This window comes from Ruegeria sp. CH5 (assembly GCF_056537025.1).
The window spans coordinates 443836-499905 of sequence record NZ_JBQFQT010000003.1 but is presented as its reverse complement, the minus strand read 5'-3'; the positions used below and the strand labels follow the sequence as shown (position 1 = coordinate 499905).

The 56070-nt window shown below is 62.3% G+C and carries 55 protein-coding genes (2 of these 55 cut by a window edge); 23 read left to right on the top strand and 32 right to left on the bottom strand.

Annotated elements, in window-relative coordinates:
• Nucleotides 1–138, bottom strand: partial view of an ArsR/SmtB family transcription factor gene (locus ACR0JC_RS12820; protein WP_170342347.1) — the beginning only. 171 nt of this gene lie to the left of the window's left edge; only the first 138 of its 309 coding nucleotides appear in the window; the start codon lies at nt 136–138; its stop codon lies off the left edge, out of view.
• Nucleotides 139–272: 134 nt separating this feature from the next.
• Here ACR0JC_RS12820 and pdxR point away from each other — a divergent pair, with 134 nt between their 5' ends.
• The 6 genes from pdxR to ACR0JC_RS12790 all read left to right on the top strand — a co-directional run bounded on the left by pdxR (nt 273) and on the right by ACR0JC_RS12790 (nt 9309).
• Nucleotides 273–1733 carry a MocR-like pyridoxine biosynthesis transcription factor PdxR gene (pdxR, locus tag ACR0JC_RS12815; protein ID WP_170342345.1) on the top strand — a complete coding sequence of 487 codons (1461 nt, stop codon included), beginning with the start codon at nt 273–275 and terminating at the stop codon, nt 1731–1733.
• Between the two features lie 125 nt (nt 1734–1858).
• Nucleotides 1859–3634 (top strand): sulfoacetaldehyde acetyltransferase, encoded by a 1776-nt coding sequence (gene xsc, locus ACR0JC_RS12810; RefSeq protein ID WP_170342343.1) that lies wholly within the window; start codon nt 1859–1861, stop codon nt 3632–3634.
• Nucleotides 3635–3655: 21 nt separating this feature from the next.
• Nucleotides 3656–4663: a phosphate acetyltransferase gene (gene pta, locus ACR0JC_RS12805; protein ID WP_170342341.1), complete on the top strand. Its 1008-nt coding sequence runs from the start codon at nt 3656–3658 to the stop codon at nt 4661–4663.
• Between the two features lie 90 nt (nt 4664–4753).
• The gene (locus ACR0JC_RS12800; RefSeq protein WP_170342339.1) at nt 4754–7573 is read left to right on the top strand and encodes a molybdopterin oxidoreductase family protein; all 2820 of its coding nucleotides are present in this window, start codon (nt 4754–4756) and stop codon (nt 7571–7573) included.
• Between the two features lie 112 nt (nt 7574–7685).
• Entirely contained in the window at nt 7686–8435 is a 750-nt protein-coding gene (locus tag ACR0JC_RS12795; protein WP_170342337.1) for a 4Fe-4S dicluster domain-containing protein, read from the top strand.
• A gap of 1 nt (nt 8436) precedes the next feature.
• On the top strand, nt 8437–9309 hold the full coding sequence (locus ACR0JC_RS12790; RefSeq protein ID WP_480763960.1) for a dimethyl sulfoxide reductase anchor subunit family protein: 873 nt from the start codon (nt 8437–8439) through the stop codon (nt 9307–9309).
• Nucleotides 9310–9383: 74 nt separating this feature from the next.
• Here ACR0JC_RS12790 and dapA read toward each other — a convergent pair whose 3' ends face one another.
• Nucleotides 9384–10256: a 4-hydroxy-tetrahydrodipicolinate synthase gene (gene dapA / locus ACR0JC_RS12785; protein WP_170342332.1), complete on the bottom strand. Its 873-nt coding sequence runs from the start codon at nt 10254–10256 to the stop codon at nt 9384–9386.
• A 133-nt stretch (nt 10257–10389) separates the two neighbouring features.
• Between dapA and ACR0JC_RS12780 the strand changes: the two genes are divergently transcribed.
• Nucleotides 10390–12363: a lytic transglycosylase domain-containing protein gene (locus ACR0JC_RS12780; RefSeq protein WP_170342330.1), complete on the top strand. Its 1974-nt coding sequence runs from the start codon at nt 10390–10392 to the stop codon at nt 12361–12363.
• Here ACR0JC_RS12780 and ACR0JC_RS12775 read toward each other — a convergent pair.
• The gene (locus ACR0JC_RS12775; protein ID WP_170342328.1) at nt 12337–13206 is read right to left on the bottom strand and encodes a DMT family transporter; all 870 of its coding nucleotides are present in this window, start codon (nt 13204–13206) and stop codon (nt 12337–12339) included. The genes ACR0JC_RS12780 and ACR0JC_RS12775 overlap by 27 nt on opposite strands.
• Nucleotides 13203–13868: a tRNA (5-methylaminomethyl-2-thiouridine)(34)-methyltransferase MnmC2 gene (gene mnmC2 / locus ACR0JC_RS12770; RefSeq protein ID WP_170342326.1), complete on the bottom strand. Its 666-nt coding sequence runs from the start codon at nt 13866–13868 to the stop codon at nt 13203–13205. Before mnmC2 ends, ACR0JC_RS12775 begins: the two co-directional genes overlap by 4 nt.
• A 55-nt stretch (nt 13869–13923) precedes the next feature.
• Between mnmC2 and ACR0JC_RS12765 the strand changes: the two genes are divergently transcribed.
• Nucleotides 13924–14958 carry an NAD(P)/FAD-dependent oxidoreductase gene (locus tag ACR0JC_RS12765; protein ID WP_170342324.1) on the top strand — a complete coding sequence of 345 codons (1035 nt, stop codon included), beginning with the start codon at nt 13924–13926 and terminating at the stop codon, nt 14956–14958.
• Here ACR0JC_RS12765 and ACR0JC_RS12760 read toward each other — a convergent pair.
• From ACR0JC_RS12760 to ACR0JC_RS12745, 4 genes are all read right to left on the bottom strand, one after another.
• Nucleotides 14950–15762 (bottom strand): HTD2 family dehydratase, encoded by an 813-nt coding sequence (locus ACR0JC_RS12760; protein WP_170342322.1) that lies wholly within the window; start codon nt 15760–15762, stop codon nt 14950–14952. The genes ACR0JC_RS12765 and ACR0JC_RS12760 overlap by 9 nt on opposite strands.
• A gap of 38 nt (nt 15763–15800) precedes the next feature.
• Nucleotides 15801–16343, bottom strand: a complete 543-nt coding sequence (locus tag ACR0JC_RS12755; protein WP_093964291.1) for an NADPH-dependent FMN reductase — start codon at nt 16341–16343, stop codon at nt 15801–15803.
• Between the two features lie 137 nt (nt 16344–16480).
• Nucleotides 16481–17152: a YiaD family glycine zipper/OmpA-like lipoprotein gene (locus tag ACR0JC_RS12750; protein ID WP_170341353.1), complete on the bottom strand. Its 672-nt coding sequence runs from the start codon at nt 17150–17152 to the stop codon at nt 16481–16483.
• 129 nt (nt 17153–17281) lie between these two features.
• Nucleotides 17282–17929 (bottom strand): RluA family pseudouridine synthase, encoded by a 648-nt coding sequence (locus ACR0JC_RS12745; protein ID WP_170342320.1) that lies wholly within the window; start codon nt 17927–17929, stop codon nt 17282–17284.
• Nucleotides 17930–18023: 94 nt separating this feature from the next.
• On the opposite strand from ACR0JC_RS12745, the gene ACR0JC_RS12740 reads away from it, so the two are divergent.
• Both ACR0JC_RS12740 and ACR0JC_RS12735 read left to right on the top strand, forming a co-directional pair.
• A complete protein-coding gene (locus ACR0JC_RS12740) occupies nt 18024–18434 on the top strand; it encodes a nuclear transport factor 2 family protein (RefSeq protein ID WP_170342318.1) in 411 nt (136 codons plus the stop codon).
• A 7-nt stretch (nt 18435–18441) separates the two neighbouring features.
• Nucleotides 18442–19149 (top strand): SGNH/GDSL hydrolase family protein, encoded by a 708-nt coding sequence (locus ACR0JC_RS12735; protein WP_367647106.1) that lies wholly within the window; start codon nt 18442–18444, stop codon nt 19147–19149.
• Here ACR0JC_RS12735 and rarD read toward each other — a convergent pair.
• The 10 genes from rarD to ACR0JC_RS12685 form a co-directional block, all read right to left on the bottom strand.
• Nucleotides 19140–20045, bottom strand: a complete 906-nt coding sequence (rarD, locus tag ACR0JC_RS12730) for an EamA family transporter RarD (RefSeq protein WP_170342316.1) — start codon at nt 20043–20045, stop codon at nt 19140–19142. The two genes, ACR0JC_RS12735 and rarD, sit on opposite strands and share 10 nt — an antisense overlap.
• A 245-nt stretch (nt 20046–20290) precedes the next feature.
• On the bottom strand, nt 20291–22744 hold the full coding sequence (locus ACR0JC_RS12725; protein WP_170342314.1) for a GcvT family protein: 2454 nt from the start codon (nt 22742–22744) through the stop codon (nt 20291–20293).
• Nucleotides 22745–22831: 87 nt separating this feature from the next.
• Entirely contained in the window at nt 22832–23815 is a 984-nt protein-coding gene (locus tag ACR0JC_RS12720; RefSeq protein WP_170342312.1) for a GlxA family transcriptional regulator, read from the bottom strand.
• A 9-nt stretch (nt 23816–23824) separates the two neighbouring features.
• Entirely contained in the window at nt 23825–24718 is an 894-nt protein-coding gene (locus tag ACR0JC_RS12715) for a homocysteine S-methyltransferase family protein (protein WP_170342310.1), read from the bottom strand.
• Between the two features lie 12 nt (nt 24719–24730).
• On the bottom strand, nt 24731–25783 hold the full coding sequence (locus ACR0JC_RS12710) for an alcohol dehydrogenase family protein (RefSeq protein ID WP_170342308.1): 1053 nt from the start codon (nt 25781–25783) through the stop codon (nt 24731–24733).
• A gap of 12 nt (nt 25784–25795) precedes the next feature.
• Nucleotides 25796–26272, bottom strand: coding sequence for a cupin domain-containing protein (locus tag ACR0JC_RS12705; protein WP_170342306.1), 477 nt, complete (start codon nt 26270–26272; stop codon nt 25796–25798).
• Nucleotides 26273–26287: 15 nt separating this feature from the next.
• Entirely contained in the window at nt 26288–28735 is a 2448-nt protein-coding gene (locus ACR0JC_RS12700) for a GcvT family protein (RefSeq protein WP_170342304.1), read from the bottom strand.
• A 15-nt stretch (nt 28736–28750) separates the two neighbouring features.
• Nucleotides 28751–29131: a GFA family protein gene (locus ACR0JC_RS12695; protein WP_170342302.1), complete on the bottom strand. Its 381-nt coding sequence runs from the start codon at nt 29129–29131 to the stop codon at nt 28751–28753.
• Nucleotides 29132–29135: 4 nt separating this feature from the next.
• A complete protein-coding gene (locus tag ACR0JC_RS12690; RefSeq protein WP_093964279.1) occupies nt 29136–29759 on the bottom strand; it encodes a LysE family translocator in 624 nt (207 codons plus the stop codon).
• Complete coding sequence (locus tag ACR0JC_RS12685) at nt 29759–30328, bottom strand: helix-turn-helix domain-containing protein (protein WP_170342300.1); 570 nt, start codon at nt 30326–30328, stop codon at nt 29759–29761. Before ACR0JC_RS12685 ends, ACR0JC_RS12690 begins: the two co-directional genes overlap by 1 nt.
• 56 nt (nt 30329–30384) lie before the next feature.
• On the opposite strand from ACR0JC_RS12685, the gene ACR0JC_RS12680 reads away from it, so the two are divergent.
• Nucleotides 30385–30717, top strand: coding sequence for a DUF1294 domain-containing protein (locus ACR0JC_RS12680; RefSeq protein WP_367647302.1), 333 nt, complete (start codon nt 30385–30387; stop codon nt 30715–30717).
• A 38-nt stretch (nt 30718–30755) separates the two neighbouring features.
• Nucleotides 30756–31652, top strand: a complete 897-nt coding sequence (locus ACR0JC_RS12675; RefSeq protein ID WP_170342297.1) for a cation diffusion facilitator family transporter — start codon at nt 30756–30758, stop codon at nt 31650–31652.
• A 5-nt stretch (nt 31653–31657) separates the two neighbouring features.
• Here the strand turns inward: ACR0JC_RS12675 and ACR0JC_RS12670 are convergent, their stop codons facing one another.
• Nucleotides 31658–32113 (bottom strand): GAF domain-containing protein, encoded by a 456-nt coding sequence (locus ACR0JC_RS12670; protein WP_170342295.1) that lies wholly within the window; start codon nt 32111–32113, stop codon nt 31658–31660.
• A 73-nt stretch (nt 32114–32186) separates the two neighbouring features.
• Nucleotides 32187–33359, bottom strand: coding sequence for an acetyl-CoA C-acyltransferase (locus ACR0JC_RS12665; RefSeq protein ID WP_170342293.1), 1173 nt, complete (start codon nt 33357–33359; stop codon nt 32187–32189).
• A gap of 100 nt (nt 33360–33459) precedes the next feature.
• Between ACR0JC_RS12665 and ACR0JC_RS12660 the strand changes: the two genes are divergently transcribed.
• From ACR0JC_RS12660 to ACR0JC_RS12650, 3 genes are all read left to right on the top strand, one after another.
• Nucleotides 33460–33798, top strand: a complete 339-nt coding sequence (locus ACR0JC_RS12660) for an STAS domain-containing protein (protein ID WP_170342291.1) — start codon at nt 33460–33462, stop codon at nt 33796–33798.
• A 20-nt stretch (nt 33799–33818) separates the two neighbouring features.
• A complete protein-coding gene (locus tag ACR0JC_RS12655) occupies nt 33819–34280 on the top strand; it encodes an ATP-binding protein (RefSeq protein WP_170342288.1) in 462 nt (153 codons plus the stop codon).
• A 188-nt stretch (nt 34281–34468) separates the two neighbouring features.
• Entirely contained in the window at nt 34469–36046 is a 1578-nt protein-coding gene (locus ACR0JC_RS12650; RefSeq protein ID WP_170342286.1) for a gamma-glutamyltransferase family protein, read from the top strand.
• A 24-nt stretch (nt 36047–36070) separates the two neighbouring features.
• Here the strand turns inward: ACR0JC_RS12650 and hspQ are convergent, their stop codons facing one another.
• Complete coding sequence (gene hspQ / locus ACR0JC_RS12645; RefSeq protein WP_170342283.1) at nt 36071–36397, bottom strand: heat shock protein HspQ; 327 nt, start codon at nt 36395–36397, stop codon at nt 36071–36073.
• Nucleotides 36398–36584: 187 nt separating this feature from the next.
• On the opposite strand from hspQ, the gene ACR0JC_RS12640 reads away from it, so the two are divergent.
• Nucleotides 36585–37166 (top strand): transglycosylase SLT domain-containing protein, encoded by a 582-nt coding sequence (locus ACR0JC_RS12640; RefSeq protein ID WP_093964271.1) that lies wholly within the window; start codon nt 36585–36587, stop codon nt 37164–37166.
• Between the two features lie 12 nt (nt 37167–37178).
• Here the strand turns inward: ACR0JC_RS12640 and ACR0JC_RS12635 are convergent, their stop codons facing one another.
• The 4 genes from ACR0JC_RS12635 to ACR0JC_RS12620 all read right to left on the bottom strand — a co-directional run bounded on the left by ACR0JC_RS12635 (nt 37179) and on the right by ACR0JC_RS12620 (nt 43351).
• On the bottom strand, nt 37179–37775 hold the full coding sequence (locus ACR0JC_RS12635) for a LolA family protein (protein WP_170342281.1): 597 nt from the start codon (nt 37773–37775) through the stop codon (nt 37179–37181).
• A 39-nt stretch (nt 37776–37814) separates the two neighbouring features.
• Nucleotides 37815–40718 carry a DNA translocase FtsK gene (locus ACR0JC_RS12630; protein ID WP_480763958.1) on the bottom strand — a complete coding sequence of 968 codons (2904 nt, stop codon included), beginning with the start codon at nt 40716–40718 and terminating at the stop codon, nt 37815–37817.
• Nucleotides 40719–40731: 13 nt separating this feature from the next.
• Complete coding sequence (locus tag ACR0JC_RS12625; protein WP_170342277.1) at nt 40732–41913, bottom strand: aminotransferase class I/II-fold pyridoxal phosphate-dependent enzyme; 1182 nt, start codon at nt 41911–41913, stop codon at nt 40732–40734.
• A gap of 109 nt (nt 41914–42022) precedes the next feature.
• Complete coding sequence (locus tag ACR0JC_RS12620) at nt 42023–43351, bottom strand: amidase (RefSeq protein WP_170342275.1); 1329 nt, start codon at nt 43349–43351, stop codon at nt 42023–42025.
• Nucleotides 43352–43444: 93 nt separating this feature from the next.
• Between ACR0JC_RS12620 and ACR0JC_RS12615 the strand changes: the two genes are divergently transcribed.
• Nucleotides 43445–44671, top strand: a complete 1227-nt coding sequence (locus tag ACR0JC_RS12615) for an FAD-dependent monooxygenase (protein WP_170342273.1) — start codon at nt 43445–43447, stop codon at nt 44669–44671.
• Here ACR0JC_RS12615 and ACR0JC_RS12610 read toward each other — a convergent pair.
• From ACR0JC_RS12610 to ACR0JC_RS12590, 5 genes are all read right to left on the bottom strand, one after another.
• On the bottom strand, nt 44668–44853 hold the full coding sequence (locus ACR0JC_RS12610) for a Trm112 family protein (protein ID WP_093964266.1): 186 nt from the start codon (nt 44851–44853) through the stop codon (nt 44668–44670). The two genes, ACR0JC_RS12615 and ACR0JC_RS12610, sit on opposite strands and share 4 nt — an antisense overlap.
• Nucleotides 44850–45491, bottom strand: coding sequence for an LON peptidase substrate-binding domain-containing protein (locus tag ACR0JC_RS12605; protein WP_170364255.1), 642 nt, complete (start codon nt 45489–45491; stop codon nt 44850–44852). The genes ACR0JC_RS12610 and ACR0JC_RS12605 overlap by 4 nt, the downstream gene beginning before the upstream one ends.
• Before the next feature lie 27 nt (nt 45492–45518).
• Nucleotides 45519–46436 (bottom strand): thioredoxin, encoded by a 918-nt coding sequence (trxA, locus tag ACR0JC_RS12600; protein ID WP_170342261.1) that lies wholly within the window; start codon nt 46434–46436, stop codon nt 45519–45521.
• An 88-nt stretch (nt 46437–46524) separates the two neighbouring features.
• The gene (locus ACR0JC_RS12595) at nt 46525–47313 is read right to left on the bottom strand and encodes an exodeoxyribonuclease III (protein WP_170342259.1); all 789 of its coding nucleotides are present in this window, start codon (nt 47311–47313) and stop codon (nt 46525–46527) included.
• A gap of 192 nt (nt 47314–47505) precedes the next feature.
• A complete protein-coding gene (locus ACR0JC_RS12590; RefSeq protein WP_093964262.1) occupies nt 47506–48192 on the bottom strand; it encodes a response regulator transcription factor in 687 nt (228 codons plus the stop codon).
• A gap of 162 nt (nt 48193–48354) precedes the next feature.
• Between ACR0JC_RS12590 and ribA the strand changes: the two genes are divergently transcribed.
• Together ribA and ACR0JC_RS12580 are read left to right on the top strand one after the other, a co-directional pair.
• The gene (gene ribA, locus ACR0JC_RS12585) at nt 48355–49449 is read left to right on the top strand and encodes a GTP cyclohydrolase II (protein WP_170342257.1); all 1095 of its coding nucleotides are present in this window, start codon (nt 48355–48357) and stop codon (nt 49447–49449) included.
• Nucleotides 49446–49946, top strand: coding sequence for a L,D-transpeptidase family protein (locus tag ACR0JC_RS12580; RefSeq protein ID WP_170342255.1), 501 nt, complete (start codon nt 49446–49448; stop codon nt 49944–49946). The genes ribA and ACR0JC_RS12580 overlap by 4 nt, the downstream gene beginning before the upstream one ends.
• On the opposite strand, the gene ACR0JC_RS12575 is transcribed toward ACR0JC_RS12580, so the two are convergent.
• Both ACR0JC_RS12575 and ACR0JC_RS12570 read right to left on the bottom strand, forming a co-directional pair.
• Nucleotides 49930–50589, bottom strand: coding sequence for a YggS family pyridoxal phosphate-dependent enzyme (locus ACR0JC_RS12575; RefSeq protein ID WP_170342253.1), 660 nt, complete (start codon nt 50587–50589; stop codon nt 49930–49932). The genes ACR0JC_RS12580 and ACR0JC_RS12575 overlap by 17 nt on opposite strands.
• 103 nt (nt 50590–50692) lie before the next feature.
• Nucleotides 50693–51763 (bottom strand): porin, encoded by a 1071-nt coding sequence (locus ACR0JC_RS12570; protein ID WP_170342443.1) that lies wholly within the window; start codon nt 51761–51763, stop codon nt 50693–50695.
• Nucleotides 51764–52043: 280 nt separating this feature from the next.
• Here ACR0JC_RS12570 and ACR0JC_RS12565 point away from each other — a divergent pair, with 280 nt between their 5' ends.
• The 4 genes from ACR0JC_RS12565 to holA form a co-directional block, all read left to right on the top strand.
• Nucleotides 52044–52532, top strand: coding sequence for a DUF3576 domain-containing protein (locus ACR0JC_RS12565; protein WP_170341302.1), 489 nt, complete (start codon nt 52044–52046; stop codon nt 52530–52532).
• 72 nt (nt 52533–52604) lie between these two features.
• Nucleotides 52605–55142 (top strand): leucine--tRNA ligase, encoded by a 2538-nt coding sequence (gene leuS, locus ACR0JC_RS12560; protein ID WP_170342249.1) that lies wholly within the window; start codon nt 52605–52607, stop codon nt 55140–55142.
• On the top strand, nt 55129–55629 hold the full coding sequence (lptE, locus tag ACR0JC_RS12555) for an LPS assembly lipoprotein LptE (RefSeq protein WP_170342238.1): 501 nt from the start codon (nt 55129–55131) through the stop codon (nt 55627–55629). Before leuS ends, lptE begins: the two co-directional genes overlap by 14 nt.
• Nucleotides 55626–56070, top strand: the 5' portion of a protein-coding gene (holA, locus tag ACR0JC_RS12550) for a DNA polymerase III subunit delta (RefSeq protein ID WP_170342235.1). The gene runs 584 nt beyond the window's last position; the window shows 445 of its 1029 coding nt (coding positions 1–445); its start codon is at nt 55626–55628; the stop codon falls past the right edge of the window. The genes lptE and holA overlap by 4 nt, the downstream gene beginning before the upstream one ends.

Sequence of the window (56070 nt, the reverse complement as noted above, 5' to 3'; positions counted from 1 at the left end):
GGACGGTGCCATCCCAGTCCGGCTTTGGATTTCCCCGACCGTCAGACCCGCCTGTCCGGCCCGTACAAGGGTTTTGAGCACCTGCAATCGCGCCTCGGACCCCATCGCGGAAAACCCTACAGCAGCTTTTTCCCACATTTGGTTATCTCCATTAAACTAGATTTCTAGTTTCTTAGTGATGAGCTATGCCCGTGTCAACCGTATGGGTAAATTTCCGTTGATCCTGAATAAGTCCAGATTGCCCTGCATTTAAGTCCAACATATAACGAGGCATGGGAATTTCGGTCGAAACCTTCTTTCTGAAACCGGGCGGTCAGGGCACTCTGCAGGCGCAGATCCAGCAGATGATTGCCGAGGGCATCCTGTCAGGCCGCTTTCATGTCGGTGAGAAACTGCCGTCGTCGCGCAAACTGGCCGCGCATCTGGGTGTCAGCCGCATCACCGTGACGCTGGCCTATACCGAGTTGCTGGCAAATGACTATCTGACGGCCAAAGGCCGGTCCGGGTACTACGTGTCGCAGAACGCGCCAGTGCCGCCGAAATACACACCGGTTCAGCGCAGCGAAGAAACCGTCAACTGGGACGCCGCACTGGCCCGCCGTTTTTCCGACGGTGATTTTCTGGCCAAGCCACCGGATTGGCGGGAATACAGCTATCCGTTCATCTACGGCCAGGCCGACCGCACCCTGTTTGATCATGCGAACTGGCGCCTCTGCGCCGTTCGGGCCCTTGGCCACAAGGATTTCGACTCGCTGACCGGCGACTACGTGGATCAGGACGATCCATTGCTGATCGAGTTCATCGCTCGCCACACGTTGCCCCGCCGCGGTATCGCTGCACGGCCCGAGGAAATTCTGATCACGCTGGGCGCTCAGAACGCCCTGTGGCTGACCTCGCGCATTCTTCTGGGCCAAGGGCGCAAGGCGGCGATCGAGGATCCCAGCTACTACGCTCTGCACGAACTTATGCGCTGCTCGGATGCCTCGATGACACCATTGCGGGTGGACAAGGATGGGTTGCCGCCCGAGTCCATCCCGGACGGCACCGATGTGATCTACACCACGCCCAGCCACCAATGTCCGACAACTGCGACAATGCCCGTCGCCCGGCGTCACGACCTGTTGAAACGCGCCCGCGAACTGGACGCGATGATCGTCGAAGATGACTATGAGTTCGAGATGGCCTTTCTGGGTGCCCCGTCACCGGCGCTCAAGTCTTTGGACAAGGACGGGCGTGTGGTCTACGTGGGCAGCTTTTCCAAGTCGTTGTTCCCGGGGTTGCGGCTGGGGTACATGGTCGGATCCGAACCGTTCATCCGCGAGGCCCGCGCGCTGCGGTCGCTCGTTTTCCGACACCCACCCGGCCATATCCAGCGAACGGCGGCCTATTTCCTGTCGCTCGGGCATTATGATGCTCAGATACGGCGTATGTCCAAGGCTCTGATGCAGCGGCGCAAGACGATCGAGGACGCGATCGAGGCGAACGGGTTGACCGTGGCCGGGCGCGGCGTCTTTGGTGGATCGTCGATGTGGATGAAGGCACCGGACCATGTCGACACCGCGGAATTGGCGAAAACGCTTCAAAATCAGAGTGTTCATATCGAGCCCGGTGCTGCGTTCTTCTCGGGGCCGGATCGGCCCAGGAACTATTACCGCCTGGGGTATTCCTCGATTTCGGCTGACCGGATTCCTGCGGGAATCGAGCGGGTTGCGGCCGCAATCCGAGCCTGCTGAGACAACACTGGACCTACTCCGGCGCCGTGTCTGGCCCTAACCCAGATGCCCCCGTTGCGCCAAAACCAATGGCAAGCCAAGGCGTATCGCCTGACCGTTTCCACCATTGCTTGGAGAGCGTCCAAATGAAAATGACGACAGAAGAGGCCTTTGTTAAGGTTCTGCAGATGCACGGCATCGAACACGCGTTCGGGATCATCGGCTCGGCCATGATGCCGATCTCGGACCTGTTCCCCAAGGCCGGGATCATGTTCTGGGACTGCGCTCATGAAGGCAGCGCCGGCATGATGGCCGACGGCTACACCCGCGCCACCGGCAAGATGTCGATGATGATCGCGCAGAACGGCCCCGGCATCACCAACTTCGTCACTGCCGTCAAAACCGCCTACTGGAACCACACACCGCTGCTGCTGGTCACACCGCAAGCGGCCAACAAGACCATCGGTCAGGGTGGTTTCCAGGAGGTAGAGCAGATGAAACTGTTCGAGGACATGGTCGCGTATCAGGAAGAGGTCCGCGATCCGTCCCGCGTCACCGAGGTTCTGAACCGCGTGATCATGAAGGCCAAGCGCGCCAGCGCCCCGGCCCAGATCAACATCCCGCGTGACATGTGGACTCAGGTCATTGACGTCGAACTGCCCGCGGTCGTCGATTTCGAGCGTCCCGCAGGCGGTGAAACCGCAGTCGCAAAGGCCGCCGAACTGCTGTCGAACGCCAAGAATCCCGTGATCCTGAACGGAGCGGGCGTGGTGTTGGCCAAAGGCGGCATCGAGGCCTCCAAGGCTCTGGCCGAGCGTCTGGATGCGCCGGTTTGCGTCGGCTACCAGCACAACGACGCCTTCCCCGGCAGCCATCCGCTGTTTGCCGGCCCGCTGGGCTACAACGGGTCCAAGGCAGCGATGGAGCTGATCAAGGAAGCCGACGTGGTCCTGTGCCTCGGCACGCGCCTGAACCCGTTCTCGACCCTGCCGGGCTATGGCATGGAATACTGGCCGGCTGACGCCAAGATCATCCAGGTCGACATCAACCCCGACCGGATCGGCCTGACCAAGAAGGTCTCGGTCGGTATCGTCGGCGACGCGGCCAAGGTGGCGAATGGCATCCTGGCGCAGCTGAGCGACACGGCCGGAGACGAAGGCCGCGCCGAACGCAAGGCCAAGATTGCCGAGAAGAAGTCGCGTTGGGCCCAGCAGCTCAGCAGCATGGACCACGAGGACGACGATCCAGGCACCAGCTGGAACGAGCGCGCACGCGCGGCCAAGCCCGACTGGATGAGCCCCCGCATGGCATGGCGCGCCATTCAGGCCGCGCTGCCGAAAGAAGCGATCATCAGCTCGGACATCGGCAACAACTGCGCCATCGGCAACGCCTACCCGTCCTTTGAGGAAGGTCGCAAGTATCTGGCCCCCGGCCTGTTCGGACCGTGCGGATATGGCCTGCCCGCCATCGTCGGCGCCAAGATCGGCTGCCCGGACGTGCCCGTAGTGGGTTTTGCCGGTGACGGCGCCTTCGGCATCGCGGTGAACGAACTGACCGCCATCGGCCGCGAGGAATGGCCTGCCGTGACGCAGATCGTGTTCCGCAACTACCAGTGGGGCGCGGAAAAGCGCAACTCGACCCTGTGGTTCGATGACAATTTCGTGGGCACCGAACTGGACACAAAAGTGTCCTATGCCGGCATAGCCCAAGCCTGCGGCCTTAAGGGTGTTGTCGCCCGCACCATGGACGAGCTGACCGCCGCCCTGAGCCAAGCCATCGAAGACCAGAAAAACGGCATCACCACCCTGATCGAAGCCCTGATCAACCAGGAACTGGGTGAGCCGTTCCGCCGCGACGCGATGAAAAAGCCTGTGGCCGTGGCCGGCATTTCGGCCGACGACATGGTGCCGCAGCAGGTCTGAGCGGGAACGGAGCTGGAGCGGATGACCCTGACACCCATTGAGTTGTTGCGTCAGCAAGCTCCGGCAATCCGGCCAATCGTTGCTCTGAGCGAAGGCAGTGATCCCCGCATCGTTGCGGGGGCGCTTGCCGCCCGGTCCGCAGGGCTGTCCGACATCATCCTTGTCGGTCCGCGGGCAGAAATCGAAGCCGAGTTGCTGGCGCAGGGCGCCGCACCGGGAGATGACCTCTCCATCCATGACCCGACCGAGTCGCCGCTGACCGAGGAGTTCGCGGCCATCTACCACGATCTGCGCCGGCACAAGGGCGTTGATGCAGCGTCGGCCCGGTCCGCGGCCGAAACGCATTTGGTCTACGCGGCCATGCTGGTCCGGACGGGCCGCGCCACGGGGACCGTCGGCGGCGCGGTTCACACGACCGGTGATGTGGTCCGTACGGCGATTCAGGTGATCGGCCTGGCACCGGATGCCGGATTGGTGTCCTCGTTTTTCTTGATGTATCCGCCGGACCCGGGCGGACCTGATGCCCGCGCGATGCTGTTTTCCGATTGCGGGCTCGTGATTGATCCGACCGCATCGGAGCTGGCCCATATCGCGGCGGCCTCGGCCCAGTCGGCCCGGGCCATCCTGCGGGAACAGCCGTCGCTGGCGATGCTGAGCTTTTCAACCAAAGGCAGCGCAAGACATCCCGGTGTCGACAAGGTTACCGAGGCAACGCGCCTTTTGCGCGAACAGCATCCCGAGCTGCATGTCGACGGCGAGCTGCAATTCGACGCGGCTTTCCACCCCCCCGTCGGCCAGAAAAAGGCTCCGGGATCGACTGTGGCCGGCAAGGCCAACGTCATGATCTTTCCCAATCTGGACGCGGGAAACATCAGCTACAAAATCACCCAGAGGATCGGTGGATACATGGCGATCGGTCCGGTGCTGCAGGGTCTGGCCCGACCGGCGAATGATCTGTCCCGGGGCTGCAGCGCCGAGGATGTCGAACAGATGATCGCCGTGACCGTGCTGCAGGCATTGGGAACATGACCATCAAATCTGGCGCCATCGTCAGAACAGTATTCTAAATCCGGGCTGAAAGTGACAAGTTCGTCCCGACGCAAACGACTGGATCCGCAAATGACCCATCAGCAGCCAATCCTCGACACGTCCCCCAAGGTCTCGGACGAGGTTCGCAAGACAACCTGCTACATGTGTGCCTGCCGGTGCGGGATCAACGTCCACATGAAGGATGGCAAGGTCGCATATATCGAGGGCAACCGTGACCACCCGGTGAACAAGGGGGTTCTGTGCGCCAAAGGCAGCGCGGGCATCATGCAGGTCAACGCCCCGTCACGCCTGCGCGCTCCGCTCAAGCGGGTGGGTCCGCGCGGGTCGGGTGAGTTCGAGGAAATCAGCTGGGACGAAGCGTTGGACATCGCCGTCGGCTGGCTCAAGCCGCTGCGCGAGGACAACCCCGAGAAGCTGGCCTTTTTCACCGGCCGCGACCAGTCGCAATCCTTTACCAGCTTCTGGGCCCAGAATTTCGGCACCTGCAACTATGCGGCCCATGGCGGTTTCTGCTCGGTCAACATGGCGGCTGGCGGCATCTACACGATGGGCGGCGCGTTCTGGGAATTCGGCCAGCCCGATTGGGACCGCACCAAGCTGTTCATGCTGTTCGGCGTGGCCGAGGACCATGACAGCAACCCGATCAAGATGGGCATCGGCAAGATCAAGGCGCGCGGTGCCCGCGTGATTGGGGTGAACCCGATCCGCACCGGCTACAACGCAGTGGCCGATGACTGGGTCGGCATCACGCCCGGGACCGACGGGCTGTTCATCCTGTCGCTGATCCATGTGTTGATGAAAGCCGGCAAGATCGACCTGGATTACCTGAGCCGCTATACCAACGCCCCTGTCCTGGTGAATGCCGCCGAAGGCCCTGAAAAGGGCCTGTTTCTGCGGGACGCGGACGGCAAGCCGCTGGTGATTGACCGGGCCACGGGGCAACCGACGGCCTTCGACAAACCGGGCGTCCGGCCCGACCTGACCGCCACCTATGACATGGACGGCATCACCCACCGCCCGGTCTTCCACCTGATGGCGGAAAAATACCTCAGCGACGAATACGCCCCCGAAGCGGTGGCCGAGAAATGCGGCATACCCGCCAGCCGGATCCGCGCCATCGCCGGTGAGCTGGCGCGCGTCGCCTTTGAAGAGGCCTTTGAGCTGGACCAGGAATGGACTGACTTCCGGGGCGAAAAGCACAGCAAGATGATCGGCCGGCCGGTGGCCATGCACGCGATGCGCGGCGTTTCGGCCCATGCCAACGGATTCCAGACCTGCCGCGCGCTGCACGTGCTGCAGATCCTGCTTGGCACGGTCGAAGTCCCGGGTGGGTTCCGCTTCAAGCCGCCCTATCCGAAGCCGGTCGAAGCACACCCGACCCCCCATTGCAAGGTCACGCCAAACTCGCCCCTGGACGGCCCGCATCTGGGCTTCGTGCGCGGCCCCGAAGATCTGGCCCTGAAGGCCGATGGCAGCCCGGCACGCATCGACAAGGCCTTTACCTGGGAAAACCCGATGTCCAGCCACGGGCTGATGCACATGGTGATTTCGAATGCTCACGCGGGCGATCCCTACAAGATCGACACGCTGTTCATGTACATGGCCAACATGTCCTGGAACTCGACCATGAACACCAAGGGCGTGATCGAGATGCTGACGGACAAGGATGACAACGGAGACTACGTGATCCCGCGGATCATCTACTCCGACGCCTATTCCTCGGAAATGGTGGCCTATGCCGACCTGATCCTGCCCGACACGACCTATCTGGAGCGCCATGACTGCATCTCGCTCCTCGACCGCCCGATCTGCGAGGCTGACGGCGCCGCAGATGCGATCCGCTGGCCGGTGATCGAACCCGATCGCGACGTGCGCGGATTTCAGACGGTGCTGATCCAGCTGGCCAACAAGCTGGGTCTGCCGGGCTTCACCGATGAGGACGGCTCGGCCAAATACACGGACTATGCCGACTACATGGTCAACCATCAGCGCAAGCCAGGCATCGGCCCACTGGCTGGATTCCGCGGCGCAGATGGCTCGCAGGTGGGTCGAGGCGACGTGAACCCGAACCAACTGGACCGCTATATCGAGAATGGCGGCTTCTACCTGGAACACATCCCGGACGAGGCCCTGTTCTACAAACCCTGGAACGCCGCCTATCAGGACTGGGCAGTGGGAATGGGCCTGTATGACAGCCCGCAACCCTACCTGTTCCAGCTCTATTCCGAACCGATGCGCAAGTTCCAGCTGGCCGCCGAAGGCCATGGTGACCGCCAGCCGCCCGAACACCTGCGCGGCCGCATCAAGGAAACCATGGAACCGCTTCCGATCTGGTACGAAACCGACCAGACCGGAAACGAAGGCTTTACCGTCAACGCCCTGACCCAGCGCCCCATGGCGATGTATCACAGCTGGGGCACCCAGAATGCCTGGTTGCGGCAACTGCACGGGCGCAACCCGCTGTATGTTCCCACCAAGCTGATGCGCGAACACGGACTGAAGGACGGGGACTGGGCCAAAGTCAGTTCTCCGCACGGAGAAATCACTGTGCCGGTGATGGAAATGGCCGCGTTGAACGACAACACCGTCTGGACATGGAACGCCATCGGTAAACGCAAAGGGGCATGGGCGTTGCAGCCCGACGCACCCGAGGCGACCAAGGGCTTTCTGCTCAACCACCTGATCCACGAACTGCTGCCCCCCAAGGGCGACGGCCTGCGCTGGGCCAATTCCGACCCGATCACGGGACAGGCCGCCTGGTTCGATCTGAAGGTCAAGATCGAAAAAGCCGAAGCACCGGCAGACGCCCAAAGCCAACCGGAATTCCCGCCAATCAAATCTCCGGTCGGCACCGGCCCCAAGGATCTCGCATGGAAGGTTGGCAAATGACGCTGCCCCACACTCCATTTGGCCCGCAATACTCCGGGGATGAATTGAGCCGAGCGGCTCAGGAGGGGGCTGCCCCCCTTTCGGCCCCGGCCCTCGACAAAGAGCAGACGCCATGACCCAACTTCCCCAATCCACCGAGCGAAAAATGGGCCTGGTCATTGACCTGGATACCTGCGTCGGCTGTCATGCCTGCGTGATCTCCTGCAAGGGCTGGAACACCGAGAACTACGGCGCCCCCCTGTCCGATCAGGACGCCTATGGCGCGGACCCCTCGGGCACATTCCTGAACCGGGTGCACTCCTACGAGGTGCAGCCGACCGAAGGTGCCGCCCAGCTGATCCATTTCCCGAAATCCTGCCTGCATTGCGAGGATGCGCCCTGCGTCACCGTATGCCCCACCGGCGCCAGTTACAAGCGGGTCGAGGACGGGATCGTGTTGGTCAACGAAAGCGACTGCATCGGCTGCGGCCTGTGCGCCTGGGCCTGCCCCTATGGCGCGCGCGAACTGGACGCAGCAGAGGGGGTCATGAAGAAATGCACCCTGTGCGTCGATCGCATCTACAACGACAACCTGCCCGAGGAAGACCGCGTTCCCGCCTGCGTGCGGACCTGCCCCGCGGGGGCCCGCCATTTCGGTGATCTGGGCGACCCCGACAGCGAGGTCAGCCAACTGGTGGTCGAGCGCGGCGGAATGGATCTGATGCCCGAAATGGGCACCAAACCGGTCAACAAATACCTGCCACCCCGCCCCAAGGATACGGTCGAAGAGCAGATCGACATCCTGGCGCCCCTGCTGGCGCCGGTCGCTGACGAGCCGAAGGGCTTCCTTGGCTGGCTGGACAAGGCATTGGAGAAGCTCTGACATGCATCCCGCACCTTCCGTCATCCTGTTCACCACTCTGTCGGGGCTGGGCTTCGGCCTGCTGTTTTTCCTGGGCCTCGGCTTTCCGAATGTCTCGGGCTGGGTGGCCTTCGTGTTCTTTGCCATCGCCTATGCGCTGTCCGTGGGTGGGCTCATGGCCTCGACCTTTCACCTCGGCCACCCCGAGCGCGCGCTCAAGGCGTTCACCCAATGGAAGACAAGCTGGCTCAGCCGCGAGGGCTGGTGCGCAGTTCTGGCCCTGTTGGTCATGGGGCTCTATGCGATCGGCGCGATCTTTCTGGACCAACGCTGGTCCGGTCTGGGTCTGATCGGTTCGCTGCTCTCATTGGCGACCGTATTCACGACCTCGATGATCTACACGCAACTCAAGACGATCCCACGGTGGAACCTGACACTGACGCCCGTAATGTTTCTGAGCTTCAGCGTGGCCGGTGGCGCGCTTCTGGCGGGGCAGACCGCATTTGCGATCCCGCTGCTGTTGATCGCCGCGCTGGTTCAAATTCTTTACTGGCGTTCGGGCGATCAGGCCGTGGCCAACTCGGGAACCAACCTTGGTACGGCAACTGGTCTTGGCGACCGGGGTTCTGTCCGCGCGTTTGAACCGCCGCATACAGGAACCAACTATCTGCTGCGCGAATTCGTTCACGTTGTCGGACGCAAACACGCAGACAAGCTGCGGGCCATTTCCTTTGCCTTGGCCTTCGTGGTTCCCGTCGGTCTGTTGATCCTACCGATCAACCACCTGGTCGGAGCGCTGGCGGTGCTGTCTCATATGGCGGGTATCGCAACTTCGCGCTGGCTGTTCTTTGCCCAGGCTGAACATGTGGTCGGGCTGTACTACGGCAAGCGCTAAGTCACCCTGCAAACAAGAAAAGGGCGGTGCCGGTTCTCCCGGACACCGCCCTTTTTCTTTCGGAACGCGCCTGATCAGATCAGGCCTGCATGCTCCATCGCGGCATCAATCGCGGCCTTTGTGCTGTTTTCCAGCGTCGTCAGCGGCGACCGCACTTCTTCGGTGCAGCGTCCCAGTTTGCTGAGCGCGTATTTCGCACCCACCAGGCCCGGTTCGATGAATATGGCTTCGTGCAGCGGCATCAACCGATCCTGATACTCCAGCGCCGTCGCATAGTCGCCGGACAGGGTCGCCTGCTGGAACTCGGCACACAGCTTCGGGGCCACGTTTGCGGTGACCGAGATACAGCCGACGCCACCATGGGCGTTGAAACCCAGGGCCGTCGCGTCCTCACCCGAAAGCTGGCAGAAGTCTTTGCCGCAGGCAGCGCGCTGCTGGCTGACGCGGGCAAGATCGCCCGTGGCGTCCTTGACACCGATGATCCGAGGCAGTTGCGCCAGCGCACCCATGGTGTCAGGGTTCATGTCGATGACCGAGCGGCCCGGAATGTTGTAGATGATGATCGGAATATCCGCACAGTCATGCAGCGCCCGAAAATGGGACAACAGGCCTTTCTGAGTCGGCTTGTTGTAGTAGGGCGTGACGACCAATGCCGCATCCGCACCCACTTTCTGTGCGAATCGCACGAACCGGATGGCTTCGACCGTATTGTTCGACCCGGCCCCGGCGATGACCGGCACGCGCCCCGCGGCGGCCTTGACCACCTCGGCCACTACGGTTTCGTGTTCCTCGTGGCTCAGCGTCGGGCTTTCGCCGGTCGTGCCGACGGGCACCAGACCGGTCGACCCTTCGGCAATCTGCCATTCCACCAATTGTTTGAGCGTATCCAGGTCCAACTCGCCGTTGCGGAACGGGGTGACGAGAGCTGGCATCGAGCCTTTGAACATGGAACGCTCCTTGAGGTTCAATCGTGTGATGTGCGCCGCGGGCCGACACGAATTTAGGTTTCTTGAGTTGATCCCGGCGGCGCAAGGTTTATCCTGAATGGCTGTATCCTCGGTTGGTCGGGAAATGCAAGGGATGACACAGATTCTGTCGCTGATCGCGACGATGATTCTAGCTTTGACGCTTCAAACTCAGGCCGTGCGGGCCGATGCGGTGTCCGATCTTCGGGCCGCAATGTCCGAAATGCGCAAAGGCGACTGGAACGCCGCGTTGCGCGTGGCCGGCACCCGCGGTTCGGTCGCGCGCGACATCATCGTGTGGCACTGGCTGCGCCAAGGGTTCGGCAGCTCGGGCGATGTTCTGGTCTTTCTGGATCGGCGGCCCGATTGGCCGGGCCTTGCCTGGCTGCGCCGCAAAAGCGAGCCGTCCTTTACCGGCGCGGACCCGGACCGGGTGCTGAAGTTCTACAAGGACACCCCCCCGCAGACCGCCGAAGGAGCTCTGAACTATGCCGTGGCACTGAAGGCCAAGGGCCGAACCGGTGAGGCCGAGGCGGATATCGTCACTGCCTGGCGGACGATGCCGATGGGCTCGGGCCTGCAGCAGGACTACGTTCAGAACTTCGGGTCACTGCTGAAACCGCATCACGAGGCTCGTCTGGACCGGATGCTGTGGGATGGTCATCTGATCAGCTCGGCACAGATGCTGCCGCTGGTCAGCGAACACTATCGCAAACTGGCCGAAGCGCGGATCGCCCTGCAAAAGCGCCAACCCGGCGTGGATGGCAAGGTTGCCTCCGTTCCGAAGGCGCTTGCCGATGATCCGGGGCTGGCCTTTGACCGGTTCGTATGGCGGGACCGCAAAGAGCTGGACGACAGCGCCATTGACCTGATGCTGGCGCGCTCGACCAGCCCGCAGGCACTGGGCGAACCCGACAAGTGGGCCGAAGGGCGACGCAGGCTGGCTCGGCTGGAAATGCGCCGGGGTGATGCGAACCGGGCCTATGCCATCGCCGCCAATCACCACATGACACCCGAGATGGGGTATGGATATGCCGACCTCGAGTGGCTGTCGGGTTTCCTGGCTTTGCGCAAGCTGAACGACCCGGCCACAGCCGTTCGGCATTTCCAGAACTTCCTGGGGGCTGTGAAGTCTCCGATCTCGATGGGTCGGGGCGGGTATTGGTTGGGCCGGGCCTACGCCGCAACCGGAAACGCCGAGAAAGCCTACGAGGCTTATGCAATCGGCGCCGACTACCAGACCTCGTTCTATGGCCTGTTGGCTGCAGAACAGATCGGACGGCCATTTGACAGCGACCTGGCCAACCCGCGCCGGGCGCCCCATTGGAAACAGGCCGAGTTCGCCAAGTCCAGTGTGCTTGAGGCGGGGCTGCTGCTGATACGAGCTGGCGAGCCGGAATTGGGCGAACGGTTCCTGACGCACCTGGTCGAAAGCCTGGATCCGGTGCAGGCCGGCCAGCTGGGTGATCTGGCGGTCGAGTTGAAGGAGCCGCATCTGGCGGTGATGATCGCCAAACGGGCCGCGACGAATGGAGTCGTATTGCCCGCGGCGTATTACCCGGTGCATCCCGTTGCGGATATCGGATTGCCCATGGCCAAGGAAATGACCCTGGCCATCGCCCGTCGCGAAAGCGAATTCGACCCGGTTGTAATCAGCGGTGCCGGCGCGCGCGGCCTGATGCAGGTAATGCCTGCGACCGCCAAGCTGGTCGCGCAGGAACTGGGCATTCTCAGCGGCCATCAGACGGGACGTTTGACCTCGGATTGGCGATACAACGCCAAACTGGGGGCAAATTATCTGGCCAGGCTGGCTGACGAATTCAACGGCAACGTCGTGATGATGGCCGCAGGTTACAATGCCGGCCCCAATCGCCCGAAATCATGGATGGACCGCTACGGCGACCCGCGAACGGGCGCGGTGGATATCGTCGACTGGATCGAGACGATCCCATTCAACGAGACCCGCAACTATGTGATGCGGGTGACCGAAAGCCTGCCCGTCTACCGCGCTAGGCTGGGCAAACCCGCGCTGCCGATCCCCTTCTCGCAGGAGTTGGTCGGATCAACCCTGTCTGCGTTCGCGCCATAGGGTGAACAGACCCGCCGCCACCACCAGCCCCGCCCCCGCGACCACCGCGGGGCGCAGGGTCTCGTCAAAGATCGTGATGCCCAGGATTGCGCTCCACATCAGGTGGAAATAGGCAAAGGGCTGTACGGCGCTGGCCTCGGCCATCTCGTAGCACTTGATCAGCAGCCAATGCCCCAGAACACCGGTGATGCACAGCAGCCCCATCCAGAACCAATCCCGCGGCAACATTGGCTCCCAGAACCACAGGCCGATGCAGGTCATGACCAATGCTCCCACGATCCCGGTCCAGAAGAAACTGGTTGCGGTGCTGTCCTGACGCGCGGCATAGCGGGTCAGCAGACCGTAGAACGCAAACATCAGCGCCGAGATCAGGGGGATCACTGCCCACGGATTGAAGACGCCCATGCCGGGCTGCAGAATGATCAGCACACCAACGCATCCGACCCCGATGGCCGACCAGCGCCGCCAGCCGACCTTCTCGCCCAGCACCGGCCCGCTGAGCGCGGCGACCAGAAGCGGATAACAGATGAACACCGCCTGGCTTTCGATAAGGCCGAGAATGGTAAAGCCGTAGACGGCGACGCAGATCTCGCCGGCAAGCAGCAGGCCGCGCAGGATCTGCAGGCCCGGTTGCCGGGTCCGGGCCGCGGCCGCCAGACCACCGGGTGCACGCGCCGCCAAGGCAATCACGAAAGCCGCAAAGAACCAATATCGCAGCATGACCACCATGTAGGTGTTGTACGTGCCGGCCAGATGGCGCGAGATGCCGTCCTGCAACGCAAACACGATCGTGGCCGCGATCATCAGCACAATACCCGCCCGCACGTTGTTTGTCTGGGTCATGCCTTGGTTGCTCGCGTCATGTGCCGTTTGCGGCCGTACCCCGGCGCGCGGGACACCGAAAACCCGGCATCCTGCAACCCACGCCGCACGAACCCGGCTGCGGTATAGGTGGCGGCCGTCCCTTCGGGCGCTGTATGGGCCGCCACTTGCCGCATCAATTCCGGCTGCCACAGCTCAGGGTTCTTGGCGGGCGAGAACCCATCCAGGAACCAGGCATCGGCAAGCCCGTCCCAAAGGGGCAGGGTCTGGCGGGCATCACCTTCAATCACGGTCAGACGCAGCGTGTCCAAATCACAGCGGCCACCCTGCCATCGGTCAAGGAACCGGCCGGCCCAGGGCGCCAGCTCGGGAAAGGCCGCAAGCGCGCGTTTCATGTCGGCAGGGGCTATTGGAAAGGCTTCGAAACTGGTGAACGTCAGCGGACCCGATTGTCCGGACTTCTCCCATTCCGACCAAGCGGTCAGCATGTTCAGTCCGGTCCCGAATCCCAGCTCGGCGATTTGAAAGCCGGGGGCAAAGCGCGCGGGCAGATCGTTGCCCAGCAAAAAGACATGACGGGTCTCCTCCAGCCCGTTCTGAAGGCTGAAATAGGGGTCGTCGAAACGATCAGAAACAGGGACTGTCTCATCCCTCCACGACAATTTGGCGCGCTGGTCTGCCATCGGGAATTCCTGTAGCTAAGCGGCGCGACACTGAACAAGGAAAAGGGGATTGGCAATGGTCGATGTGACGATCCGCGGGGCTGGGATATTCGGCCTGTCCATCGCCTGGACCTGTGCACGACGTGGCGCCAGGGTCCGGGTCGTCGATCCCTACGGCGCGGGTTCAGGGTCCAGCGGCGGGCTGGTGGGCGCGCTTGCCCCGCACGTTCCGGAAAACTGGAACGACAAGAAAGCATTCCAATTCGAAAGCCTGCTGATGGCCGAACCGTTCTGGCGACAGGTTGAAGCCACCGGCGGCGTTTCGCCTGGCTATGCGCGTCTGGGGCGGATCCAGCCCATCAACGACCCAAAGAGCCTCGACCTAGCGCATCAGCGTGCGACCTCGGCCCGCGACCTGTGGCAGGGCCGGGCTGAATGGACCGTGGTCGAGGCGCGCTCGGTCGGATCATGGTGCCCGCCCAGCGCAACGGGTTTCGTCATCCACGATACGTTGAGTGCACGCATGCATCCCCGCCGGGCCTGCGCTGCGCTGGTCGCCGCGCTGGCCGTGATGGGGGTTGAGGTCGTGCCCGAGGCCCCGGACACCGGGGCAGTCATTCATGCGACCGGGGTGTCCGGCCTGTTGGAACTGTCCGATGCTTTCGGCAAGGCGGTCGGAAACGGGGTCAAGGGACAGGCGGCACTGCTGCGGTTCGACGCGGGCCAGGTGCCGCAGCTGTTCGCGGAGTCGATCCATTTCGTACCCCACGCCGACGGGACACTGGCCATCGGCTCGACATCCGAGCGGGACTATGACGACCCGACCGGCACCGATGCTGCCCTCGATGATGTGATCCAGCGCGCATTGCAGGCGGTTCCTGTTCTACACGGCGCGGAAGTGATCGAGCGTTGGGCCGGAGTCCGCCCCCGCAGCAAGAGCCGAGCGCCGATGCTGGGCGCACACCCGCTGCACAAGGGTCAGTTCATTGCCAATGGCGGCTTCAAAATCGGGTTCGGCATGGCCCCCAAGGTGGCCGCGGTCATGGCAGACCTGGTGCTGGACGGACAGGATACGATCCCCGAAGGCTTCCGCCCCGAGGCGTCACTGTGACCGTGGAAGGGCCACGGCCTGCATGCACTGCCGACCGTCCGGACCGCGGACCCATAAATCGTTCCCGTTTCGGCACAGCGTGGCAGGCTCGAAATGCATCAGCGGAGAGGACGCGCGAAAGGAAAACTCGGCCAGCGACCCCATGAGATCGGTGGCGAGCAGCATCAGATGCTGCGCCAGAAGCGGTCCATGGACCACCAGTCCGGCATAGCCTTCGACATCGCGGGCATAGTCAAGGTCATAGTGGATGCGGTGGCCATTGAAAGTCAGCGCCGAGTACCGAAACAGCAGTGTGGTGTCGAACTCGACCCGGCGCAGGTCTGTTTCGTCCGTCCGGGCAACCGGGGCCGCTGGTTTTGGTGCATCGGACGACGGATCCTCGCGATAAACAAGGTCCTGCCATTCGGTCAGACACAGCGTGTCGTCCTGCCAGATTTCGTGCTTGAGGGTCACAAACCCCAAGGGCCCAGTCCGTCCGGTCTTGGTGCTCACATTGCTCAAGGTCGAGCGGCGTTCGGCTGGTGTGCCAGCGATCAGCGGAGCGGCGAACCGCAGTCGCCCACCGGCCCACATCCGACGCGGAAGACCGAGATCGGGAACCAGCCCTCCGCCCACCGCGGGATGGCCGTCGCGCCCCAAGCCCTCGGGCGGGCGCGGTGACCAGAAATACAGCTGGTGAAAGAACGGCGGCAGCGACGTGCCCATGCCGATCGAAGGTGCCTGCCCCAACGCGACCTGAAACGCCGCCGCCCGGGCAGGGTCCATCACGTCGTATTGAATTTCCGAGGAAGCTTGATCCGTCATGGCCGCACCCTAAGCAGGCTCGGCCAGCCGGACAAGGCTCAGAAACCTGCTTCGGCCCGCAGCTTCTCCATCAACTGGCCCAGCGTCCGTTCGTACCGGTCGCTGCGCAACCGACCTGCATCGTCGAACTCGTTCGAGCTGTCGGCCAGATGAATTTCGGGGCCCTGCAGGATGCGCGGCTGAAACGGCACCATGAAAGACCGCAGGATCATCTGCGCCCGTTCGCCGCCGGCCCGGCCCGCCGCCGCGGACATCACCGCAACCGGTTTGTCGGCCCAGGGATTGCCCTTGGTCCGGCTGACCCAGTCCAGCGCGTTTTTCAAAACGCCTGACGGCCCTTTGTTGTATTCCGGAGTGGAAATGACCACCGCATGGGCACCGGCGATCTGATCCGCCAGGATCTGAACTTCGGCCGGGATCCCGTCGGCCTCCTCAGCATCTCCATCATAGAGTGGCAGGTTCAGATCAGCTTCGATGAACGTTCCCGCGCCGAACAGGCGCGCCGCTTCACGGATCAGGCGTCGATTGGTGGCGTTCTGCCGCAACGAGCCGGACAGGCCCAGAAGGATCGGTTCGGACATCAGGATATCTCCGTCATGTGTTTCGGCTGCAGTTTAGTCATCCCGACCGCAAACCATAGCCCGCCTGACGCGCAGTCAATGTGCAAAAAAGAAAGGGGCCGCTTGCGGCGGCCCCCGTCGGTTGGCAGTTGATCGGCTCAGGCGTTGCCGCTGGGCACGATCACGATCTCGACCCGGCGGTTCTGCGCCTTGCCCTCGGGCGTCAGGTTCGAGGCGATCGGTTGGTTTTCACCGCGGCCGATCGTGGCGATGCGCGCATAGCTGACGCCATTGGCCTGCAGAACATCCGCCACCGCATTGGCGCGGCGTTCGGACAGGATCTGATTGTAGCCGGCTTCACCATCGCTGTCGGTGTGCCCGATGATCTGTACGTTCGAGTTGGGATAGTTCACCAGGTTTTGCCCCACGCGGACCAAATCCGCTCTCAGTGCAGGCCGGACCGTGGCGCTGTCGGTGTCAAAGGTGATGTCATTCGGAACCGTGACGATCAGCCGGTCTCCGGCGTTGACGATGGTGATACCGTCATTGGCCAGTTGCTGACGCAGTTCGGCTGCCTGCCGGTCCAACTGGTTGCCGATCAACCCGCCGCCGGCAGCACCGATGGCCGCACCGGCAACGGCACCCAGCCCAGGGTTCGAGTCATTGGCGATGGCACCAACTCCGGCGCCAATCAGACCGCCCAACAACGCTCCCTGCTTGGCGTTCTGGTTCGGGTCGTCCTGAACCCGCAATGTACCGGGGTCGGTACAAGCCCCCAGCACAAATGCGGCGCTCAGCCCGACCGGCAGCAAGAATCTGGAAATTTTCATGGGTTCACCTTCTGCTCCTGCACCCGTTTTTCCGGGTTACGTGTTTGACGTGATTATAGCACGCCTGACACAAACAGGCTCAAGCGACAAAAACGTGAGATCGGCGAATACCCGCCGCCCCCAAGGCGCTCAGAAATCCGGCAGAGCGCGAAATTTCATCGATATGCCATCCTCGGGGTGTTTGACGCGCAATTCCTCGGAATGAAGCATCAGCCTGGGGAAATCGCGCGCCGGTCCTTCGGCATAGAACGGGTCGCCCAGGATCGGATGGCCCAGTGCCTGCATATGGACACGCAACTGGTGCGAGCGACCGGTTTTTGGAAACAGGCGAACGCGGGTCGTGTCGCCGTCGTATCGGACGACCCGCCAATCCGTGACCGCCGGCTTTCCGGTCTCGTGGCACACCATCTGGCGCGGCCTGTTGGGCCAATCCACGATCAACGGCAAGTCTACCGTACCGGTCTTTGGTTCCACCCGGCCCCACACACGGGCGACGTAGGTTTTTCGTGTCTGCCGGTTTTCGAATTGCTGTCCCAGATACCGTTGAGCGTGCGGTGTCTGGGCAAAGATCATGACGCCTGAGGTATCGCGATCCAACCGGTGGACCAGCAAGGCCTGCGGGAATGCGGCCTGCACACGGACCAGCAGGCAATCCGCCAAGTGCTCTCCCCGGCCGGGCACCGACAGCAGGCCCGACGGCTTGTTCACCACGATCACCTGCGCATCCTCGTGCAGCACGTCCAGCGGCGTTTTGGGGGGATCATAGGTATCGCTCATGCGCGCTGCCTATCGCAGGGCGCCGCCTCTCGCAACGTCGTCCTTGCGATAAGAAGGCTTCTCGGCAACTCTCGCGCCAGGCAGAGGAGATGACATGCACCCGACGATCGAACGAATGCAGGAAGTGGTCGCCAAGGGCGACGAGAGCCTGATCCATGAATTGCTGGCCGAAGACGTGCAGTTCCTTCCGCCGACCTACTACAGCACCTGGACAGGCCGCGCCCCGGTGGCGGCGGTTTTGGGTCATGTTGGACAGGTTTTTTCCGAGTTTCGCTACCGCCGGATCATGGGCGATGGCAAAGACTGGGCATTGGAGTTTCGATGCAAGGTGGGTGAACTGGACGCTGTTGGCGTTGACCTGATCAAGCTCAACGATGACGGGCTGATTCAGACATTCGAAGTCGCCATGCGTCCCTACAAGACCGTTGGCGCCCTGCGCGAGGCCATGATGGCGCGCGTCATGAAAGACCCCCGGTTCCTGGAATTTCGGAACGCTTTGAGCTGAGCCACCCGTGCCCATTGCCGCCGATCAGCTTCTGAGAGTTCCGCTGCTGCCGGTGCTGGCGGCACAGGCTCTGCTGGTGCGACGAAGGGCCGTGCAGCTGCCCGAACCTTCCGGTGCGCGTGAGGGCCGGCAAGGCCGCGGGCCGAGACTGCGCCTGCTGATCGCCGGCGACAGTTCAGCCGCAGGCGTTGGGGCAGGCACTCAGGAACAGGCGCTGTCGGGCCAGTTGGTGAAACTGCTCAGCCGCCAGTTCAGCGTTGAGTGGCGCCTTGTCGCAACGACCGGCCACACGACCGGTAACGCGATCGAAGACCTGCGCAGGATCGAAGGCCAGTTTGACGCGGCTGTTACGGCCTTGGGCGTCAACGACGTCACCCGAGCCGTGACCTGCAACCGGTTCAAACGTCAACAGGCCGAGTTGATGCGCTTGCTTTCCGTCGATCTGGGCGTGCGAACTGTGATCGTGACGGGCGTCCCGCAGATGGATCGGTTCCCGGCGCTACCACAGCCCTTGGCATGGATTTTGGGACGCCAATCCGCGCGCCTTGACGAAGGGCTGAGAGAGGTGATCGCGAGCTTCCCCAAGGCCCGGCATCTGGCGCTGCACCTGCCCGACGATCCGGCCCTGGCGGCTGTGGACGGCTATCACCCAAGCCCCAAAGCCTATCGGCTTTGGGCAGAGCAGGCCGCGCGAATGATCCTCGATCAGGTCTGACCGCGCACCTGACGGATCATGGGCACTGAATAGACAACCAGTGCGGCCCAGATCAGCGGAAAGGCAATCATGCGCCCGCGGTCGATCTGCTCACCAAACAACGTGATCGCCGTGATGAATATCATGGTCGGCGCGATGTACTGCAGGATGCCCATGGTCGAAAGTCGCACCAGCTTGGCCCCGTTGGCATAGACCAGCAGCGGAACGGCGGTCACGATACCCGCCCCGGCCAACAGCATGGTATCTGTTGCGGCGCCTCCAAAATGTCCGGTGCCCTGCACGCCCAACCAGGTCACATAAGCCAGCGCAGGAACCAGCAAAATCAGAACCTCGAGCAGGAATCCCTGGTTTGGTCCGATGGGCAACGAGCGCTTGAAGAACGCATAAAATCCCCAGCTGACCATCAACCCCAGCGCCGCCCATGGCAGACGGCCGGCCTCGACCACCAGAACCAGAACGCCCAAGGCGGCAAGCCCCACGGCAATTAACTGTGTTCGGGTCAGGGACTCGCGCAGCAGGATCGCTCCCAGCGCTATGCTGAAAAGCGGGTTGATGTAATACCCCAGCGCCGCGTCCAGAGCGTTGCCACTGGCGATCGCCCAGACGTAGATAGCCCAGTTCACCGAAATCAGGGCCGCCGTCAGACATGCCATTCCCAACATGCGCGGATCACGCAGCGCCGCCTTCAGATCACCGGTTCGCCCCAGCGCGACCAGCAACAACCCGGCCACCGGCACCGACCAGATGATGCGATGCGCCACGATTTCGACGGGACCGATATGCGCCATTGCCTTCATGTAGAGCGGCAGAAAACCCCAAAGGACATACGCCGTAACAGCCAGCGCAAGGCCTTTTGGCGAATCCGTGTTCTGGGTTTGGGTCGGGCGCTCGGCCATGAATGGTCTCCAGCTGATACCTCCCGTCTTTAGGCAAAGTCCTTTGCCATTGAAACTCAGAAAAGCTTGAAGACGCCCATAACGAATTGTGATGAGTCGGCGGCCCTATCGTCCGGTGTGCGACCGGCAGAACCATGTTCGGCTCTGCTTTGTTTTTCGCTAAAGTCGTGGCCAGACAGAGGCCTCGTCAAGAACCTCCGTCCGGCGCTCTGCAACTTAGTGGGAGCAACGCCCCCAACCCGCCATCAGACCTTCACACGTTCGGATTTCGGATCGTACATGGGTTTGAGCGACGCCTCGGCGCGGACCTTAACTCCACAGACGTCAATCTCGTATGTCGAGGACAGCACGTCGGCCGCGCTTTCGCCCTTGCAGGGGACATAACCCATGCCGATCGCGCCACCCAAAGTGTGGCCATAGTTTCCTGAGCTGATGTAACCCACATATTCGCCATCGCGGATAATCGGTTCGTTGTGGAACAGCAGCGGTTCAGGGTCGGTCAGCTTGAATTGCACCAGGCGGCTGTGGGGGCCGCTGTCCTTGCGGGCAATTACCGCATCTCGGCCAATGAAATCACACCCCTTGTCCACCTTGACGGCAAAGCCGAGACCGGCGTCCACCACGTGATCTTCGCAGGTGATGTCATGACCGAAGTGACGAAATCCCTTTTCGATCCGGCAGCTGTCCATCATGTGCATACCGCACAGCTTCAGGCCCATGTCCTGCCCAGCCTCGTGCAGCGTTTCGAAAACGTGCCCGGCCATATCCGACGACATGTAGACCTCCCACCCAAGTTCGCCCACATAGGTCACGCGGTGAACGCGTGCCAGGCCCATTCCGATCTCGATTTCCTGCGCGGTGCCGAATGGGTTTGCCGCATTCGAGAAGTCGTTGGGCGAAACTTTTTCAAGCAACGTCCGCGCGTTGGGCCCCATCACCGCCAGAACGCCTTCGCCGGCCGTGACATCGGTGATGACCACATTGAAATTGCCCGAATGACGCATCATCCAAGTCTGGTCGGCCAGTCGCGTCGCCGCCGGGGTCACGACCAGATAGGCGGTCTCGGAAAGGCGGGTCACGGTCACGTCTGCCTCGATCCCGCCATGCCGGTTCAAGAATTGGGTGTAGACGATTTTGCCGTTTGGAACCGCGTAGTCGCCGCCACCGATATAGTTCATGAAAGCCTGGGCATCGGGGCCTTCGACCCGAATTTTTCCGAACGAGGACATGTCATACATGCCCACGTTCTCGCGCACTGCGCGGTGTTCGGCGGCCGAGTTCTCGAACCAGTTCTGGCGCTTCCAACTGTAGCGGTATTCGCGTTCCTGCCCCTCATTGGCAAACCAGTTCGCGCGCTCCCAGCCGGCCAGCTCGCCAAAGACGGCCCCGTTTTCTTTCAGGTGGTGGTGGAACGGCGTCCGGCGCACGCCGCGCGCCGTGGCCTTTTGCCGATAGGGGTAGTGGTCGGCATAGAGCAGGCCCAGCGTTTCCTTGGACCGCTCGAATAGATACTGCTTGTTGCCCTGGAATGGCTGCATCCGGCTGATGTCCACGTCGCCCAGGTCAAAGGGTTTTTCACCCGAGTCCATCCATTCCGCCAGCGCCATTCCCGCGCCGCCCGCAGACTGGATCCCGATCGAGTTGAACCCGGCGGCGACCCAGACATTGTCCATCTCGGGCGCAAGGCCAAGGTGATAGGCGTCGTCGGGAGTGAAGGATTCCGGCCCGTTGAAGAAGGTATGGATGCCCGCCTCGGCCAGCATCGGCATGCGGTTGCAGGCGGCCTCGAGGATCGGTTCGAAATGGTCGAAATCCTCGGGCAGTTGGTCGAACTCGAAACTGTCGGGGATGCCGTCCATCGCCCAGGGCTTGGCGTTGGGCTCGAAGGCGCCCAGCAGGATTTTCCCGGCGTCCTCCTTGTAATAGGCGCATTCGTCCGGCACCCGCAGAACCGGAAGCTGGGTCAGGCCGTCGATGCCCTCTGTCACGATGTAGAAATGCTCGCAGGCATGCAGCGGAACGTTCACGCCCGCCATGCGCCCCACCTGATGCCCCCACATGCCGGCGCAGTTGACCACCATGTCACACTCGATATGGCCCGAGGCGCTGCCATCATCCGCCACCCAGTCGACGCCGGTAACTTTGCGGCCCTGCTTTGCGATCTCGGTGACCTTGACCCGTTCCTTGACGACGGCGCCGCGCTGACGGGCACCCTTGGCCAGCGCCAGCGCGATATTGGCCGGGTCGCCCTGGCCGTCCAGCGGCAGATAGACGGCGCCCTTGACCCCATCCAGATTCAGATGCGGATAAAGCTCGGCCACCCGCTCGTTCGAGATCTCCTCGACCTCGACCCCGAAGGCGCGGGCCATGGCGGCCTGGCGGTAGATCTCTTCCTTGCGCTCATCCGTCAGCGCCACGGTGATCGAGCCACAGCGTTTGAAGCCCGTGGCGACGCCGGTTTCCTCCTCGAGCGCGCCATAGAGTTCCTGGCTGTATTTCGCCAGTTTGGTCATGTTCGCGGTGGCGCGCAGTTGGGCGATCAGGCCGGCCGCGTGCCAGGTCGTGCCGCTGGTCAGCTGCTTGCGCTCCAGCAGAACAACGTCGTTCCAGCCTTTCTTGGTCAGGTGATAGGCCACCGAGCATCCGATCACACCGCCACCGATGATCACCACGCGGGCCTTGCTGGGAAGATCAACCATTCCGAAGCCTCCAATCTCGAGTCGGCGTCAGAGTGCCACGAACAGGCGACAAAAAATGCAGCAAAAACGTCAACTGCGGCACAAAAATCACCGCAGCGCCGATTGGCGTTTCTGGCGGCGCAGAGCGAATGGCGTGATCCCGAAAAAGCTTTTGTAGACGGATGAGAACCCGTTGGGAAAGCCGCAGGCGAGGCCGATTTCGCGCACGCTCATAGTGGTATTCAAAAGCAGGTTGTTGGCCTTGGCCAACCGCATCTCCCGGTAGAACCCATTCGGTGTGGTGCCAAAAAACGTTTTGAATTTGCGCTCCAGCGAGCGGTTCGACATTCCAAGCTCTTCGACCAGTTGATTGATGGGTAACGGATCTTCGATATTGGCCTGCATCAACTTGATGCACTGATCCAGCCGGGCGTCCCCGGTCGTTGTCGTCTTGGCGCCCGAAAACGGCTGCAACGACGAAAAGTCGCGGATGTGTTCGTGCAGCATGATGTCAGCCACCGTCATCTTGGCCGGCCCCGAGATGTGACGCCCGATCACCGCCAAAGCAATATCGGCCGTGGCCCCCATTCCCGCGCAGGTCACGACCGGGCCCTGCTCGGTCGCGATCGAAAGCTTAGCCTCGAACCGGGCACCGCGTTCGCGGAAGATCGACGCGTTTTCCCAATGTGTTGCCATGTCGGGCGTTCCGTGTTCGTCGATGTATCGGCTGGCGGCCTCGGCCAGCAAAAAGACCTGCGCACCGCGATAGGTATAGTCGGACACAACCCGGCCCAGCGACAGCTCGGGCTGGTCCGGGTCGGTGTTGCCGATCACGAACAGATAGTCGGCGTCCGGTTGGCGCGTAACGGGCTGGGTCGGAATGCTGGCGCCGCTGCTACTGACGATGGTCCCTCCCTTGAGCGACCGATAGGCATAAGTGAACGGCGGGTGCGGGCAAACCCGATTGGCAAGACGAAGCACATCCACCACCGACGCCAGTTCCAGCAGAACGAAGCCCGGCGCGGTGATGATGTCAAAATGCCACTGCGCCTTGACGCCTTCGGGTTTTCCAGGGTCCGGTTTCTCCGCCATACCCGCCACTCACACGATCCTGTGCCCGGCCGAGCGCAGGGCGTTGGCCAAAGCTTCGATGTGCTCAGGGCCCACTTCGCAGCATCCACCGATGATCGTGGCCCCTTGGTCAACCCAACTCATCGCATGTACGGCATAGGCCGACGGGTCCAGATCGTGGCGCGCCTCCAGCGCGTCGACTGTCGGAGCGTCTTTCAGGAAGCCGTCGGAAATCCGGGTGAAACCATTCGCGTAGGCACCGTAGGGCTTTTCAAGTTCCGCAAGGATCTCCAGCGCCGCGGGCACCGCCTCGGGCCGGGTGCAATTGATCAGAACCGCCTGGGGATCGAAGCGTTCGACCAGTGGCGCGATCGCGCCCAGCGGTTCGCCCGACCTCAGCCGCGTACCGTCCTCGTCCATGACCGACAGGGCCAGCCAGACCGGCTTGCCACAGCCTTCAGTTCCACGCAGGGCGCCTTCGGCCTCGGTCACGGACGAGACGGTTTCGATCAGAAACAGGTCCACCCGGTTCTGCATCAATCGCACCAGTTCCGAGAATTTCCGCGCGGCCTCGTCGGGATCGGGGTTCAAATCGGGGCGATAGGTGGCCAGCAAGGGGCCCAGCGCGCCGGCGATACGCCCCACCCGCCCATCGCACGCCAGTTCGGCCTGTGTCAGAGCCGCATCAATAAGTTGCTCCAGCTGGTCCTCGATCCCCGCTCGTACGAGGCGAGAGCGGTGCACGGCGTAGGTGTTTGTCGTGGCGACGGTTGCCCCGCAGTCAAAATAATCCCGATGGATGTCTCCGACCAACCCCGGCTCGTCGATCATTACGCGGGTTGACCACAAGGCGGTTGGCTGTTCGCCACGACGTTTGACCAGCTCTTGACCGATCGAACCATCCAACAGCGTGATGTCTGCCATCTCGGTGCCTCCTTACGGTATGAGAACCAGCTTTCCGGGCAGGGTCTTTGATTGAAAGTCCGTCTGCGCCTGCACGATCTCGCGCAGCGGGTAAGTCTTGGAAATCAACGGCTTGATCCGACCCGCGTTCATCAACTCGACCAACCGGCCGAAGACCTCGAAAGCCTGATGGGTGCAGCCGTGGATCGTGATGTCACGCAGGTAGATCTCGCGCAGGTCGGCCTGCACGATCGGGCCGGCGATGGCCCCGGACACGGCATATTGGCCGCCCGGCTTCAGCGTCCGGATCAGTCCGGGAAAGGCCGGGCCGCCGACTACGTCGATCACCACGTCAAAGCTGTCCGGCGGCAGCGGCGTGTCGCGGTCGAACGTCCCAGCCGCACCCTGCGCCCGCACCACTTCGGCCTTGGCCGCACTGGTCACCGCCCAGACGGTTGCTCCCCGCAAGGCTGCCAATTGCACGGCCGCCAGCCCGACGCCGCCCGAGGCGCCGGTGATCAGCACCTTGTGCCCGGCCGTCACGCAGGCGCGGGTCAACAGGTTCTCGGCCGTGCCAAACGCACAGGGGATGGCGGCGATTTCCACATCCGACAGCGGTGAGGCGGTCACGTCATAGAGGTCATCCGCCTCGAGCAGGCAGTATTGCGCAAAAGCCCCGTCGATCTCGGACCCAAGCGCGATGAAGCCTGTCGGGTTACCCGGGCGCGGGCGCGGCAGGTTGATCGGGCAGGTCACGCGTTGCCCCGGTTTGAAGCCGGCACCCGGCCCGATCTGCTCGACTATGCCGCAAAGATCTCCGCCTTGAATGCGGGGAAAGGACAGCGCGCCGCCCCACCCGCCGGCTTCGACCTCTTGGTCAACCGCGTCCGTCGCGCCGGTGACGTCCGAGGAATACCATCCGATCCGCGTGTTGATGTCGGTGTTGTTGACGCCTGCCGCGACCACGCGGACCAGAACCTGCCCGGGCCCGGGTACTGGAACCGGAATATCCTCGCGCCATTCCAGAACTTCTGGACCACCGTGACCTGTCAGATAGACACCGCACATCGTCTTTGGAGCATTCATTTCGCTGGCTTCTCAGGTCTGGTCGTCGGGATGGGGCGGCACCGGCCCCATCGGCACGATGTCGTAGCGGGCATTCAGATCGGCCATCTTGGCCTCGTCCTCAGAATCTGCCTGGGTCATGGTTGCCAGTTCCGCAAGGAAACCGTCAAACCCGGAGGGTTGAAAGATCATGAGCATTCGTGCCGGTTTGTTGTCGGCGACGCGGCAGGCATGCGGCACACCCGGCGGAACATGCATGGTGGTGCCCGGCGTGCACAGGTGCCAATCTCCGTCGACGTAGAAATCCACGGCGCCCTCAAGGAAATAGAATGTCTCGGCGTGGCTGTCGTGGCGATGAAGGCCAAGCGCGAAGCTGGCCTTCAAGTTGTCTTCCATCAGGGTGTAGGCCCCGCCCGTGTCCTGACCGGAAACCTTCACGAAGGTATGGTCATTCTCCCAGTCATAGTTGGGACCCTCACCGGGTCCCTGCTTGGAATATCGCGGGCGCATATGGGCCTCCTTGTGTCAGGCGCGCAGCCGCTCGTTTGCGGGATCCCACAGCGGCTGATCCTCCTGTACCACGGCGCGACACTTTTCGCCGTAGATTTCCACCTCAAGCTCGGTGCCCGGGTTGGCCAGATCGGCCTTGATCATACCCAGCGCGACGGACTTGCCGACACGATAGCCCCAGGCGCCCGATGTGGTCTCGCCCACGATCTGATCGCCCTGCCAGATGCAGGACATGTAAGGCGCATCGCAGTCACCGGCCTCGACGACCAGAGTAACGAAAGACTTCTTCGCTCCACGCTGCTTTTCCGCCAGCAACGCGGTCTTGCCGGGGAAATCCTGCGGCTTGTCGAACTTGATGAAGCGCTCCAGCCCGCCTTCGAGCAGCGAGTAGTCGGTGCTGAGATCGCCCTTCCATGCGCGATAGCCCTTCTCGATACGCAGTGAGTTCAGCGCATACATGCCAAACGGCTTGGCCCCGGCGGCGAGGATCGCGTCATAGATCGCGGGCATGTGCTCGTTTAATGCATGCACCTCCCAACCCAACTCGCCGGCAAAGGATACGCGGATCAGGTGGGCGGGCTGTCCGGCCACGGTGGCCGCCTGATGGGTCAGCCAGCCCAGCGAGAGGTCGGCATCGGTCAGGCCCGACAGGATCTCACGCGATTTCGGACCGGTCACGATCAGCGTGTCGCGGGTGGTGGTCACGTCCTCGACCGCGACGCCCGCGGGCATTGCGTTCATCAGGATGTCGCGGTCGTGCCATTGCGCGGTGGCGGCGGTGATCATCACGAACTCATCCTCGCCCAGGCGCATGCAGGACATCTCGGTCAGGATGCGGCCGCGATTGTCGGCGATGTAGACGAGGTTGATCCGCCCCACCTTGGGCAGGCCGCCGGTGACCAGCCCGCGCAGCGCCTCGGCCGCGCCTTCGCCCTTGACGACAAAGCGCGAGAAACCCGGCAGGTCGAGCACGCCGCAATGGTCGCGCACGGCCTCGCATTCTTCCTTGATCCGCTGCTCCCACGGACCCGAGCGGCCCCAGGTGTGGGTGCTTTCCTCGGAGGTGTCGTCGCCCGGCTGCGCGAACCAGTTGGCGCGCTCCCAGCCGTTGTAGGCCCCCATGACGCCGCCCAGTTCGTTGACCTTGGCATGCACGGGCGACAGCTTCTTGTCGCGCGCGGCGGGCCATTCGTGATGGGGGAAGTGCATGGCGTATTCGTTGCCGTAGACCTCCATGCCCTTCTGGTTGCAGTAGTCCTGATCGGTGTAATCGGTGTAGCGTCGCGGATCGACGGCCCACATGTCCCATTCGGTGGCACCATCCACGATCCATTCGGCCAGCACTTTGCCTGCACCGCCGCCTTGGGCGATGCCGAAGGTGAAGGTATGCGCCTCGAAGGCGTTCTTGACGCCGGGCATCGGCCCGATCAGCGGCAGGCCGTCGGGCGCATAGGGGATCGGCCCGTTGATCACGCGGCCCACGCCCGAGGTCGCCATCAGCGGCACCCGCTCCATTGCGTCAGTGACGATGTCCTCGATCCGGTCCAGATCGTCGTTCCACAACTGGAAGCTGAAATCCTCAGGCATCGGGTCGTCCTCGGTCATCCAGTGGCCCTTGCAATTGGGCTCGTATGGGCCAAGGTTGAAGCCGTGCTTTTCCTGTCGCAGGTAGTAGGAGATATCCACGTCGCGCAGCAGCGGCAGCTTGCCGCCGTTTTCCTTCGACCAGGCTTCGACCTCAGGGATCTCGTCAGTCAGCAGATACTGGTGGCTCATGACCATCGCGGGTACGGTGCGGCCGCCAAAGGGTTTGAACCATTCGCCCACACGCTGCGCGTAGTAGCCGGCGGCGTTGACGACATAGTCGCAGTCGATGTCGCCCTTTTCGGTGTGGACGGTCCAGGTGCCGTCGTCATGCTGGGTCACGCCCGTGGCCGGGCAGAACCGGATGATCTTCTGCCCCATGTCGCGTGCGCCCTTGGCCAGCGCCTGGGTCAGCTGCGCAGGGTCGATGTCCCCATCGGTCGGGTCATAGAGAACGCCCTCAAGATCATGAGTTTCCAGGAACGGGTAGCGTTCCTTGGCCTGCTCCGGCGTCCACATTTCCATCGGGATCCCCTGATAGCGGCCCATCGACATGGCCCGCTGGAACTCCTGCATCCGCTCTTTGCTGTGCGCCAGACGGATCGAGCCGGACACGTGGTAGTTCATCGGGTAGTCGACCTCTTCGCCAAGACGTGAATACAGCTCGGTCGAATAGCGCTGCATGTTCATGATCGCCCACGAGGTCGAGAAGGTCGGCACGTTGCCCGCCGCGTGCCATGTCGAGCCTGCGGTCAGCTCGTTCTTTTCCAGCAGAACGCAGTCGGCCCAGCCCTTTTTGGCCAAATGGTACAGCGAGGACGCCCCTACGACGCCGCCGCCGATGATGACCACGCGGGCCTTGGTCGGAAAATCGCTCATGTTTCTAGATCCCTGTCATTGTGCCCTTTGGGGCAGTTCATCCGTGATGTCGTAGTAGTCGCCCTTGTCCGCCACGAAGATGTGGCGGGCCAGTTTCAACTGAGTGGGCTGGTCCAGAGCCCCCATCGAAACCGAAATCGTGTCTTCGTCCTTGTGCTGCCAGAACAGAAAGCTTCCGCATGCCTTGCAGAAACCACGCCGGGCCGTGTCCGAAGCCTGAAACCATCCCAGAGTATCGCTGCTGTTCAGGGTCAGGTTGTCCTGGTGGGTCGCGGTCGAGGCCCAATAATGCCCAGACTGCCGACGGCATTGCCCGCAGTGGCAGGCCGAGGGCGGTGACAGCTCTCCGTTGATCGTGAAGGCCACCGAACCGCAAAGGCACGATCCTTTTTGCATGGTTCTATCCCTTTCCTGCAGGTGCCGCGCTGGTTCCCAGCAGGACGCCATAAATGATGAAACAGGTGGCCATGACGCGGCGCACCCAGACGTTGAACACGGCGCCCAGCGCCGCCCGCCCCATCACCGCACCCAACAGTGTGAACCCGGTGTAGCTGAGCGTCGTGATGATCAGCGCCGTCGGCATGATGATCGCCATTTGCTGCCAGATCGGCACATCAGGCTGCACGAACTGGGAAAACGCGGCCAGGTAACCTGCGACGCTCTTTGGATTGATCGTGGCGACGGCCAAGGCATGGAGATAGACATGGCGGGCCGGGCGCTGGCTGGCCGGCGCGGGACGCGCGGCGTTCATCCACCCCCGGAGTCCCATCCAGATCAGGAACCCCGCCCCGATCAGCTTGGCCACAAAAAACCCGGTTGGCGAGGCCGCGATCAGGGCTGTCACCCCCAGAGCCGACAGGATCAGAAAGGCGCTGGCCTGGGTCAGGATCGCCAGAACCCCAAGCATCGCCTTGGGAAATGGCAGGCTCATCCCGTTCGAGATACAATTCACCGCATTCGGACCCGGCGTGGTCACGAACACCACCCAGAACAGCGCGAATATGGTCCAGGCCTCAAAGCTCATCAGTACACCGGCGGAGCAATCACCCAGACGGCCACGGCGGGTTCGTCGTAAGGGTTCGCCCATTGATAGGGTTCGTGCTTGATCCGAAAGCTGTCCCCGACGCCGACGGTGAAATTTCGGCCTCCGATCGTAAGGTCGAGACGGCCCGAGATCATGTATCCAACCTCCTGCGTCGGACGGTTGGCCGGGGTCTGCATCCGGGAATGGGGCTCAAAGGTGGAATGCACCATCTCGAAATCATCGGTCAGGTCAGGCGACAGCAATTCCTCGATCAGCCCTTCCTCGCCCGACCCCATCGGCCGGCGCGAACCGGCGCGCACCACATAGCCCTGTTCCCCGGCCAGAACGCCGGTATGGGCGAACAGCATCGACATCGGCACGCCCAGGCATTCCGCGATCAGGCGCAGATCCGAGATCGACGGAGCAGACAAATCGCGCTCGACCTGGCTGAGCCAGCCCACCGACCGGTCCAACCGCGAAGCGATATCGGTCAGCGTCAGCCCGCGCGCCTTGCGCAGCGCGCGAATGTCCGCCCCCAGCGTCGCAGCGATATGGGCCCGGTCGTTCACGCTACCACCCCCGATTCATGAAATTTACGTCACATTTTTCACGATGTCCCGAATCGGTGAAAATTCCAAGAGATTTTTCACTACCGATCCTGATCCTTCCACGCTATGGCTGCGGAATGTGGATCGTCATTCTGTATTTCTGGGCCATCAACGCGTTGACTTTGCTGGTGTTCGGCTGGGACAAGCTGCGGGCGATCCGACGCAGGCGGCGTGTCCCGGAGAAGTGGCTTTTGCAACTGGCGCTGTTGGGCGGCAGCCCCGCAGCTTTGTTGGGTCGCTGGATATTCGGGCACAAGACCCGGAAAAAGCGGCTGACGACTGTGCTGTATGCCATTACGGCTCTGCAGGCGGGCGCGATCTACCTGTTCCTCACCTACAGTTCTGTTTGAAACTGGCATTTGGCAGTGCGATCGGGCAATGGTTGCACATGATTGACAGAACTTCGTCCCAGGCGCTGGCCATCGGGTCAGTGGCGGTGTCCCTGCTGGTGCTGCTGCTCAAGGTCCTGGCATGGCATTTGACCGGGTCGGTCGCTCTGTATTCCGACGCAATGGAGTCTTTGGTCAACGTGGTTGGCGCGCTGCTGGCGTGGTTTGCCATTCGGATGGCAGAGCGTCCTGCCGACAGCAATCACCCTTTCGGACATCACAAGGCCGAGAACTTCTCGGCCATCGCCGAGGGGACCCTGATCGTTCTCGCCGCAATCCTGATCATTCAGGAAGCCTGGGGCGCCTTGTTCGCGCCTCACCTCGACCAGCTCGGACCGATCGGACTGGCCGTGAACGCAGCGGCCATGGTCCTGAACCTGGTCTGGGCCCGCGTCTTGATCTCGGCGGGTCAGAAACGGCGCTCGCCGGCCATGACCGCCAATGGGCGCCACCTGATGACCGACGTCTGGACCTCGGCCGGGGTCTTGTTGGGACTGATCCTGGTATTGCTCACAGGCTGGGCCGTTCTTGACCCGTTGCTGGCCATTCTGGTGGCCGCGAATATTCTGCGCGAAGGTTGGAAGGTCATTTTCCATTCGGCCGGAGATCTGATGGATTCAGCTGCCCACACCGAGGACACGGACATCATCGAGGCCGCCGTTCGGAACTCGTCTCAGGGAGCCTTGCAGATCCACGATCTGCGCACCCGACGGGCCGGCAAAGCCGTGTTCATCGAATTTCATCTGGTCGTCGATCGCAACATGACAGTCGGTGACGCCCACGACATCTGTGACGCGATCGAAGATGCAATCGCCGAAAAGCTGCCCGAGGCCCGGACCATCATTCACGTGGAGCCGGACTCTCAGCTCAAAGCCTCGGGAATCGAACCGGGATAAAGGTTCTACAGACGCCCGAAAACCTGCGCAAGGATACGCGACAACCCATCGGCATCGGCCTGCTCGAACGCATCGGGCTGATCGCTGTCGATATCAAAGACCCCGATGACCTGCCCCGCAGAATCCCGCACCGGCAGAACCAATTCGGACCGGGTCGACGAGGCGCAGGCAATGTGCCCCTCAAACGCATCCACATCCGGGACCAGCTGAACCTCTCCGGTGCGCGCTGCTGCCCCGCAGACCCCGCGCGAGAACGGAATGACCAAACAGCCGTGCCCGCCTTGATAGGGTCCGATCTTCAACAACTCCGGCTCGGTCACACGGTAAAACCCTGTCCAGTCAAAGCGGTCGTCGCTGTGATGCACCTCGCAGGCGACGGTGGCCATCAGAGCGACCTGGTCAGTTTCACCTTCCGTCAGGGCTTCGATGGTTTTGGACAAGAGCGCGTAGTCAGCTTTCATGGGGTCATTTCCAATGTGCAACCGGGCCGCAACCTCTGCGGCCCGGTTCAGCTAATGGCAAAATGCCAAAGCGTCAAACCCGCTCGATCGCGATTGCGGTGCCTTCGCCGCCTCCGATGCAGATCGCGGCCACTCCGCGCTTCAGGCCACGCTTCTCGAGTGCATTTAGAAGCGTCACCATGATGCGTGCACCTGAGGCACCGATCGGATGACCAAGGGCGCAGGCGCCACCGTTGACGTTGACCTTGTCGCGCGGCAGGCCCATTTCGTGCATGAAGGCCATCGGAACAACGGCAAACGCCTCGTTCACTTCCCACAGGTCCACGTCGTCCTTGCTCCAACCGATCCGTTCCAGCAGCTTCTGCGCGGCCGGGACCGGAGCCGTCGTGAAAAGGCCGGGCGCCTGGGCGTGGCTCGCGTGGCCCAGGATGCGGGCACGGACATTCAGGCCGCGCGCCTCAGCCGTGTCAGCCGCGGCAAGAACCAGCGCCGCCGCGCCATCCGAGATTGACGAGGAATTGGCCGCCGTCACCGTGCCATCCTTGCGGAATGCCGGCTTCAGCGTCGGTATCTTTTCCGGCCGCGCCGATTTGGGCTGCTCGTCCGAATCCTGAATGATTTCACCTTTGCGGCTTCGGACCGTGACGGCTGCGATCTCGTCCGAGAAGGCCCCGCTGGCCTGCGCTTCGAGCGCATTCGACAGCGATTTCAACGCGTATTCGTCCTGCGCCTCTCGGGTGAATTGATAAGCCTCGGCGCAGTCCTCGGCAAAAGTGCCCATCAGGCGGCCCTTGTCATAGGCATCTTCCAACCCGTCCAGGAACATGTGATCCACCACCTGGCCGTGACCGATACGTGCCCCGCCGCGCATCTTGGGCAGCAAGTAGGGCGCATTCGTCATGCTTTCCATCCCGCCCGCAACCATCGAGTCTGCATGGCCAAGCGCGATCTGATCGAACGCCATCATCGCCGCCTTCATGCCCGACCCGCACATCTTGTTCAGTGTGGTTGCAGGCACCTCTTCACCCAGACCTGCCGCAAACCCTGCCTGCCGCGCCGGAGCCTGCCCCTGACCGGCGGGCAGAACGCAGCCCATCAAAACCTCGTCGACCGTCTGCGTCCTGGCGTTTTCAAGCGCCGCACGAATGGCGACGCCACCCAGTTCCGCCGCAGGCACGCCGTCGAACATTCCTTGAAACCCGCCCATCGGCGTCCGGGCCGCACCAGCGATCACAACCTCTTTCATGTGACGACTCCTCCTTTTGTCGAGTGCTTGGATACCGAATGGTAAGAAATGCCGTCTAGCGTATTTCTACGATCGATCGACGGAATCCGAGGGGAGTCACGTGGCACTGAGCAGCAAAACGACAGGCGAGACGCAGATCATCACAGTCGACGCCGCCCGCATCGACGCCGCCATGGCGATACAGTTCAAGGAAGACATGCGGACCCAAACCGCAGATGGCGCCGGTCGGATCATCCTGGACCTGTCTGCGGTCGAGTTCATAGACTCCAGTGGATTGGGCGCGATCGTGGCGTCCATGAAGCAACTTGGAAATGGGCGCAGGCTGGAACTGGCGGGATTGCAGCCTGTCGTGGCCAAGGTTTTTCGGCTGACGCGGATGGATACGGTTTTCAAACTGCATCCCAACTTGGATGACGCGCTGGCCTCCGAGTTGGAGTGAAGCGTCAGGGGGCAAATGGCGTGACAGTCAACTGCGAAGACGGCCGACTCGAAGTGGCGTTCCCTGCCGTCGAAGCCGAGGCCAGCCGCGCCATCGCTTCGTTGCACGCGGGGCTGTCGAATCTCGGTTTGCCGGGGCAAAAGACTGCCGACATCAAGATCGTGTTGGCCGAGGCGATCAACAATGTTGTCGAACACGCCTATGCTGAGCGCGCGCCCGGAATGGTTCGGGTTTCCGTGCTGGACTCCAAAGATTACCTGGAGGTCCAGATCACTGACACCGGGCACCCCTTGCCCGGCCTGAAGATGCCTGATGGTATTCCCGCCAGTGTGGAAACCGATACTTCAAACCTGCCCGAAGGTGGATTCGGTTGGTTCCTGATCCGCACATTGGCCGACGAGGTGCGGTATGACCGCAGAAACGGCCAAAACCTGCTATTCTTGCGGTTTGAGCGCACAAAAAAAGCGGATCGGCCACAATAACGCCCAGATCGGACCATTGTCGCGCCGCAAACGACCGGCAGAAACAAGGGGTAGCTCAGATAGCTTCCCTCGGCGCCATGTGTCACAGCCCCCACCCAGTGAACGGCGCCGAGGACCTTCTCCTTGAAATGACTGGACATCAGCCAACGGCACCCTAGTGTCGACGCGTTCAGGAGGAGACCCATTCCATGCGCGATTTCCACGCCCCCGGCCGTTCCGAGGTTTTATCGACCGAAGGGATGTGCGCAACCTCGCATCCGCTGGCTGCAAAGGTGGCGCTGGATATTCTGGGCCGCGGCGGAAACGCAATGGACGCCGCCATTGCCGCGGGCGTACTTCTGGGCATCTGCGAACCGCAGATGACAGGTCTGGGTGGCGACTGTTTCGTTCTTTACAATCGCGCTGGCGAAACGAAGGTGCGCGCGCTGAACGGATCCGGGCGGGCGCCCGCTGGCGCCTCGGCCGAAGATCTGCGGGCCCGTGGGTTGGCTGCGGTGCCACTTGACGGCCCCGAAGCGGTGACGATCCCCGGGGCTGTTGACGCATTCTGCCACCTGTCAGAGGCCGAGGGTCGATTGGGGATCGAGGCCCTTCTTCAACCTGCAATTCACTATGCCGAAACGGGCGTTCCGGTTGCACCTCGCGTCGCGCATGACTGGTCGATCGGGGCCGAAACGCTGCAGGGCGCAGCGCGGGATCACTATCTGATCGACGGCCGCGCCCCAACGACAGGTCAGGTGTTTCGCGCTCCGGGTCAGGCAGAAGTCCTGCGTCGCGTGGCCCGAAGGGGGCGTGACGCCTTTTACGAGGGCGAAATCGCCGATGACATGCTGGCCGCGTTGAATTCTCGAGGCGGGATCCATTCGGCCACGGACTTTCACGACACAAAGTTCATCGAAGCCTCACCGGTCGGAGGTGACTACCGCAACGCTGAACTGCTGGAACATCCGCCGAACGGACAAGGCGCGACTGCGATCCTGCTTCTCAACATCCTCAAGCATTTCGACATTGCAGGCATGGACCCGTGGGGCGCCGAACGGGCGCATATCGAAGCCGAGGCGACCAAGCTGGCCTACGATGCACGCAACCGGTTCATCGCCGACCCGGATCAGTCGTCGCGCATGGAACATTTTCTGGCGCCGGAAACGGCGGCAAAGCTGGCCGAGCTGATTGATCCCCGGCGCGCCATGACCGCCGCCGCCCCGCTGACCGAAGCGGTGCACAAGGACACGGTTTATGTCACGGTCGTCGACCGGGATCGTATGGCTGTTTCTCTGATCTACTCCATCTTCCACAGCTTCGGATCGGGCATCGCCTCGGAAAAGTTTGGCATTCTCCTGCAGAACCGCGGATGTGGTTTCAACCTTGAACCGGGACATCCGAACGAACTGGGCGGCGGCAAGCGCCCGATGCACACAATCATTCCCGCGATACTGAAGCAAAACGGGCAGATAGCCATGCCGTTCGGCGTGATGGGCGGGGCCTATCAGCCGACAGGCCACGCGCGCCTGGTTTCCAACCTTCTGGATTTCGACTTGGGGCTGCAGCACGCCGTCGACGCACCCCGCGTTTTTGCCGACGGTTCGATCTTGAAGATCGAACCCAGTTACGATCGCAGGGTCGCGCAACAATTGTCGGAAATGGGGCACAATGTCGTCGAAACGGAAACGCCTCTGGGCGGCGCCCAGGCGATCCGAATCCGTCAAAGCGGAGTATTGGAGGGCGCCAGCGACCCCCGAAAGGATGGTTGCGCTTTGGGTTACTGACGCCGCAACGGCGTCAACACCGTATCAGTTCAGTTGGAAGTGCAGCGGATAGCTGCCGTCCTGAAACGGCCCGAACATGTTGGGAATATCAGGATGATCAACAGGTTCGCCAGACTGGTCGGCAATCAGATTTTGCTCTGATACATAAGCCACATAGAAGGATTGATCGTTCTCGGCCAGCAAATGGTAGAACGGCTGATCCTTGATCGGGCGGCTGTCTTCGGGAATTGCCTCGTACCATTCCTCGGTGTTCGCAAATTCCGGATCCACGTCAAAAATCACCCCTCGGAAGGGATGTTTCTTGTGACGAACCACCTGGCCCAGGCGGTACTTTGCATTTGTCTTCAGCATTGTCTCAGCCCCCAAGGCACTTACTAAACCTTTCCGCCGGCAATTGCCAATCATTGATCTGAAATTCGCGGAAACAGTCTGTGAACCTATGCCTGACAGTCGACGGCCTGCTGCAGGGTTTCTTATACGATTGTGATTTCCTCGGCCTGCAATCTGCGCTAGAATAAAGAAAAAAGGCACGAGGCACATGAGCAGAAAACTTCTCGTACTCTTCGGGGTGCTGTTTTTGGCATCCTGTGGGGGCGGCGCACAGCGTCCGCCCAGCAACCTCAATGACGCTTGCGCCATCGCACGCGAGCGGCCGGACATGATCAAGGCGTTCAAGAGCACCGAACGCAAATGGGGTGTCCCGGTTCATGTCCAGATGGCAACCATCTACCAAGAAAGCCGCTATCGTCACGACGCGCGGACGCCCCACAAATATGTTCTGGGGGTTATTCCGATGGGCCGTCAGAGCAGCGCCTATGGCTTCAGCCAGGCCCTGGACGGAACCTGGGAAGAATATCAGCGCGAAACCGGGAAGCGGCGCGCCAAGCGTGACCGCATTCGTGACGCATCAGATTTCGTCGGTTGGTACATGAACAAAAGCAGTCAGAAGATCGGCATCTCGACCAGCGACACGCGGAACCAGTATCTGGCGTATCACGAAGGTCGCGCGGGTTACGCACGCGGCAGCCATTACGGCAAGACCTGGCTATTGAACGTGGCCAATGACGTGGACGCACGTGCGCAGATGTACCAGGCGCAGCTGTCCAGCTGCCGCTACTGAAAGAGCTGCGGGTCAGCGGTTTTCTGACCCGCGCCGCGCCTTGTTCGAAAACAGGCCGCTGTCGATTCTGACATCTTCGTTGAGGGGGCCCAGCAGCACCGTGGTTTGACCCCCGGCGTTGTCGTAGATGACCCATTTCCTCAACTCGATCGGATTTGCCGTGAACATCAGCTCGATCCGCCCGGACTCGGGGTTTTTCGGGTCCTGCGCGGTGACGACCGTGGCTGTGCCATCAAATGTATGGCCGACTACCATGTTGGCCTGCGACAGGTTCACGTTGCGCGCCAGAACCAGCGATAGCGGTGTGCGCTTCAACGGGTACTGCTCAGGCGGCTGGTTTGATTTGGGGTCGAACACCATCACCGTGCCGGCATTGGCCAACACGACCGCACTGTTGGGCGGATCGTATTCGAACCGCATCTTTCCGGGGCGCTGCAGCCACAGCTTGCCGGTACTCAGCGATCCGTCATCGTTGACTTGGGTAAACGTCGTCTGAACGGCCTTCAATCCGTTCAGATAGTTCGAGATCTGCGACAAGGGAAGCTTGTCGGCGGCCCAGGCTGCAGGGGCAGTCAAAGCAAGGGCAAGGGCAAAGGCAATCTGTTTCATGACACACAGATATGCGCTCTGCCCTTGTTATTAAATATCCTACTGTTCCGGGACGAGGATTTCGCGTTTGCCCACGTGATTTGCTGCCGAAACAACGCCTTCGTCCTCCATCTGCTCGACCAGCCGTGCAGCCTTGTTGTAGCCGATGGCAAGTTTCCGCTGGATGTACGAGGTTGAACACTTGCGATCCTTGATCACGATGGCAACCGCCTGATCGTACAGGGCATCCTCACCATTGGTGTTACCGCCGGTGTTCAGCCCCAGAACCGCGTCGATATTGTCGGCCTTGTCCTCGGACGGGCCGTCCAGCACGCTGCCGACATAGTCGGGCGGGCCATACTGCTTGAGGTGGTTCACGACCTCCTCGACCTCTTCATCCGACACGAACGGCCCGTGGCAGCGAGTGATCTTGGCGCCGCCAGCCATGTACAGCATGTCGCCCTGCCCCAGCAGCTGTTCGGCCCCCATCTCGCCCAGGATGGTCCGGCTGTCGACTTTCGACGTCACCTGGAACGAGATCCGGGTCGGGAAATTGGCCTTGATCGTGCCGGTAATGACGTCCACCGAGGGCCGCTGCGTGGCCATGATCAGGTGGATGCCCGAAGCCCGCGCCATCTGCGCCAGACGCTGGATGCAGGCTTCGATCTCCTTGCCGGCCACCATCATCAGGTCAGCCATCTCGTCGACGATGACGACGATATAGGGCATGGCCTTGGGTTCGAACTCTTCCGTCTCGAAAACGGGTTCTCCGGTTTCGTCGTCGAACCCGGTCTGGACCGTGCGGCTGAACATCTCGCCCTTGGACAGCGCGTCCTTCACCCGGCCGTTGTAGCCGGCGATGTTGCGCACGCCCATCTTGGACATCTTGCGATAGCGGTCCTCCATTTCGCCGACGACCCATTTCAGGGCAACCACCGCCTTTTTCGGGTCGGTCACGACCGGCGACAGCAGATGCGGGATGCCGTCATAGACGGAAAGTTCCAGCATCTTTGGGTCGATCATGATCAGGCGGCATTCGTCTGGTGTCAGCTTGTAGAGCAGCGACAGGATCATCGTGTTGATCGCCACCGACTTGCCCGAACCGGTCGTCCCGGCGATCAGCAGGTGGGGCATCTTGGCAAGGTTGGCCACGACCGAGTCTCCGCCGATATCCTTGCCCAGCGCCAGCGGTAGCGCATGGGTGCCGTCGCCGAAATCGCGGCTTGCCAGGATTTCGCGCAGGACCACCATCTCGCGGTTCTCGTTGGGCAGTTCGATGCCGATGACCGAACGTCCGGGCAGGGTCGAGACCCGCGCGGACAGTGCCGACATAGACCGGGCGATATCATCGGCCAGCCCGATCACGCGGCTGGCTTTCAGGCCCGGTGCGGGTTCCAACTCGTACATCGTGACGACAGGGCCGGGGCGGACACTGACGATCTCGCCTTTGACCCCATAATCATCCAGCACGTTCTCCAGCATCCGCGCGTTTTCCTCCAGCGCTTCGTCACTGAGGTGATGACGCTGAATGCCCGACGGGTTCGTCAACAGGCTGAGCGGCGGCAGTTCGAAATCCGTGTGCCGCTCTTCGAAAGACAGGCTGGGCTGCGCTTCGGCCTGAGCCCGTCGCGACGGCAGGACGTTGCGCCGGACGGGTTGCGCCACGACCGGCTTGCGCGGTTCGGCAACCGGGATCTTCAATGCCGGGCGTGCCTCGGCGATTGAGTCCTCTGCATCCTCGAACACCTGATCGTCGTCGATATCCTCCGGCGCATAGGCCGAGACCGGGTCTTCCGCGAACGTCTTCATTTCCGCAGAAGGCTGCGCCGGGTGACCTGTCAACGGCGGCTCGGGCGGGAGCCCGGCAGCAGTCAGCGGAGGTTCGGGCGGAAGGTTGCCCGCTCGCGGCGCATTCAGGATCAGCGGGTCAGGGCCACGGCCGCGCCCCTTGGTCAGCGGGCGGTTCGGATCCGGCTCGGGCGCGATTTCACCGGTGGCGACCTTGCGGTTTTGGATCACCGCGGAGATCTTCGAGCGGATCCGGTCCTCGCCCGGCATCTCGTCATATCCGGTAACAGGTTCCGGGTCGACCAGTTCGGGTTCGGGCATCGGCTCGGGGCGGCGGATCAGGCCAGGCATGCGCGCAAGCAGGCCCGTTTTGACGGGCTCGGGGGCTGCGATCTCGGGCTCTTCAAAGACCGGATCGGCATAGGCCAGTTCATCCTCGAATTCGGCACCGGCGGCCTGGGTTGCCTTGCGTTCCTGCCACTTTTCCCGGCGCGCCTGCGCGGCACGGGCCGTGGCCGAGGCCCCTTGCCCCAGCGCGGTCATCAGCATGTCATAGGCCATCACCAGACCCAGCAGGAAAGCTCGGAACCCGCGCCGGACGTCCGATTTGGTGAAGCCCAGCACAAAAACGCCCAATGCAAGCATGCCGGCCGCCATGGCCAGCGACATCAGCTTGACCATGAAATGCGACGAAATCGGCAAAAGCGTCAGCAGCGCGCCCATCACCGTGTCGCCGAACAGACCGCCCAGACCAAAGCTGTGCGTCGCGCGCCATTCGGCGCCGGGCACCAGCGTTGCGGCATAGACCGAGAGGACGGCGATCCAGATCGGCGCGAAAATCAGGCGGGCCACGGCGCGATCCTCGCCGAAATGGCCGGCAAAGCGCACGCCCCAGCCGACCAGCACCAGCGCGATGCCAAAGCTGCCCCAGCCCACGATCATGAACAACGGCGCGGCGATCGAAGCGCCGAACCGGCCCAGCCAGTTCTGCACCGGCGCGTCGGTCGAGACCATCCAGTTCGGATCATCCGGCGTGTAGGACCAGATCATCGCCGCGGCGGCCAGGCCGGCCAAGATCAAGGCGATCCCGATCAGTTCCTTGCTGCGCCGCTCGATCGCGGCCTGGGTGGTGCTGTCCAACAATGGGTCGCGGTTGCGCGCGTTGTAAGATGCCATGTGCCCTCGTACCTCACGAATAGATGCAGTCGCGGAGCGTGATCAGCCCGCGCTGCATCTCTGTTTTTGGGGCCACCATCGCGACCCTGATAAAGCCTTTGCCCGGGTTCTGCCCCGGATCCCCTTGTGAAAGATATGCGCCCGGCAGGACCCGAACCCCGGTTTCCCGCCACAGCTTCAATGCGGCCTGCTCGCCATCCTCGACAGGCAGCCAAAGAAAGAACCCCGCCTCGGGCGGCATATAGCCCTGAACGCCCGCGAATACCTGATCGGCGATGGCGTATTTTTCCTGATACAGCGCGCGGTTTTCCTGAACATGCGCCTCGTCGGCCCAGACCCTGGCCGCGGCGGCCTGCAACGGCAGCGGCAACGGCGCCCCGGCATAGGCGCGCAACTGCTTGACCCGCTTGATGCTTTCCGGCCCGCCCGCGATCAGCCCCGACCGAAGCCCCGCCAGGTTCGACCGTTTCGACAGCGAGTTGAACAGCGTGATCCGCTCGGGATCGGCGCCCAGCTCCTGCGCGACGGTCAGGATGCCGGTGGGCGGCGTATCGCGGTAGATCTCGGAATAGCACTCGTCGGCGAAGATGCGGAAATCGTACCGCTCGGCCAGCCGGATCAGCTCGGCCCAGTAGTCGCGCGAGGCGACGGCACCCTGCGGGTTGGCGGGCGAACAGATATAGGCGACGGCGGTGCGGTTCAGCACATCCTCTGGCAGGCCGGCATAGTCCGGTAGATGCCCGGTGGCCGCGGTGGCCGGCACGAAATACGGCTGCGCCCCGACCGAGATCGAGGCCACCATGTAGACTTGATAGAACGGGTTGGGGCACAAAACGATCGGCTGCTGGCCGTTCTTCTGCTCGGGGCAGAGCGCCATGGCGGCGTTATACAACCCCTCGCGCGTGCCGTTCAGTGCCATGATGTTGGTCTCGGGGTCCATCCGCACGCCATAGCGACGGTCGATCCAGTCGGCGATGGCCCCGCGCAGCGCGTCGGACCCCTCGTTCGGCGGGTATGTCTGAAATCCGGCGGCATTTTCCACGATGACATCGGTCACCCAGGGCGGAAAGTCATGCTTGGGCTCGCCAATCGTCATATGCACGACATCACCGCCCGGCACGTGATGGTCGAGCAGGGCGCGTAGACGCGGAAAAGCATAGGCCGGTAGGTTCGAAAACCGCTCGGGGAAATTCATGACTGCTGCCTCGATACCGGGATCATTGGCGCCCCGGTTTTCCAGCAGATTACAGGCCGAACCCCCGCGCGTCCAGACAAAGAGGTTCCGAATCAGGGGATTGTGGCATTCAGGTCAGAACCGCCTCGGCCGCCGCACCCAGCCGCAAAAGCGCCTCTTCCGAGCCCGGATAGCCCAACATCATCAGCCCGCAGGACGGTGTCGAAGTGGGCAGCGACAGCGCCGCCAGCCCCATCAGGTTGCCGATCCGGGTGTTGCGCAGAGCCAGAAGGTTCTCGGTGACATAGTAGTCATGGTCGTTCATCAGCCGGTCCAGATCCGGCGGCAGGATCGGCGCAGTGGGGGCCAAAACCGCGTCGAAGCCGGCGGTGGCCGCGTCCCAGACCGACCGGCAGGCCTTCAACCGAGACCATGCGGCCACGTAATCCGGGCCGGAATGCCCCTTGCCCGCGCGGAACCGTTCAAGGATTTCGGGATACATCGCCTCAGGGTTGGCCTCGATCACGTCGCGCCACAGGCCATAGGCTTCGGTGGTGTAAAGGACACCGGACAGGCCCATCGCCTCGACCAGTTCCGGCACCTCCAGCGGCACGATCGCGGCCCCTGCATCACGTAAGCGGTCCAGCGCCTCGGCATAGGCCTGGCGTGGTGCGTCGCGCAGATCGTCCTGCGCGATTGTCTGCAGATCGGCAAACCGACGCCCCTTCAGGCTGGCGCCCCGCAGATCGGCCGGCGTTCCGCCCCCCAGCAGCGCCAGCATCTGCGCCGCATCCTCGACGGACCGCGCCAGCGGGCCAACCGTGTCAAACCGCAGGCACAGGGGCACCACGCCCTCAAGGCTCAACCGCCCCGAGGTGGTCTTCAGCCCCACCAGATCGTTCCACGCGGCCGGAATGCGCACCGATCCGCCCGTGTCCGAGCCGATTCCGCAGGCCGCCAGACCAAAGGCCACCGACGCCGCCGCGCCCGAGGACGACCCGCCGGGAACCGCCTTTTCGTCATTCACGCAGGGCGGCGTCGCGGTGACGGGGTTCAGACCAAGCCCCGAGAAGGCCAGCTCGCTCATATGCGTCTTGCCCAGACAGACCGCGCCCATGGACGTTGCGTTGCGCAGGACGGTTGCGTCGTTCTCGGGCACCCGGCCGCGCAGCAGGGCCGATCCGGCCTCGGTTCCGATCCCGGCGGTGTCGAACAGATCCTTCCAGCTGATCGGCACCCCATCCAGCAACGACCGGCGCAGCCCTTGGGCCGCCCGCTCCTTGGCCGCGCGGGCTTCGGCGCGGGCGCGGTCATGCGTGACGCGGGCATAGATGCGGTCGCGGTGCGGATGGGCGTCGATGGCCGCCAGATAGACCTCGGTCAGCTCCTCGGGATCGATCTGACCCATGCCGATCCCCCGGCCCAGGTCACATGCCGTCATGGTCAGCCAGTCCTGCATCTTTGCCCCCTTGTCGGAAAAATTCGTGTTTCGGCGACGGTAGCGACAGGACTGCACATGGACAATCCCGAAAGGGCGCGCATATTGCACCGCATGACACAGGTTTCCGATATCTTGATCGTGGGCGGCGGGCTGAACGGCCCCGCCCTGGCGCTGGCGCTGGCGCAGACCGGGCACAGCGTTACCGTGATCGACGCACTGGCCGAGAAGGTGCGCAAGAACGCGGCGTTCGACGGGCGTGCCTATGCGCTGGCGCTGGCCTCGCAACGGTTGCTGGCCGCGATCGGCGTCTGGGAGTGGGTCGCGGAGCACGCCCAGCCGATGTTGGAGATCAAGGTGACTGATGGCCATGCGGGCGCAGGTCCGTCGCCGTTTTTCATGCATTTCGACCATGCCGAGATCGAGGAAGGCCCGATGGGCTATATGGTCGAGGACCGTCACCTGCGGCGCGCATTTCTTGCGGCGATGGAGGCGGACCCGGCAATCACCCGGGTCAGTGGCAAAACCGTTGTTGCGCAGGAAACCGGTCCAGGCAGCGTGACCGTGACGCTGGATGACAGATCGGCGCTGACCGGCCGGCTTCTGGTGGGCTGCGACGGCCGCCGCAGCGGCACCGCCGTCCGCGCCGGGATCAAGCGGACCGGATGGGACTACGGCCAGACCGCGCTGGTCTGCGCCATCGAACACGACCTGCCGCATCACGGCATCGCACATCAGTTCTTCATGCCCCCCGGACCGCTGGCGATCCTGCCGCTGACCGGCAACCGCAGCTCGATCGTCTGGAGCGAACGCTCTGACACCGCGCAGCGCATCAACGCGCTGGACGAGGCCGAGTACCTTCAGGTTCTGCGGCCCCGGTTCGGCGATTTTCTGGGTGACATCCGCCTGCAGGGCGACCGGTTCACCTATCCGCTGAACCTGACCATCGCCAATTCCTTCATCGCCGAGCGGCTGGCGCTGGTGGGTGATGCGGCACATGGCATGCACCCGATCGCCGGTCAGGGGCTGAACGCCGGGCTGCGCGACGTCGGCGCTCTGGCCGAGGTGCTGACGCTGGCCGGGCGACGCGGCGAGGACATCGGCTCGGTGCTGGTTCTGGAGCGTTATCAGGAATGGCGCCGCTTTGACACGGCGGCCCTGGCAATGGCGACAGATGTGTTCAACAAGCTGTTTTCGAACGACAATCCGATCCTGCGGCTGGGGCGCGACATCGGAATGGGCATCGTGGGCTCCCTGCCCAACCTGCGCCGCGGCTTCGTGCGCGAGGCCGCCGGTTTGACAGGCGACCTGCCCAAGCTGCTGCAGGGCCGCCCGATCTAGTCGAGCTTGCGCGCCTCATCCACCAGCATCACCGGAATCCCGTTGCGGATGGGAAAAGCCAGACCAGCGGCTTTCGAGACCAGCTCCTGCCGCTCGGCGTCATATTCCAGGGTGGTGTGGGTCTGGGGGCAGATCAGCGCCTCGAGCATGTGGCGGTCGAACCCCGGTTCCGTTTCAGTCATTGCAATTGTTCCTCGTTTGAACCCCCGCGCAGCGAGAATTCGATCAGTGTGACAAGCGTTTCGCGCCGGGTGCGCAGACAGGGCGCCTCAAGCAGGGCCTGCTTGTCCTCAGGGTCGAAATCCAGAAGCATCGACAGGGAGTTGACCAGTAATTCGTCATCCGCCTCGTTCAGCGACTCCCAATCGGTCGACAGTTGGCGGGCGGAAAAGTAACGCCCCAGCAAACGCAGGAAGCCGGACCGGTCGAACGTATCGTCTATTTCCCCTTTGCCCAGATCGCGGTTGAACCCGTCCCAAGTAACGGCGCAGCGACGATACGGCGTGAAACCATCCAATTCGGATTGTATGCGAAACCGGGATACACCGGACAACGTGATCAGATAGCGCCCGTCTTCGGTCTCGGAAAACTGCGTGACACGTCCGGCGCATCCGATCCGATGCAATTTGGTGTCGTCGTTTTGACAAGGGTTCGGCTGGACCATGCCGATCAACCGCTCTTTGGTTTTCAAGGCGTCATCCAGCATTTGCAGGTAGCGGGGCTCGAAAATATGCAGCGGCAGGCGTGACCGGGGCAGCAACAGCGCCCCGGGCAGAGGAAACACGGACACCGTGTCCGGCAGATCGGCGGGATGCATCATGTTTCCGATTCTAGCTCTGATGCGCGGTTAGGCAAATATCATCGAGCTGAGTTTGCGGCGGCCGTTCAAAACGATCGGGTCATTGGCCTTGAGCGCATCGAAGATGGTGAACAGCTGCGCCTTGGCTGCGCCATCATTCCATTCCCGATCGCGGCGGAACAGCTCCAGAAGCTGGTCAACCGCCTCGGCGGCCTTGCCGTTGGCATAGAGCGCCTGCGCCAGGTCAAACCGAGCCTGATGGTTGTCGGGGTCAGCTTCGACCGCTGCCGTTAACTCGGCCACCGGCCCGGCATTTGCGGCCTGTTTGGCCAGTTCCAGCTGCGCATGGGCAGCTTCCAACTCGGCTGTCGTTGAAATCTCGGCCGGAGCGCCGTTCAGGATCGCCTCGGCCTGATCAAGGTCACCCATCGCGATATGCGCCCGCACCAAACCGCTATAGGCTGCGGCATGTTTGGGGTCTTCGCCAAGAATGGCGGCAAAGGTCTGGGCCGCATCCACTGCCGCGCCATCATTCAACATCTCTTCGGCGGCCTCCACGGCCTCGTCCAGCTGCCCGCCCGGGCTCTGGCCCCCGGCGGCCTCGATCACACGGTCGATAAAGGCCTTGATCTCCGATCCTGGCAAAGCGCCTTGGAATCCGTCAACCGGCTGCCCCTTGAAGAAGGCATAGACGGTCGGAATCGACTGGATGCGCAATTGCGAGGCGATCATCTGCGCCTCGTCCACGTTGATTTTCACCATCTTGACCGCGCCCTTGGCCGCGGTCACGGCCTCTTCCAAGGCCGGACCCAAGGTCTTGCACGGACCGCACCAGGGCGCCCAGAAGTCTACGATGATGGGCATTTCCTGCGATGCCTCGACGACATCGGCCATGAAAGTGGCCTCGGTTCCGTCTTTGATCAGATCGGTGGCTGCGGGGCTGCCTGCGCCGTTCAGAAGTTCCATGGCATTCACTCTCCGGATTCAGTCTTGGGCCTTATATGCAACCAGCCGACCGGGAAACCAAGGGCCGAGTTGCGGAAACCCGCACCGATCAAAGATCGAAACTGGCAAAGACGGGCGCGTGGTCGCTGGGCTTCTCCCAGCCGCGCGCGTCACGCAGGATGCGGCTGGAATGGCCGGCGTTCGAGATATCAGGCGTCGCCCAGACATGATCCAGGCGCCGCCCTTTGTCAGCCGCATCCCAGTCGCGGGCGCGATAGGACCACCAGCTGTAGAGCTGTCCCTCGGGGATGTCCTGCCGGGTGATATCGACCCAGCCGCCCGCATCCTGCGTCTCGGCCAGTTGCTCGACCTCGATCGGCGTGTGCGACACGACCTTGAGCAGTTGCTTGTGCGACCACACGTCATCCTCGCGAGGGGCGATGTTCAGGTCACCGACCAGAATGGATTTCTGCGGCTTTTCAGCGTGGAACCAGTCGCGCATGTCGGTCAGGTAATCCAGCTTCTGGCCAAATTTCTCGTTCACCTCGCGATCGGGAACGTCGCCGCCTGCCGGGACGTAGAAATTGTGGATGATCACCCCGTTTTCCAGTTGCCCCGCCACATGCCGGGCATGGCCCAGCCCGGCAAAGTCCTGATCGCCCAGGTCCGTGATCGGCAGGCGCGACAGGATGGCCACGCCGTTATAGCCCTTTTGACCGCGGGCGATCATGTGGGTGTAGCCCAGTTCCGCGAATCCCTCGGTCGGGATCTTGTCGACCGGCGATTTGCATTCTTGCAGGCACAGCACGTCCGGCGCTTCTTCCTGCAGCAGCTTCAGCACGATCGGCTCGCGCAGGCGAACGGAATTGATGTTCCAGGTGGCCAAAGTGAAAGGCATGATCGGGGTTCCCTTGTCGCGACTCGGGCAAACTAGCGCGGCAGGTGCCGGGGTGCCATCCGAAAAAAAGCCGGGCCAAAGGCCCGGCAGTCCAACAGGGAGGTACATGTCATGACCCGGACATGCACGGGATGGGATTATCCTAAAGATGCTTGCAGAGTATCACTTTGATCCACATCAATCCACCTATGGTTACGACACCAGTCGATATCCACCAGATTCTGTGACCAAAAGGCGCGCATTGGAGGGATCGGGCTCGATTTTCTGACGCAGGCGGTAGATGTGCGTTTCCAGCGTATGTGTGGTCACACCGGCGTTGTAGCCCCAGACCTCGTGCAGCAGCACATCGCGCGCCACCACGCCGTCGGTCGATCGATACAGGAATTTGAGAATGTTGGTTTCCTTCTCGGTCAGCCGAATCTTGCGGTCGTCCTCGGTGATCAACATCTTCATCGCGGGTTTGAAGGTATAGGGCCCAAGGACAAAAACCGCGTCCTCGGATTGTTCATGCTGGCGCAGCTGCGCGCGGATCCGGGCCAGAAGCACCGGGAACTTGAACGGCTTTGAGACATAGTCGTTGGCGCCCGCGTCCAAACCCAGGATCGTATCTGCGTCGCTGTCATGGCCGGTCAGCATCAGGATCGGGCTTTTGACCCCCTGCTTGCGCATCAGGCGGCACAGCTCGCGCCCATCTGTGTCGGGCAAACCCACATCCAGGATCACAAGGTCATAGATGGCTTCGCGCGCACGCTCCATCGCGGATTGGCCGTCGGAGGCTTCGAATACATCAAAGTCCTCGGTCATCACCAACTGCTCGCTCAGCGCCTCGCGCAGGTCTTCATCGTCATCGACCAGCAGGATTTTCTTGAGTTGCGCCATGTCCCGGTCCTCCTAAACCTTTTGCAACACTTGAGCGTGGAAGATGCAATCAACAAGTTTTGCTGCAATGCTCTCACGCCCTCGTGTCTGTTGGGCCGGAAATGTTTCACATTTCCTTTCGAACGGGCTAGGACGAGGGTCGAACGTTACAGGATAACATCAATGAGTCTCATTCCAGACATCACCGAGTTGCTGGCCCGGGCGCGTGCCGACCTTCGGATGGGCGTTCCGGTCGTGCTGACGGATGACGGGGATCTCAGCGTTGTCGCCGTCGCCGTAGAGACACTCAACCCGCAGCGTCTGGCGGACCTGAGGGGGCTGGGCGACACGCCTGTGGTTGCCATCACAGGACGACGGGCCGAAACGCTCAAAGCCCGCGCCTATGACGGTGATCTTGCTCGGGTCGTGATTCCGGCCGAGGCTGATCTGGGGTGGGTGCAGGCGGTTGCAGACCCGTCCGATGACCTGAATGCCCCGATGAAGGGGCCCTTAATGACTCAGCGCCAGGGCAATGCACACCTGCATCGCATCGCAATCGCACTGAGCAAATCCGCCCGCCTGCTGCCCGCCGCGGTGGTGGTTGCGGTCGAAAACGGCCGGGCCTTTGCAGCGACACACGGACTGACCTGCATCGACCACACACGCGCCGCGCCGCATCTGGCCGATCGCAGCCCCTTGCACGAGGTGGTGGCCGCGCGCCTGCCGATGGAGGTGTCCGAGGCCGGTCGTCTGCACGTCTTCCGCCCAGAGGACGGTGGCGAGGAGCACTATGCCATCGAAATCGGCCGCCCGGATCGCTCGAAACCTGTTTTGGCTCGGTTGCATTCGGCCTGTTTTACCGGTGATCTGATGGGCAGCCTGAAATGCGACTGCGGCCCGCAACTGCGCGGTGCCCTGGCCCAGATGGGGGCCGAGGGGCATGGCGTTCTGCTGTATCTCAACCAGGAAGGTCGCGGGATCGGCTTGGCCAACAAGATGCGCGCCTATTTCCTGCAGGATCAGGGCTTCGACACGGTCGAGGCCAACCACCGGCTTGGGTTTGAAGATGACGAACGCGACTTCCGCCTGGGATCGGACATCCTGAAATCGCTCGGGTTCAGTTCGGTCCGGTTGCTGACCAACAACCCGGCGAAGATCGCAATGATGGAACGGACCGGGATTGCCGTTACCGAGCGTGTGCCGTTGAAGGTCGGGGAAACTGCCCACAACCGGGCCTATCTGGCGACCAAGGCCTCGAAATCGGGCCACCTGCTGTGAGCCCTCTTGATCTGGTGGTAACGCCGACCGGAGTGCGGTTCTTCGGCCGCAGGTTTCCCTGCACCGTCGGCAAAGGTGGCCTGAGCAACCACAAGCGCGAGGGCGACGGGGCCACCCCCACAGGGCACCACCACATTGTCGGGATGCTGTACCGTCCGGATCGGATTGCGCCGCCCGTCCCGTGGGCTTTGCCCATCGGGCCGGGCGATCTGTGGTCGGATGACGAAAGGGATCAGGACTACAACCAACACGTTCGGTCGCCCTATCCAGGCAGTCACGAACGCCTGCGTCGGGCTGACCCGCTGTACGATCTGGTGCTGATTACCGATTGGAATTGGCCCGTTGCCACACCGGGCAGCGGATCAGCGATCTTTCTGCATCAGTGGCGCAGACCGGGTTATCCGACCGAAGGTTGCGTGGCGTTCCAGCGCGACCATCTGCACTGGATCGCGCGGCGCGTCGCACCCGGAACCCGGATCATCATTCCTCGGGTTTGACCCGGTCACCAAAAATGGCCGACCCCACCCGGACATGAGTTGCACCCAGCGCAATCGCCGTTTCAAAATCGCTGCTCATCCCCATGGACAGGCCATCCAGCCCGTTCCTGCCCGCGATCTTGGCCAGCAAAGCAAAATGCAGCGCAGGCTCCTCGTCGACGGGCGGAATACACATCAACCCACGCACCGGCAGGTCAATTGATCGACATTCGGCGACAAAATCATCGGCCTCGGCGGGCATAACCCCGGCTTTCTGGGCCTCTTCGCCGGTATTCACCTGAATGAATAGATCAGGACACTGCCCCACCTCTTGCGCCAGCCGCGCAAGGGTTTTGGCCAGTTTGGGACGGTCGACCGAGTGGATCGCGTTGCACAGTTCCATCGCCTGCCGCGCCTTGTTGGTTTGCAGCGGACCAATCAGATGCAGATCAATATCGGGATAGCTTTCACGGAAGGCGGGCCACTTGCCGGCGGCCTCCTGCACCCGGTTTTCACCAAAACACCGGTGACCCTGCTTCAACACGGCCTCGACCCGATCGTTGGGCTGCACCTTGGATACGGCAATTAGCCGGACCGAGCCCTTGGGGCGGCCGGCTGCGGCTTCGGCCTTGGCGATGCGGGCGGTGATTTCTTGCAGCGACATGGATTCCCTCTGTTTCCATTTGTCCGCAGAAAAACACCATGTCGGGACAAAAGAAAAGGGCGGGTCCGAAGACCCGCCCTCAAACCTTGCGGTTCAGATCAACTTAGAAGTTGAACTGAGCACCGAAGTCAGCGCGCAGGCGGCTGTCGCCGTCACCGGCTTTCGACTGGCCGATACCACCGCGCAGCGATGCACCGCCGCCCAGGTCGTAGATGGCGCCAATGCCGTACTGCTGGGTGTCGTTGTCAGCCGAACCGTCGCCGTAAGCGAAGGTCAGGGTGGTTGCAGCGCCAACGTTGTAGGCTGCCGACAGACCGTATGCGGTACCGTTCAGGTCCTCGTCTGCAACGTCATCGTCTGCGACGAAGATGGTGCCCGAGAAGTCGCCGAATTCAGCACCCAGGGTCAGAACTGCCAGGCTCTGCTTCTCAACAACGTCGCCGATGGCGCTGGTTTCACCATAAGCAACAGCTGCGGTGAAGTTGTTGAAGCTGTAGGTGAAGCTGATGTCCCAGCGGTCTGCGCTGTCTGCAACACCGTTCAGGCCAAAGGTTGCCTGGTCGTACGATGCGCCGAAGGCGAAGTCACCAACTGCGTACTGGAAGAACACAGCGTTCGAACCTGCACCGGTCGACGAGTAGCCCAGGAAGCTGTAGTCAACGCCCGAGTACTGGCCGATGAAGTTTTCCAGACCCGGCTCGTTACCGTAGTAGTTTGCCAAGTTGTCGAACGAACCAGCAACGTTGCCGGCGTCAACACGCAGACCACCGTAGATGACCGAGAAGCGAGCGCCGTTCAGGCCGGCTGCGTTTGCTTCGCCGTTGCCGGCGTTTTCGTCAGCCTGCAGACGAACACGTGCTTCAAAGCGGACGCCACCGTCGGTTTCCGCGATGCCGTCGATGTTCAGGCGGAAGCGCGAGACCAGGATGGTTTCGTCGGTCGAAACGGTCGTGGTGTTGGTGGTGGTCTGACCAGTGTTCTGGTTCTGGTTGGTCGTAGTACCGGAAGTGGTGGTCGTGGTCGTGGTCACGCCGGTGTTGAAGTTGGTCACAACGCCGGTACGGTCTTCCAGGTAACCGATACCAAAGCGGCCATAACCGCTGAACTTAACTTCGGCCGCGGCAACCGATGCGGTTGCGATCAGTGCGGTCGATGCGAAGAGAACTTTTTTCATCTTGTTTCCCTCGGTTTCAATAATTTCTACTCGACACATACCTGCTGCATATGTCTCAGCACGCAGACCGTTTCGCTCTTTTTGCCCCTGTTGCGCAAGCGTGCCTTGGACAGCTTCGGTTCTTTGGCCCCAAATTGGTGCAAGGATGCCACAGTCGAATTCACCCCGATATTTCAGCGGCACCGGTACGTAAGCCAAGAATGGGGTTGTTGCAGCACAGTACGTTGTCTAGGAGTATCTCCTAGCAAAGCAAAACATGTGAAAACAGGACCTGCCGACGATGCGCCTGCTGACGATTTTGGGTTTGACCGTTTTGACTGCCTCCGTTTCTGCGTGCGGACAGAATCGGAGCACGTCGCCCAACCCCAATGTTCTATCCGCCGACGGCAGCTCGTCCGAGGCCCGCGAGCTCAACGATCCGAATCGTTCGACCATCTGGGATGTGTTCGGCCCCAACAACTCGGAACAGGTCACCCAGGTCAACCGGTACCTGTGGGCGGCGTCGCTGGATGTGCTCAGCTTCCTGCCGGTGCAGGAGGTGGATCCGTTTACCGGCGTTATCATAACGGGTTACGGCAAACCGCCGGGCGGTGGGCGGTCCTATCGGGCAACCGTGCACATCAGTGATCCGGCCCTGGCGGCGCGGTCCCTGTCGGTGGCTCTGCAGACCAGCGGAGGCGCTCCGGTCAGCGCGGCGACCACGCGTGCGGTCGAAGATGCGATTCTTTCGCGGGCGCGCCAGCTGCGGATCGCGGACAACAAGCTCTAGCAACCCGCAGAAAATCACAATATTACCACGCCGGGCCCCTGCCCGGCGTTTTCATTCACGAAGGACCGCATGATGTCGCGTTACTCGGCCAACGAAATCGAAGCAAAATGGCAAGAGGCCTGGGACAAGGCCGGGATCTTCACCGCCAAACGGACGGCGGACAAGCCGAAATACTATGTGCTGGAAATGTTCCCCTATCCGTCGGGGCGCATCCACATGGGGCATGTGCGCAACTACACCATGGGTGACGTGATCGCGCGCCACAAGCTGAGCACCGGGCACAACGTTCTGCACCCGATGGGCTGGGATGCTTTCGGGATGCCGGCGGAAAACGCGGCCATGGCCATCGGCGGCCATCCCAAGGACTGGACCTATGGCAACATCGCCGACATGCGCGCGCAGATGAAGCCGCTGGGCCTGTCGATCGACTGGTCGCGCGAATTCGCGACCTGCGACCCGGAATATTACGGCCAGCAGCAGGCGCTGTTCCTCGACATGCTGGATGCGGGCCTGGTCTATCGCAAGAACGCCGTGGTCAACTGGGACCCGGTGGACATGACCGTGCTGGCCAACGAACAGGTGGAAAGCGGCCGCGGCTGGCGCTCGGGCGCATTGGTCGAGCGGCGCGAGCTGACCCAGTGGTTCTTCAAGATCTCCGAGTTCTCGGAAGAGCTTCTTGATGCGCTGGATACGCTCGACAACTGGCCCGCCAAGGTGCGGCTGATGCAGGAAAACTGGATCGGCAAGTCACGCGGTCTGGAGTTTTCCTTCGAGCGCACCGACGGCAGTGCACCCATCACCGTCTACACCACGCGGCCGGACACGCTGTTGGGGGCGTCTTTCGTGGGTATCTCGCCCGATCACCCGATAGCCAAGCAGCTTGAGGCCGAGAACCCCGAAGTTGCTGAATTCGTTGCGGAATGCCGCAAGGGTGGCACCACGGAAGAGGCCATCGAGACCGGCGAGAAGCTGGGTTTCGACACCGGCATCCGCGTCAAACACCCGCTGGACCCGAACTGGGAACTGCCGGTCTGGATCGCGAATTTCATCCTTATGGATTACGGCACCGGCGCGATCTTCGCCTGCCCCGCGCATGACCAGCGCGACCTGGATTTCTGCCGCAAATACGACCTGCCGGTGATCGACACCTTCTTTGCCCTGGATGACGACACGCCGGTGGACAAGATCGCTTTCGTCCCGCCGAAAGAGCAGAAAGTGCGCTGGGTCAACCATTTCGCCGGCCTAACCGAGGCCACAGGGCAAGAGGCGATCGACGCGACCATCGACTTTGCCGAGAAGGCCGGCTGGGGCAAGGGCGTGACCAAGTACCGCCTGCGCGACTGGGGCCTGTCGCGCCAGCGCTATTGGGGCTGTCCGATCCCGGTGGTGCATTGCGACGATTGCGGCGTGGTGCCCGAAAAGAAGGAAAACCTGCCGATTCGCCTGCCCGACGATGTCACCTTCGACAAACCGGGCAATCCGCTGGATCGTCACCCGACCTGGCGGGACTGTGCGTGCCCGTCCTGCGGCAAACCGGCCAGGCGCGAAACCGACACGATGGACACGTTTGTCGATTCGTCGTGGTATTTCGCCCGTTTCACCGCCCCGCGGGCGGAAACGCCGACCGATCTGGCCGAAGCCGGGTACTGGATGAACGTGGACCAGTATATCGGCGGCATCGAACACGCGATCCTGCACCTGCTGTATTCGCGGTTCTTCGCCCGGGCCATGCATCTGACGGGGCATCTGCCGAAAAAGGCGATCGAGCCGTTCGACGCCCTGTTCACACAGGGCATGGTCACCCATGAAATCTATCAGACCCGCGACGACAAGGGCCGCCCGGTCTATCACCTTCCCGAAGAGGTCGAGGACGGCAAGCTGAAGGCGACGGGCGAGCCTGTCGAGATCATCCCCTCGGCCAAGATGTCGAAATCGAAGAAGAACGTGGTCGACCCGGTCAGCATCATCTCGGCCTTCGGGGCGGACACCGCGCGCTGGTTCGTTCTGTCCGATTCGCCGCCCGAGCGTGACGTGGAATGGACGGCCGCCGGCGCCGAGGCCGCACACAAGCACCTCAGCCGCGTGCATCGCATCGTGTCCGAGATCGCCGCATCCGACGCCCCGGCCAATGCCGAGGACGAAGCGCTGCTGCGCGAGATGCACAAGACCATCCATGACGTGACCGGCGGAGTCGAATCCTTCGGCTTCAACGCCTCGATCGCCAAGCTCTATGCCTTTACCAACACGCTGGCCAAATCCAAGGCGGGCGCACAGGCCAAGCGGCAGGCGGCCAAGACGCTGGCGCAGCTGATGTCGCCGATGACGCCGCACCTGTCCGAAGAACTGTGGCAGATGCTGGGCGGCGAAGGGCTGGTGGCGCTGGCGCCCTGGCCGGTGGCAGACGAGTCGATGCTGGTCGACGACACCGTCACCCTGCCCATCCAGATCAACGGCAAACGCCGTGCCGAAATCAGCGTGCCCAAGGATCTGGACAAGACGCAGGTTGAAAGAATCGCGCTCAGCACCGAAGCTGTGCAGAAGGCGCTGGATGGCGCTGCTCCGAAAAAGGTGATCGTTGTTCCGGGCCGGATCGTGAATGTCGTTGTTTGACCGCAGAAACCTGCTGCTTTCGCTGGCGGCGTTGACCGTGGCGCCCGCTTGCGGGTTCCAGCCGGTTTATGCCCCGGGCGGCGCCGGCAGCGAATTATACGGCAAGGTCGCCGTGTCAGCGCCAGATTCGGTCGAAAGCTACCTTCTGGTGCAGAATCTGGAGCAGTCCCTCGGGCGCAGCGTCAGTTCAGCCAAGGATTACAGCCTGAATGTGCAGGTCTCTACGGTGACCCGCGGGGCCGCCATCACGACCTCGAACGAGACCAACCGGTATTCGATTGACGGGCGCGCCAGCTATACGCTGAGATCCAATGAAACGGGCCAGATCCTTGTGTCCGGCACTGTGGCCGATTTCGTAGGCTACTCAGCCGCGGGGTCCACCGTTTCCACGCTCGCTGATGAACGGGATGCCAAAGAGAGGCTGATGGTCATCCTGTCCGATCAGATCGTCACGCGCCTGTATTCCGCACCGGGCCTGGCTTCATGAAGCTGTCCCCGCGCGACGCCGAGGGGTATTTCGCCAAACCTGACCCCGACAAGACGGGATTGTTGATCTACGGCGCCGACGCGATGCGCGTCGCGCTCAAGCGCCAGCAGGTATTGGCCGCGCTGTTGGGCCCGGGTGCCGAAGAGGAAATGCGCCTGACCCGTCTTCCGGCCTCGGATCTGCGGGCGGATCCTGCCCTTCTGCTGGATGCCGTGAAGGCTGTCGGGTTCTTTCCCGGCGCGCGCGCCGTATTCGTCGAGGATGCAACCGACGCCGCAACCCCGGCGATCACCGCCGCGCTCGAGGATTGGGCGCCAGGCGACGCTCAGATCATTGTGACCGCCGGGCAGCTCAAGGCCAGCTCGAAGCTGCGCAAAGCGTTCGAAGGCCATCGGGCCGCCTATGCGGTCGGGATCTATGACGATCCACCGTCGCGCGCGG

Excerpts from the sequence above, each read along its gene's own strand:
- pdxR (WP_170342345.1), top strand. The coding sequence starts at position 273 with ATGGGAATTTCGGTCGAAACCTTCTTTCTGAAACCGGGCGGTCAGGGC.
- xsc (WP_170342343.1), top strand. The coding sequence starts at position 1,859 with ATGAAAATGACGACAGAAGAGGCCTTTGTTAAGGTTCTGCAGATGCAC.
- pta (WP_170342341.1), top strand. The coding sequence starts at position 3,656 with ATGACCCTGACACCCATTGAGTTGTTGCGTCAGCAAGCTCCGGCAATC.
- ACR0JC_RS12800 (WP_170342339.1), top strand. The coding sequence starts at position 4,754 with ATGACCCATCAGCAGCCAATCCTCGACACGTCCCCCAAGGTCTCGGAC.
- ACR0JC_RS12795 (WP_170342337.1), top strand. The coding sequence starts at position 7,686 with ATGACCCAACTTCCCCAATCCACCGAGCGAAAAATGGGCCTGGTCATT.
- ACR0JC_RS12790 (WP_480763960.1), top strand. The coding sequence starts at position 8,437 with ATGCATCCCGCACCTTCCGTCATCCTGTTCACCACTCTGTCGGGGCTG.
- dapA (WP_170342332.1), bottom strand. The coding sequence starts at position 10,256 with ATGTTCAAAGGCTCGATGCCAGCTCTCGTCACCCCGTTCCGCAACGGC.
- ACR0JC_RS12780 (WP_170342330.1), top strand. The coding sequence starts at position 10,390 with ATGACACAGATTCTGTCGCTGATCGCGACGATGATTCTAGCTTTGACG.
- ACR0JC_RS12775 (WP_170342328.1), bottom strand. The coding sequence starts at position 13,206 with ATGACCCAGACAAACAACGTGCGGGCGGGTATTGTGCTGATGATCGCG.
- mnmC2 (WP_170342326.1), bottom strand. The coding sequence starts at position 13,868 with ATGGCAGACCAGCGCGCCAAATTGTCGTGGAGGGATGAGACAGTCCCT.
- ACR0JC_RS12765 (WP_170342324.1), top strand. The coding sequence starts at position 13,924 with ATGGTCGATGTGACGATCCGCGGGGCTGGGATATTCGGCCTGTCCATC.
- ACR0JC_RS12760 (WP_170342322.1), bottom strand. The coding sequence starts at position 15,762 with ATGACGGATCAAGCTTCCTCGGAAATTCAATACGACGTGATGGACCCT.
- ACR0JC_RS12755 (WP_093964291.1), bottom strand. The coding sequence starts at position 16,343 with ATGTCCGAACCGATCCTTCTGGGCCTGTCCGGCTCGTTGCGGCAGAAC.
- ACR0JC_RS12750 (WP_170341353.1), bottom strand. The coding sequence starts at position 17,152 with ATGAAAATTTCCAGATTCTTGCTGCCGGTCGGGCTGAGCGCCGCATTT.
- ACR0JC_RS12745 (WP_170342320.1), bottom strand. The coding sequence starts at position 17,929 with ATGAGCGATACCTATGATCCCCCCAAAACGCCGCTGGACGTGCTGCAC.
- ACR0JC_RS12740 (WP_170342318.1), top strand. The coding sequence starts at position 18,024 with ATGCACCCGACGATCGAACGAATGCAGGAAGTGGTCGCCAAGGGCGAC.
- rarD (WP_170342316.1), bottom strand. The coding sequence starts at position 20,045 with ATGGCCGAGCGCCCGACCCAAACCCAGAACACGGATTCGCCAAAAGGC.
- ACR0JC_RS12725 (WP_170342314.1), bottom strand. The coding sequence starts at position 22,744 with ATGGTTGATCTTCCCAGCAAGGCCCGCGTGGTGATCATCGGTGGCGGT.
- ACR0JC_RS12720 (WP_170342312.1), bottom strand. The coding sequence starts at position 23,815 with ATGGCGGAGAAACCGGACCCTGGAAAACCCGAAGGCGTCAAGGCGCAG.
- ACR0JC_RS12715 (WP_170342310.1), bottom strand. The coding sequence starts at position 24,718 with ATGGCAGACATCACGCTGTTGGATGGTTCGATCGGTCAAGAGCTGGTC.
- ACR0JC_RS12710 (WP_170342308.1), bottom strand. The coding sequence starts at position 25,783 with ATGAATGCTCCAAAGACGATGTGCGGTGTCTATCTGACAGGTCACGGT.
- ACR0JC_RS12705 (WP_170342306.1), bottom strand. The coding sequence starts at position 26,272 with ATGCGCCCGCGATATTCCAAGCAGGGACCCGGTGAGGGTCCCAACTAT.
- ACR0JC_RS12700 (WP_170342304.1), bottom strand. The coding sequence starts at position 28,735 with ATGAGCGATTTTCCGACCAAGGCCCGCGTGGTCATCATCGGCGGCGGC.
- ACR0JC_RS12695 (WP_170342302.1), bottom strand. The coding sequence starts at position 29,131 with ATGCAAAAAGGATCGTGCCTTTGCGGTTCGGTGGCCTTCACGATCAAC.
- ACR0JC_RS12690 (WP_093964279.1), bottom strand. The coding sequence starts at position 29,759 with ATGAGCTTTGAGGCCTGGACCATATTCGCGCTGTTCTGGGTGGTGTTC.
- ACR0JC_RS12675 (WP_170342297.1), top strand. The coding sequence starts at position 30,756 with ATGATTGACAGAACTTCGTCCCAGGCGCTGGCCATCGGGTCAGTGGCG.
- ACR0JC_RS12670 (WP_170342295.1), bottom strand. The coding sequence starts at position 32,113 with ATGAAAGCTGACTACGCGCTCTTGTCCAAAACCATCGAAGCCCTGACG.
- ACR0JC_RS12665 (WP_170342293.1), bottom strand. The coding sequence starts at position 33,359 with ATGAAAGAGGTTGTGATCGCTGGTGCGGCCCGGACGCCGATGGGCGGG.
- ACR0JC_RS12650 (WP_170342286.1), top strand. The coding sequence starts at position 34,469 with ATGCGCGATTTCCACGCCCCCGGCCGTTCCGAGGTTTTATCGACCGAA.
- hspQ (WP_170342283.1), bottom strand. The coding sequence starts at position 36,397 with ATGCTGAAGACAAATGCAAAGTACCGCCTGGGCCAGGTGGTTCGTCAC.
- ACR0JC_RS12640 (WP_093964271.1), top strand. The coding sequence starts at position 36,585 with ATGAGCAGAAAACTTCTCGTACTCTTCGGGGTGCTGTTTTTGGCATCC.
- ACR0JC_RS12635 (WP_170342281.1), bottom strand. The coding sequence starts at position 37,775 with ATGAAACAGATTGCCTTTGCCCTTGCCCTTGCTTTGACTGCCCCTGCA.
- ACR0JC_RS12630 (WP_480763958.1), bottom strand. The coding sequence starts at position 40,718 with ATGGCATCTTACAACGCGCGCAACCGCGACCCATTGTTGGACAGCACC.
- ACR0JC_RS12625 (WP_170342277.1), bottom strand. The coding sequence starts at position 41,913 with ATGAATTTCCCCGAGCGGTTTTCGAACCTACCGGCCTATGCTTTTCCG.
- ACR0JC_RS12620 (WP_170342275.1), bottom strand. The coding sequence starts at position 43,351 with ATGCAGGACTGGCTGACCATGACGGCATGTGACCTGGGCCGGGGGATC.
- ACR0JC_RS12615 (WP_170342273.1), top strand. The coding sequence starts at position 43,445 with ATGACACAGGTTTCCGATATCTTGATCGTGGGCGGCGGGCTGAACGGC.
- ACR0JC_RS12610 (WP_093964266.1), bottom strand. The coding sequence starts at position 44,853 with ATGACTGAAACGGAACCGGGGTTCGACCGCCACATGCTCGAGGCGCTG.
- ACR0JC_RS12605 (WP_170364255.1), bottom strand. The coding sequence starts at position 45,491 with ATGATGCATCCCGCCGATCTGCCGGACACGGTGTCCGTGTTTCCTCTG.
- trxA (WP_170342261.1), bottom strand. The coding sequence starts at position 46,436 with ATGGAACTTCTGAACGGCGCAGGCAGCCCCGCAGCCACCGATCTGATC.
- ACR0JC_RS12595 (WP_170342259.1), bottom strand. The coding sequence starts at position 47,313 with ATGCCTTTCACTTTGGCCACCTGGAACATCAATTCCGTTCGCCTGCGC.
- ACR0JC_RS12590 (WP_093964262.1), bottom strand. The coding sequence starts at position 48,192 with ATGGCGCAACTCAAGAAAATCCTGCTGGTCGATGACGATGAAGACCTG.
- ribA (WP_170342257.1), top strand. The coding sequence starts at position 48,355 with ATGAGTCTCATTCCAGACATCACCGAGTTGCTGGCCCGGGCGCGTGCC.
- ACR0JC_RS12575 (WP_170342253.1), bottom strand. The coding sequence starts at position 50,589 with ATGTCGCTGCAAGAAATCACCGCCCGCATCGCCAAGGCCGAAGCCGCA.
- ACR0JC_RS12570 (WP_170342443.1), bottom strand. The coding sequence starts at position 51,763 with ATGAAAAAAGTTCTCTTCGCATCGACCGCACTGATCGCAACCGCATCG.
- ACR0JC_RS12565 (WP_170341302.1), top strand. The coding sequence starts at position 52,044 with ATGCGCCTGCTGACGATTTTGGGTTTGACCGTTTTGACTGCCTCCGTT.
- leuS (WP_170342249.1), top strand. The coding sequence starts at position 52,605 with ATGTCGCGTTACTCGGCCAACGAAATCGAAGCAAAATGGCAAGAGGCC.
- lptE (WP_170342238.1), top strand. The coding sequence starts at position 55,129 with ATGTCGTTGTTTGACCGCAGAAACCTGCTGCTTTCGCTGGCGGCGTTG.